The sequence below is a fragment of the Pandoraea anhela genome (assembly GCF_902459655.1).
In the GTDB taxonomy this organism is placed as follows: Bacteria; Pseudomonadota; Gammaproteobacteria; order Burkholderiales; family Burkholderiaceae; genus Pandoraea; species Pandoraea anhela.
On record NZ_CABPSB010000031.1, the window covers coordinates 1 to 41,908 of the forward strand.

General features: G+C 64.3%; 36 protein-coding genes. 19 read left to right on the forward strand and 17 right to left on the reverse strand.

Going from position 1 to position 41,908, the window contains the following annotated elements; all coding sequences use genetic code 11:
- Positions 1 to 69 precede the first annotated feature (69 nt).
- From PAN31108_RS24905 to PAN31108_RS24930, 6 genes are all read right to left on the reverse strand, one after another.
- Positions 70 to 972 carry an acetyl-CoA C-acyltransferase gene (locus PAN31108_RS24905; RefSeq protein ID WP_150671442.1) on the reverse strand — a complete coding sequence of 301 codons (903 nt, stop codon included), beginning with the start codon at positions 970 to 972 and terminating at the stop codon, positions 70 to 72.
- Between the two features lie 109 nt (positions 973 to 1,081).
- The gene (locus PAN31108_RS24910) at positions 1,082 to 2,446 is read right to left on the reverse strand and encodes an MFS transporter (RefSeq protein WP_150671443.1); all 1,365 of its coding nucleotides are present in this window, start codon (positions 2,444 to 2,446) and stop codon (positions 1,082 to 1,084) included.
- A gap of 35 nt (positions 2,447 to 2,481) precedes the next feature.
- Positions 2,482 to 5,979 (reverse strand): indolepyruvate ferredoxin oxidoreductase family protein, encoded by a 3,498-nt coding sequence (locus tag PAN31108_RS24915; RefSeq protein WP_150671444.1) that lies wholly within the window; start codon positions 5,977 to 5,979, stop codon positions 2,482 to 2,484.
- Between the two features lie 10 nt (positions 5,980 to 5,989).
- Entirely contained in the window at positions 5,990 to 6,703 is a 714-nt protein-coding gene (locus PAN31108_RS24920) for an NAD(P)H-dependent oxidoreductase (protein WP_150671445.1), read from the reverse strand.
- 12 nt (positions 6,704 to 6,715) lie between these two features.
- Positions 6,716 to 6,916: a hypothetical protein gene (locus PAN31108_RS24925; protein ID WP_150671446.1), complete on the reverse strand. Its 201-nt coding sequence runs from the start codon at positions 6,914 to 6,916 to the stop codon at positions 6,716 to 6,718.
- 4 nt (positions 6,917 to 6,920) lie between these two features.
- Complete coding sequence (locus tag PAN31108_RS24930) at positions 6,921 to 8,177, reverse strand: acyl-CoA dehydrogenase family protein (RefSeq protein WP_150671447.1); 1,257 nt, start codon at positions 8,175 to 8,177, stop codon at positions 6,921 to 6,923.
- A gap of 274 nt (positions 8,178 to 8,451) precedes the next feature.
- Here PAN31108_RS24930 and PAN31108_RS24935 point away from each other — a divergent pair, with 274 nt between their 5' ends.
- The 5 genes from PAN31108_RS24935 (at position 8,452) to PAN31108_RS24955 (ending at position 14,591) form a co-directional block, all read left to right on the forward strand.
- Positions 8,452 to 9,294, forward strand: a complete 843-nt coding sequence (locus PAN31108_RS24935) for a GlxA family transcriptional regulator (RefSeq protein WP_246184141.1) — start codon at positions 8,452 to 8,454, stop codon at positions 9,292 to 9,294.
- 210 nt (positions 9,295 to 9,504) lie between these two features.
- Positions 9,505 to 10,668: a diguanylate cyclase gene (locus tag PAN31108_RS24940; RefSeq protein WP_150671449.1), complete on the forward strand. Its 1,164-nt coding sequence runs from the start codon at positions 9,505 to 9,507 to the stop codon at positions 10,666 to 10,668.
- Positions 10,669 to 10,910: 242 nt separating this feature from the next.
- Positions 10,911 to 12,344, forward strand: coding sequence for an MFS transporter (locus PAN31108_RS24945; protein WP_150671450.1), 1,434 nt, complete (start codon positions 10,911 to 10,913; stop codon positions 12,342 to 12,344).
- A gap of 40 nt (positions 12,345 to 12,384) precedes the next feature.
- On the forward strand, positions 12,385 to 13,584 hold the full coding sequence (locus tag PAN31108_RS24950; protein WP_150671451.1) for a CaiB/BaiF CoA transferase family protein: 1,200 nt from the start codon (positions 12,385 to 12,387) through the stop codon (positions 13,582 to 13,584).
- A 170-nt stretch (positions 13,585 to 13,754) separates the two neighbouring features.
- Entirely contained in the window at positions 13,755 to 14,591 is an 837-nt protein-coding gene (locus PAN31108_RS24955) for a citryl-CoA lyase (protein WP_150671452.1), read from the forward strand.
- Here PAN31108_RS24955 and PAN31108_RS24960 read toward each other — a convergent pair.
- Positions 14,567 to 15,343, reverse strand: a complete 777-nt coding sequence (locus PAN31108_RS24960) for an IclR family transcriptional regulator (protein WP_150671453.1) — start codon at positions 15,341 to 15,343, stop codon at positions 14,567 to 14,569. The genes PAN31108_RS24955 and PAN31108_RS24960 overlap by 25 nt on opposite strands.
- Positions 15,344 to 15,630: 287 nt before the next feature.
- Between PAN31108_RS24960 and PAN31108_RS24965 the strand changes: the two genes are divergently transcribed.
- Positions 15,631 to 16,800, forward strand: coding sequence for an AAA family ATPase (locus PAN31108_RS24965; protein WP_150671454.1), 1,170 nt, complete (start codon positions 15,631 to 15,633; stop codon positions 16,798 to 16,800).
- A gap of 117 nt (positions 16,801 to 16,917) precedes the next feature.
- On the forward strand, positions 16,918 to 17,505 hold the full coding sequence (locus PAN31108_RS24970) for a hypothetical protein (RefSeq protein ID WP_150671455.1): 588 nt from the start codon (positions 16,918 to 16,920) through the stop codon (positions 17,503 to 17,505).
- A 274-nt stretch (positions 17,506 to 17,779) separates the two neighbouring features.
- Here the strand turns inward: PAN31108_RS24970 and PAN31108_RS24975 are convergent, their stop codons facing one another.
- The 8 genes from PAN31108_RS24975 to PAN31108_RS25010 form a co-directional block, all read right to left on the reverse strand.
- A complete protein-coding gene (locus PAN31108_RS24975; protein ID WP_150671456.1) occupies positions 17,780 to 19,252 on the reverse strand; it encodes an NAD-dependent succinate-semialdehyde dehydrogenase in 1,473 nt (490 codons plus the stop codon).
- A 49-nt stretch (positions 19,253 to 19,301) separates the two neighbouring features.
- Positions 19,302 to 20,681 carry an aspartate aminotransferase family protein gene (locus PAN31108_RS24980; protein ID WP_150671457.1) on the reverse strand — a complete coding sequence of 460 codons (1,380 nt, stop codon included), beginning with the start codon at positions 20,679 to 20,681 and terminating at the stop codon, positions 19,302 to 19,304.
- A gap of 189 nt (positions 20,682 to 20,870) precedes the next feature.
- A complete protein-coding gene (locus PAN31108_RS24985) occupies positions 20,871 to 22,256 on the reverse strand; it encodes an aspartate aminotransferase family protein (RefSeq protein ID WP_150671458.1) in 1,386 nt (461 codons plus the stop codon).
- Positions 22,257 to 22,352: 96 nt separating this feature from the next.
- A complete protein-coding gene (locus tag PAN31108_RS24990) occupies positions 22,353 to 23,828 on the reverse strand; it encodes an NAD-dependent succinate-semialdehyde dehydrogenase (RefSeq protein ID WP_150671459.1) in 1,476 nt (491 codons plus the stop codon).
- Positions 23,829 to 23,971: 143 nt separating this feature from the next.
- Entirely contained in the window at positions 23,972 to 24,448 is a 477-nt protein-coding gene (locus PAN31108_RS24995) for an Lrp/AsnC family transcriptional regulator (protein WP_150671474.1), read from the reverse strand.
- Positions 24,449 to 24,557: 109 nt separating this feature from the next.
- Complete coding sequence (doeB, locus tag PAN31108_RS25000) at positions 24,558 to 25,607, reverse strand: N(2)-acetyl-L-2,4-diaminobutanoate deacetylase DoeB (RefSeq protein WP_150671460.1); 1,050 nt, start codon at positions 25,605 to 25,607, stop codon at positions 24,558 to 24,560.
- A gap of 2 nt (positions 25,608 to 25,609) precedes the next feature.
- Positions 25,610 to 26,560: a 2-hydroxyacid dehydrogenase gene (locus PAN31108_RS25005; RefSeq protein WP_150671461.1), complete on the reverse strand. Its 951-nt coding sequence runs from the start codon at positions 26,558 to 26,560 to the stop codon at positions 25,610 to 25,612.
- A 6-nt stretch (positions 26,561 to 26,566) separates the two neighbouring features.
- The gene (locus PAN31108_RS25010; RefSeq protein ID WP_150671462.1) at positions 26,567 to 27,187 is read right to left on the reverse strand and encodes an amino acid synthesis family protein; all 621 of its coding nucleotides are present in this window, start codon (positions 27,185 to 27,187) and stop codon (positions 26,567 to 26,569) included.
- 286 nt (positions 27,188 to 27,473) lie between these two features.
- On the opposite strand from PAN31108_RS25010, the gene PAN31108_RS27110 reads away from it, so the two are divergent.
- The 11 genes from PAN31108_RS27110 (at position 27,474) to PAN31108_RS25060 (ending at position 38,248) form a co-directional block, all read left to right on the forward strand.
- Positions 27,474 to 28,007, forward strand: coding sequence for a GAF domain-containing protein (locus PAN31108_RS27110; RefSeq protein WP_306440171.1), 534 nt, complete (start codon positions 27,474 to 27,476; stop codon positions 28,005 to 28,007).
- A gap of 3 nt (positions 28,008 to 28,010) precedes the next feature.
- Positions 28,011 to 29,471: a PucR family transcriptional regulator gene (locus PAN31108_RS27115; protein ID WP_306440172.1), complete on the forward strand. Its 1,461-nt coding sequence runs from the start codon at positions 28,011 to 28,013 to the stop codon at positions 29,469 to 29,471.
- A 93-nt stretch (positions 29,472 to 29,564) separates the two neighbouring features.
- Positions 29,565 to 30,644: a flavin reductase gene (locus tag PAN31108_RS25020; RefSeq protein ID WP_150671463.1), complete on the forward strand. Its 1,080-nt coding sequence runs from the start codon at positions 29,565 to 29,567 to the stop codon at positions 30,642 to 30,644.
- A gap of 15 nt (positions 30,645 to 30,659) precedes the next feature.
- On the forward strand, positions 30,660 to 32,171 hold the full coding sequence (locus PAN31108_RS25025) for an aldehyde dehydrogenase (RefSeq protein WP_150671464.1): 1,512 nt from the start codon (positions 30,660 to 30,662) through the stop codon (positions 32,169 to 32,171).
- Between the two features lie 45 nt (positions 32,172 to 32,216).
- Positions 32,217 to 33,344 carry an LLM class flavin-dependent oxidoreductase gene (locus PAN31108_RS25030; RefSeq protein WP_150671465.1) on the forward strand — a complete coding sequence of 376 codons (1,128 nt, stop codon included), beginning with the start codon at positions 32,217 to 32,219 and terminating at the stop codon, positions 33,342 to 33,344.
- An 18-nt stretch (positions 33,345 to 33,362) separates the two neighbouring features.
- The gene (locus tag PAN31108_RS25035; RefSeq protein WP_150671466.1) at positions 33,363 to 34,229 is read left to right on the forward strand and encodes an alpha/beta fold hydrolase; all 867 of its coding nucleotides are present in this window, start codon (positions 33,363 to 33,365) and stop codon (positions 34,227 to 34,229) included.
- On the forward strand, positions 34,226 to 34,612 hold the full coding sequence (locus tag PAN31108_RS25040) for an NIPSNAP family protein (RefSeq protein ID WP_150671467.1): 387 nt from the start codon (positions 34,226 to 34,228) through the stop codon (positions 34,610 to 34,612). Before PAN31108_RS25035 ends, PAN31108_RS25040 begins: the two co-directional genes overlap by 4 nt.
- Positions 34,605 to 35,663 carry a quaternary amine ABC transporter ATP-binding protein gene (locus PAN31108_RS25045; protein WP_150671468.1) on the forward strand — a complete coding sequence of 353 codons (1,059 nt, stop codon included), beginning with the start codon at positions 34,605 to 34,607 and terminating at the stop codon, positions 35,661 to 35,663. Before PAN31108_RS25040 ends, PAN31108_RS25045 begins: the two co-directional genes overlap by 8 nt.
- Positions 35,656 to 36,627 carry an ABC transporter permease gene (locus PAN31108_RS25050; RefSeq protein ID WP_246184142.1) on the forward strand — a complete coding sequence of 324 codons (972 nt, stop codon included), beginning with the start codon at positions 35,656 to 35,658 and terminating at the stop codon, positions 36,625 to 36,627. The genes PAN31108_RS25045 and PAN31108_RS25050 overlap by 8 nt, the downstream gene beginning before the upstream one ends.
- Before the next feature lie 200 nt (positions 36,628 to 36,827).
- Positions 36,828 to 37,859 carry a glycine betaine/L-proline ABC transporter substrate-binding protein ProX gene (gene proX / locus PAN31108_RS25055; RefSeq protein ID WP_150671469.1) on the forward strand — a complete coding sequence of 344 codons (1,032 nt, stop codon included), beginning with the start codon at positions 36,828 to 36,830 and terminating at the stop codon, positions 37,857 to 37,859.
- A 14-nt stretch (positions 37,860 to 37,873) separates the two neighbouring features.
- On the forward strand, positions 37,874 to 38,248 hold the full coding sequence (locus PAN31108_RS25060) for a carboxymuconolactone decarboxylase family protein (protein WP_150671470.1): 375 nt from the start codon (positions 37,874 to 37,876) through the stop codon (positions 38,246 to 38,248).
- Positions 38,249 to 38,335: 87 nt separating this feature from the next.
- On the opposite strand, the gene PAN31108_RS25065 is transcribed toward PAN31108_RS25060, so the two are convergent.
- Both PAN31108_RS25065 and PAN31108_RS25070 read right to left on the reverse strand, forming a co-directional pair.
- Positions 38,336 to 38,617, reverse strand: a complete 282-nt coding sequence (locus PAN31108_RS25065) for a XapX domain-containing protein (protein WP_150671471.1) — start codon at positions 38,615 to 38,617, stop codon at positions 38,336 to 38,338.
- A gap of 26 nt (positions 38,618 to 38,643) precedes the next feature.
- Complete coding sequence (locus PAN31108_RS25070) at positions 38,644 to 40,497, reverse strand: amidohydrolase (protein WP_150671472.1); 1,854 nt, start codon at positions 40,495 to 40,497, stop codon at positions 38,644 to 38,646.
- Between the two features lie 311 nt (positions 40,498 to 40,808).
- Here PAN31108_RS25070 and PAN31108_RS25075 point away from each other — a divergent pair, with 311 nt between their 5' ends.
- A complete protein-coding gene (locus PAN31108_RS25075; RefSeq protein WP_150671473.1) occupies positions 40,809 to 41,489 on the forward strand; it encodes a response regulator transcription factor in 681 nt (226 codons plus the stop codon).
- Positions 41,490 to 41,908 lie beyond the last annotated feature (419 nt).

The following is a 41,908-nucleotide window of genomic DNA, read 5'->3' on the forward strand; positions in this document are numbered from 1 at the left end:
TTGAACGCCTCGTCGTACTTCGTCATGCAAAAACCCCCAAGGGTTGGATTTATGTCCAACTCTTGGGGGTCAGTTCAGAATCGGGCCTGTGCCCATGATGGCGGGCTCCACACCCACCACCGCATAGGAGACAACGCGTGCCAGCGGTCGAACCCCGTATCGTTGCGCGCCCGCGTACGACATCAACAAGCACGCGGCGGCGCCGTCATTGAGACTCGATGAATTGCCGGCGGTGACCGTGCCGTCCCGTTTGCGAAAAACGGGTCGCAGTCGCGCAAGAGACGTAATGCTCGTGTCGGGTTTGGGGCTCTCGTCGGTGTCGAACATCAGGTTGCCGCCACGGCTCTGCACCTCGACCGGTACGATTTGCGATCGAAAGCGACCTTCCTGGATGGCGGCCATGGCCTTTTGGTGACTGTTCAACGCAAAGGCATCCTGCGCTTCTCGACTGACGCCGAACATTTCCGCGACGTTTTCGGCGGTCATCCCCATATGCCCCGCACCAAACGGGTCGGTGAGGGCGCCGGTCATCATGTCGACCAGCGCGCAGTCGCCCATGCGCGCGCCCCAGCGCCCGCTGGGCAATGCGTATAACGAGCGGCTCATCGTCTCGACCCCGCCCGCAATCGCACATTCACAGTCTCCCAACTGAATCGCGTTGCTCGCCGAGACGATCGCCTGCAACCCCGATCCACAAAGGCGATTTAGCGTCAGCGCCGATGAACTGTAAGGCATGCCCGCCTCGATTCCGGCCACACGGGCGATGTACATGTCGCGGGCTTCGGTATGCAGCACGTTCCCCATGATGATTTGCTCTCCTTGCATGGGGTCGAGTCCCGCGCGGGAGAAGACCGCTTTGACCACCAGCGTCGACAGGCGTGTGGCGGACACAGACTTGAGCGCGCCTCCGAATGCACCGATGGCAGTTCGGGCTGCACTCACAATCACAACGTCGTTTGCATTGGCTGACATGCGCTTTGATCCTCGATGAAAATGCTTTTCTGATGGCGGCGAACAACTCGCAGCACGGCGGTGCTGCGACACTGCGAACGCGGGGGAGTGCGGGAAATAGAAGGGCGGTTCATTGCGGCGCGCTGCGCCTTGTGGACCTCGGCATATCGAACGACCGCGCAGGGGGCTGCCAGCCGTGACATGCCAGACGCCAGAAACCCATTGCCGCCCCTGCCAGTCCCATCGCTGCCACGTAGTGCGCCGGCGCCATGACATCGATCTGCTGCCAAAGCGAAACGGCGATGGGGGTGAGACCGCCGAACACGGCGTAAGCCATGTTGTACGAGAAGGACAATCCCGTGAATCGAACCTCGACCGGGAATGCGCGCACGCCAACGATCGGCAACGTCGAGACGGAACCGACGAAGAAGCCGACGAGCGAATAGCGCGCGATCAGTGTGGATTCGCCCGGAGGGTTGAGATAAAAAAGGTAAGCCGTGATCGCTGTTCCGCCCCAGCCGAGCATCATCGTCCATCGGGTCCCCACAACGTCACTGAGCCAACCCCAGAACACGCAACCTATGGTCAGCGCGACAGTGGCCAGGGCATTCGCACTCATGGCATGCGCGGCACGGATATGAAAGACTTTCTGAAGGTATGACGGCGCAATCAGGATCACGACGATAATGGCGGTGGACAGCACCCATGTCATTAACGCGACGAGTAAGCAAGCTTCACGGTGTTCACGCAGAATCGTCTTGATCGGGAGTTCCTCGGCGCGGGTCCTGTGTTTCTGCATTTCCTGGAACAGGGGCGTTTCGTGGAGGAACCGCCGCAGGTACACCGAGACGAGCCCGAACAGGCCACCGAGCAGGAACGGCAGACGCCAAGCCCATTCGAGAATTTCCGACGGTGAGAACGCGCTATTGAGCCACACCCCGAGGATAGAGCCCAGGAAAATGCCCCCGGTGATGCCCGAGGTCAGCGTTCCGATAGCGAATCCATAGTGTTTGGCCGGCGCATGTTCTGCGACGAACACCCAGGCCCCCGGCATCTCCCCACCGATGGCCACCCCCTGCAACACACGCATCGCGAGCAGCAACAACGGCGCAAACAATCCGATCGTTTCGTAGGTCGGCAGTACCCCGATGACAAGCGTCGGTAGGGCCATGAGGAAGATCGACAGAGTGAACATCCGTTTGCGGCCGATGACGTCGCCATAATGGGCAATGATGATGCCGCCGATAGGGCGGGCGAGATATCCGGCGGCAAAAATCCCGTAGGTCTGCAATTGACGCATCCAGTCGGGGAGTGACGGCGGGAAAAACAAGGCGCCCAGTACGTTGGCAAAGAACACGAACACGACGAAGTCGTAGAACTCCAGGGTCCCGCCCAGGGCGGAAAGACCGAGCGTCTTGACGTCATGGCGATTGAGCGTGCGCTGCTGTGCGCCACCGGCCGTTTGTGTCGCCGGTGCAATCGAGGAATGGTTCATGAATGTCTCCAGGCAGGTCGTCGGGAAGCGTAGACTCAGGCAGCACTTCGCAATGGGCGCGCCGTTCCCTGAACGATTTCCATCAGTTCTCTTTGCCGTTCGCGAACGGCCGTCATGCTCTTGACGCGAACATGGCCATAACCCCGAATGCGCTCCGGCAGGCTCGCCAAAGCGACCGCCGCATCGTAGCGAGTCGCGTCCGGGTGCGTCTCGAGTGCCCGAAGCGTGCTTTCTACAAGACGCTCATATTCCCCAATGAGCGAGCGCTCGAGCTTGCGCTCGGTGGTGTAGCCGAAAATGTCCATCCACGTTCCGCGCAAGACACGAAGTTTGGCCAGCAGCCGAAAGCACGGCACGACCCAAGCGCCGAACTCGGATTTCACCGGTTCGCCGGTCGTCGGCGAGCGTCGCGCCAGCAGGGGAGGCGCGAGGTTGAACACCACCCGATAGTCGCCTTCGAATTGCGCCTGAACGCGCTCCATGAAGCCGCTCTCGGTATGGAGGCGCGCGACTTCGTACTCGTCCTTGATCGCGAGTAGCTTGAAGTAGTAGCGGGCAACCGCTTTGGCGAGCGCCTGGCGCCCCGGGAATGTCTGTTTTTCGAAAGACTGAATCCGGTCAACGAATGCCAGGTAGCGATCGGCGTAGCGGGCATCCTGGTAGGACGTCAGAAATTGCCTGCGGCGGCTGATCAACTCGTCGAGATTGTCCGTTGGGAGGGCAGACAAGGGCTGGTCGTGATTGCCACGGCTTGCCGTGACGACCTTTTCGACGGCCAGCGGATATATCGCCATGCGTCGTCCCCATAGGAAGGCATCGCGATTCATCTGTTTGGAGGCACCGTTGAGATCGATGGCCGCTTCAATGGACGCGCTGGAGACGGGGATGAAACCGCGTTGATAAGCAAATCCCAGCATGAACATATTGGACGCAAGGCTGTCGCCCAACAGGGCCGTGGCAAGTCGCCCGGCGTCGACGAATGCCGCGCGCTCCGTGCCGACAGCGTCCACCACGTTGTTCCGGAGTGTCTGCGCGGGGAATGGCAAATCCGCGTTTCTCGCGAACGGACCGGGCATCTGTTCGTGCGTGTTGACGATTACGTGGGTGCGCCCATTTCGCGACGCCGCCAAAGTCTTGGAATTTGCCGCGACGATAAGGTCGCAACCCAGTATGAGATCCGCTGTTCCGGCCGCGATACGAAGGGTCTTGATGGCTTCGGGCGTAGCGCCAAAGCGCACGTGACTCCAGACGGAGCCGCCTTTCTGCGCGAGTCCCGCCATGTCGAGCATTCCGCATCCGCGCCCCTCCAAATGCGCCGCCATGCCCAGAATGGCGCCAATGGTGACGACGCCCGTGCCCCCCATACCGGCAACCAGAATGCTGTACACGTGCTCAAGCGATGGCAGCACAGGCTCGGGAAGCGACAAATGGGCCGAGGCATCCGCAACCGGCGTCGGTTTTCTCAAGTTGCCACCCAACACCGTCACAAAACTGGGGCAGAAGCCCTTCACGCAGGAATAGTCTTTGTTGCATGCGGATTGGTCGATCATACGCTTGCGACCAAAGTCCGTCTCGAGGGGTTGCAGCGACACGCAATTGGACTTCGTGCCGCAGTCGCCGCATCCCTCGCAGACCAAGTCGTTGATAAGGACGCGTTTGGCCGGGTCGACGATGCTGCCGCGTTTGCGCCGCCGGCGTTTCTCTGCGGCGCAGGTCTGGTCGTAAATCAGGACGCTTGTGCCCTCGACTTCCCGCAACTGCCGCTGCACGACGTCGAGTTCGTCGCGATGGTGCAGCGTGACCCCATGGGGCCATGCGGTGCCGGCGGGGTATTTGTGCGGCTCGTCGCCGATCACCACGATACGTTTGGCGCCTTCGGCGTGGACCTGCCAGGCGATGCCGGGCACGTCCAGAGGGCCGTCATGCTTTTGCCCGCCGGTCATTGCAACGGCGTCGTTGAACAGGATCTTGTAGGTGATGTTCGTCTTGGCTGCGATTGCGGCACGGATCGCCAGCAGACCGGAGTGAAAGTACGTTCCGTCGCCGATGTTCTGGAACATATGCTTTCGCTTTGAGAAAGGCGCTTCTCCGACCCAGGCCATGCCCTCTCCGCCCATCTGGGTGTAGCCGGTCGTGGAGCGCTCCATGGCCTGGGACATCCAGTGGCAGCCGATTCCGGCATAGCCTTTGCTCCCCTGCGGAATCACGGTGGACGTGTTGTGAGGGCAGCCGCTGCAAAAATAGTAGCTGCGACTCAGGACATCGGGATTTCCTCTGGGGACTCGGTAGGAACGCAACGCCTCGATTCGCTCGCGTAATGCCGGATCGTCGCGAAGCGCCAGTAACCGCTCCCCGATGGCGATAGCGATCTGGTTCGCGTCCAGCGCCATCTCGGGCTGAAACAACGTTCTGCCCGCTTCGTCCGTCTTTCCGACGATGACCGGGGCGTGCGTGCTGCCATACAGATGCTCTTTGAGCTGAAACTCGATCAGACTCCGCTTCTCTTCGACCACCAGAATTTTCTTGAGTCCGCTGGCAAACGCCGTTGCGTTCTGTGGCTCCAATGGCCAAACCATGCCGACTTTGTAGATGGTCAGGCCGGCAGCGGCGGCGGCCTCTTCGGACAGATGCAATTCGTCGAGCGCTTGCAGGACGTCGAGATAACTCTTGCCGTGCGTGACGACTCCGAGTTGCGGTTCGGCGCTCGCGAGTACGACCCGATCGATCGCGTTCACCCGGGCAAAGGCGCGTACTGCGTCGAGTTTGTACTGGTGCAGTCGCGCTTCTTGCGCATGGGGGGTGTCGGGCTGGCGAATCCCGAGTCCGTCCGGGGGGAGCGCGTACTCGGTGGGCAAACGAATCTGAACCTTTTGCACGTCCACATCGATCGAGGCGGTGGCCTCGACGGTGTCTTTCACGCATTTCATCCCCACCCAACATCCGCTGTAACGCGAGAGCGCCCAGCCGATCAGCCCGTAATCCAGAATTTCCTGAACGCTGGCGGGGCTTAGCACCGGAATCATGGCGTCGATCATCGCAAATTCGCTTTGATGACAGGTGGTGGACGATTCGCAAGTGTGATCGTCGCCCATGAGCACGAGAACGCCGCCCTTGTTCGAGGTCCCGGCGAGATTGGCATGCCTGAAAACGTCGCCCGTACGATCGACGCCAGGCCCTTTTCCGTACCACAACCCGAATACGCCGTCGTACTTGCCCTCGCCGCCGATCTCGGCCAGCTGGGTTCCCCACACGGCAGTCGCAGCGAGATCCTCGTTCACCCCGGGGACGAATCGGATCTGGTGTTCGTCGAGGTGTTTTTTCGCTTTGCCCAGTTGCTCGTCAAAGCCGCCAAGGGGTGATCCGCGGTAACCGGAGATGTAGCCGGCCGTGTCGAATCCCGCCTGACGGTCCCGTTGTTGTTGTGATATCGGCAGTCGCACCAGGGCCTGCGTGCCCGTGATGAAGACGCGCCCCTTTGACAGGGTGTACTTGTCCTCCAAATTCACCTGCTTCAGCTCCATGACAGTCTCCATCGTTGATTTTTTATTTGTTTTGCCCGTATCGGGGATACAACTCGTCGGTGAAGTCGGCGAGCTTGGGGAATACAAGGGCGGTTTCCTGATCGATGCCCGCAAGGCGCACGCCCCATGCGTCGAGCATCGATCGTCTGGCTTCGTCGCTCACGTAGGGCACGTGCCAACTGATGAAAGGCGACAGCACCTGCATGCCCGTGTAAGCCAACGTGCCTTGCAGGAGCGGCTTTAACATCTGCTCGAGCGGACCATGAATGCCGTCGTTCGCGAACATGTGCCGCTGTCCGCCAAGCGTCGCGCTCACCAGTGCGCGCTTGCCCGGCAACCCTCCCTTGTCGTAAAAGCGCTTGCCGCCATAGACCACACCCGACACCAGCACGCGATCCAGCCAGCCTTTCAGGATCGCCGGCGCTGAAAACCAGAAGATGGGGAAGTTGAGGATCAGCAAATCGCACCAGAGAAGCTTCTCCAGTTCGGCCTGGATGTCGTCGCTCAACGTCCGGGTCGCGACCGCGTGGCGCTGCTCCAACGCATAGACCAGATAGTCCGGATCCTTGCGTGAACGGAAGTCGTCGGCCGACGCCACGGGGTTGAACCGCATCGCGTAAAGGTCCGAGACTTTGATCTCGTGGCCCGCCCGGACGAGGCGCTGTCGTGCCGTTGTCGTGAGGGCCGTACAGAACGATTTCGGTTCCGGATGCGCATGGACAATCAAGACTTTCATAAAGCCACGACGTTAGATGGTCAGATAGAGGGCGAAGCAGAGCAACACGGCAAATCTCGACCAGAGATAGCCGAGACGAAAGTCCGTGTGGTCTTCCACCGAGATCAGCGCAAACCCCTGGCAATTGCCAACGATGATCTGCGTTGAATCGCGCAGGGCTTGGCGCTGCGTGCGCCGCCTGCGCAGCGTTTGATCGATGCGGGCGGCGCGCACGGGGCTAACCCGTCACTTCCTTGCCGAAGAGGGATCGTGCGATCACGAGCTTTTGTATCTCGTTGGTCCCCTCGTAGATTTCCGCAATCTTGCAGTCGCGGTAGATCTCTTCGACGTGATAGTGGGACTGATCCGCTGCCAACTCCTTCATGAATCCGTAGCCCCCGAAAATCTGGACGCCGTCACGCGCAATGTCACCTGCGAGTTGCGTCGCATACCATTTGGCCATGGCGGCCTCGGGCTCCGGAAAGGCGTGGCCCTGGTCCATGCGCAGCGCTGCTTTGACGTACAAGTTGCGCGCGTTCTCAATTTCAGTTGCTCGCTCCGCGAGTTTGAATTGCCAGTGCTGAAATTGCGCGAGCGTTTTGCCGAACGCGCGGCGTTGCTTGAGTCGATGCACGCTGTGGTCGAACACGGACTGCGCCATGCCGACGCCGCTCGCGGCAATCCCTATGCGTCCGTACGTCAACGTTTGCAGCGCGATCTTCAGCCCGTTTCCGGGCTCGCCGACCACATTGTCGGCGTCGACATGCACGTCGTTGAAGTGGATATCGGCGGTCAGTTGTCCGTGGTTTCCTGTTTTGCGATCGGGTTTGCCGACGCGCACGCCAGGTGCGTCCATATCCACGACGACTTCGGTCATCCGACCTTCGTGCGTGCAAAGCAATACGACGAAATCGGCAACGGGGGCGTTGGTGATAAAGCGTTTGCGGCCATTGACGACGTATCCGCCGCGCGGGTTCGCCACCAGGACCGTTTGCATGGTGTTGACGCTCAGATCCGTGCTGGCGTCGGGCTCGGTCGTGGCGAAACTGCCAATCTTGCGGCCGGCCAGCAGCGCTCGGAGATAGCGCGCGCGGAGATCCTCTGACGCGTTCTCGAGCGCGTGCCCGGCAAGAATGCAGTGAACGTCGACGATGGCGGCAATGGAGTTTGAGTGATAAGCCAGCTCCTCGATCATGACGGCCGTGGCGAGAGCGGGGTATTGTAGCCCGAGGCCGCCGACATCCAGAGCGAATGGAATCCTGAAGAGTCCGGCCTCGGCCATCCGGGAAAACAACTCGTGGGGAAAGTGTTCCTTGGACTCGGCGCGGCTGCCGATTTCCCACGCGATCGGCGCCACATAGCGATCCGCAAACGCCCGTACTTTGGCGCGGACTTCGAGCGTCTCGGCGGGGACGAAGGTCTCGTGGAACAGGCGGTCCTGCTGCCGCTCGGGCGCATCGATCGGGGGGAGGTAATGCTGCGTGTGCGTGTCCATTCGCCGTCTCCATGTCTGCACGGGCGCCAGCTTTTCGAAGCGTCTTGTGCGTGTGTGAAGCAGTCTCCCAATTGGCGTGGGGATTTGACATTGGCTAAAATGACATAATTCATGCCAAATACGACATCCCATGCATAAGGCCGCCATCGTCGCGTTTCCAGGGTGCTATGCGTCGAGCATGGGCGGGTTCGCCGACGTGTTGCAGGTCGCCAACGCTCACTTGCGCCAGCAGCACGGCGAGAACGCGAAGCTGTTTCAGTGGAGTTTCGTGTCCGTGTCCGGCGAAAGCGTGCGCACGAGCAACGGATTGCTCGTGGAGACCGGTCGGCTGGACCCTCGCACGAAATACGGCCTTGTTTTCATACCGAGCTTTCATTACTCGGGGCGTGCGGATTTTGAAAAACTCTTGAAGACGCAGACAACGCTGCGTAGCTGGCTCACGTCCCAATGGAATAACGGCGCATGGGTGGCGGCAAATTGCACGGGGACATTCATCCTTGCCGAAACGGGGCTGCTCGATGGCCGTGTCGCCACGACGACATGGTGGTTGCAACGACAGTTCCGCAGTCGATTCCCTCGTGTCGATTTGCAACTCGATCCGGTGGTCACTGAAGCGGATCGTTTGGTTTGTGCAGGCGCCTACGCCTCGTATCTTTTGCAGGCCATTCGCGTGATCGAACGCTTTTCCGGTCCCGTGATCGCGTCGCTTAGTGCGAAGACGATGCTCATTGATGTGAGTCAAACGACCCAAACGCCCCACCTCCCGTTGCTGTCCGACAAGAGTCACGGCGACAGCATGGTCCACAAGGCTCAGCACCGGCTGCAAAAACATATGGCCAGGGACTTGAGAATCGTGGATCTTGCGGCAGAGCTCAATGTCAGCGAGCGAACGCTGATTCGCCGTTTCAAAGCAGCGCTGGATCAAACGCCGCTAAGTTACCTGCAGAGCCTTCGGCTCGATGCCGCCCGCAGCCTGCTCGAAGCCGGCGATCTCACGGTGGAGGGCGTGGCGCAGCGCGTGGGTTACGCCGATACCAGCTCGTTTTCGCGTCTGTTTCGCGAGAAGATCGGGTTAAGCCCGGGGGCGTATCGAATGCGCTTCCGGACTTCCTCGTAAATATCGCCCAGTACTGCCTACTCTCTCGTAGGCACGCCATACCAGGCATCGAACCGTGCCGCCATTCGGGGGCAACCGTTGCCCGGCAGCGGCAGATGAGACGTGCGCGATTCACGGGGTTGCCGACAGCGGCACGGTGTGGGATCTTAGCGGCATCGACTGAGGGAGGATTGCACGTCGCCATTCGGCATGTCCTGATCATCCGGATAAATGGGTTCGGCATGTGCGCGGGTTCGGATCGTCTGTATCTCAAAAACGGCAAGGGCCAGGCAAAGAATGGAGTCAAGGCGGGAGAAGGGACTAAAATTTTCGCGACGGGTATTTGTCCTGCGCAGCACGGGATGTGCACTCAGTGCAATCCTCGTTCTGGCGTCGATTTACCCGCTGGGCGCGCATCCGCTCACCCTGACGCTTTGGGGCGTCAATGCTTTTGTGTGGCCGATAATCGCCTATACCCGTGCGTCACGCGCCGCGGATCCCATCAGGGTGGAGCGTGTCAACCTCCTATGCGATTCGCTGTTCGGCGGCGCCTGGGTTTCCGCCATGCATTTCGCAGATGCGCCGTCGGCGGTTCTGATCTCGATGCTCCTCATGCACAACGCCTCGGTTGGCGGGGCACGGCTGATGCTTCAGGGCGCGGTCGTCATTGGACTGGGCGTCGCGATTGCCGGCATGTTGACCGGCTTCCGCATGTCGCTCGCGACGGACGTGAGCCAAGTCGCCGCATGTTTTCCGATGCTCATGTTCTACCCTTCGGTGGTGGGGCTATCGAGCCATAAGCTCGCACGGCGACTGTCCCAAAGCAAAAGAGCAATCCGTGACATGAGCGGACAAGACGAGTTGACGCAACTGAAGAATCGCCATCTCTGGATGAAGGCGTTCACGGAGAGCTTCGAGAGTATCCAGCGAGGCGGCATGAAGGTGGCGTGCGTCGCCATCATCGATGTCGACGAGTTCAAATACGTCAACGATACCTATGGACATCTTCGCGGCGATGCGTTTCTGAGGGGACTCGGCGGCATACTGCGCGAGCACCAATCCGACCTGGTCAGCGCCGGTCGATATGGGGGAGACGAGTTCTGCATGCTTTTCAATCGACAGGCGCTCTCCAGTGTCTGTCAGAGACTGGAAGCGATCCGTGGATCGTTCCTTCTGCATGCCTGCCGGGACGGCGACACTGTGCCTGTGACGCTGAGCATCGGTGTCGCCGAATTCGACGCGACGTTCGAGACACCGTCCGACTGGCTTGCCGCTGCCGACGCTGCACTGTACTCCGCCAAGCGTTCAGGCAGAAACACGGTCGCTGTCTGGGATCCCGACACACGACAAGCAAACCAGTCGGGCGATGAAGTGAACCGAACCCACGCGCAATGACCGATCGGTCGCTATCCGCAGCCCCCCGCCCCCGCCCCCCGCCCCAGCTCCCCACACAAACCCGCCACCTCTTATCCGAGCATTGCGCGCCCAGGCGGCGTCTTTCCAAAACGTCATCGGCCCCTGCGCGTAAACCCCGATATCCGGCCTCCCCATCGAGGCATAACCTTCGACTTCTCATAAAACAGAACGTCATTCTGTCTGACAGAATGATCAGCAATGCAATCCAAAGGAGGATTGAAATGTCGAGTTTGCCTGTCGGCGCGGTGTCAGCGTCGTCTGCCGCCCATGCCGGGCCGTCCGACGCCAGTCGGCAGATCAATGCGCGCATCGACCGGTTGCCGGCGACGCGTTCCGTCTGGACGCTCATCCTGCTGCTCGCGATCGGCGGCTGGTTCGAGTTCTACGACCTGTTCTTCACCGCTTACGTCGGCCCCGGTCTCGTCAAAAGTGGGCTGTATTCCACCACGACGGCGTCGTTCTTCGGCGTCTCGGGGCTGGGCGCGTTCGTGGCGGCGTCGTTCGCCGGCCTGTTCATCGGCACGTTTTTCCTGACGGGGCTCGCCGACCGCTACGGCCGCCGCACGATCTTCACCGTCGCGCTGCTCTGGTATTCCATCGCCACGCTCGTCATGGCGTTCCAGACCACGGCGCCGATGATCAACCTGTGGCGTCTGATCGCCGGCATCGGCGTGGGCGTCGAGCTCGTCACGATCGACACCTACGTGAGCGAACTTGCCCCGAAGCATCTGCGCGGCCGCGCCTTCGCCTTCATTCACCTGATCCAGTATCTGGCGGTGCCCGCCGTGGCGCTGCTCTCGTGGTGGCTCGTGCCGCAGCAGGTCTTCGGCATGGACGGCTGGCGCACGGTGGTCATCATCGGGGCGCTCGGCGCACTGGTCGTCTGGGCGATCCGCCGACGCGTGCCGGAAAGCCCGCGCTGGCTCGCGCAGCAAGGCCGTGCCGCCGAAGCCGAAGCGATCGTCGCGGATCTCGAAGCGCGCGTGCAACGCGAGTCGGGCCGCGCACTGCCGCCGCCGGTCCTCAGTGTCGAGCCCGCCGCGACCAAGGCCAGGTTCCGCGAAATCTGGCAGAAGCCGTACCGTCGCCGCGCCATCACGCTGCTCGTCTTCAACCTGTTTCAGGCCATCGGCTTCTACGGCTTCGCCTCGTGGGTGCCGACGCTGCTGGTGTCCAAAGGCATCACGGTCACGCACAGCCTGATGTACTCGTTCGTGATCGCCATCTCGAACCCGTTCGGCCCGCTCATCGGCATGGCCATTGCCGATCGCATCGAGCGCAAGACGCTCGTGGTGCTCTCCGCGCTCGGTATCGCGGTATTCGGCTCGTTGTTCGCAGTGCAGACTTCGCCCGTCATGCTGATGATGCTCGGCGTGGCCATCACCCTGTGCGGCACGCTGCTGTCTGTTGGCTACCACGCTTATCAGACCGAGTTGTTCCCCACACGCATTCGCGCCCGCGCCGTCGGCTTCGTGTACTCGATGTCGCGCCTGTCGGCGATGTTCTCGGGCTTCATGATCGCCTTCGCGCTGCGCCATTTCGACGTGACCGGCGTGTTTGCGCTGATCACGTTCGCGATGGTCATGGTGATGGCGTCGATCGGGCTGTTCGGGCCGCGCACGAATCAGCGCACGCTCGACGAAATCTCGCACTGACACCCACCACCCACCACACACGCCACATCAGGAGTCAACGATGGCATTGCCGCTCGCCGGGGTGAAAGTCCTCGATCTTTCCAACGTTCTCGCCGGACCGTTCTGCGCCTACCAACTGGCGCTGATGGGCGCCGACGTGACCAAGGTCGAAAACCCGGAAGGGGGCGATCTTGCCCGCAGGCTGGGGGCCGACAAGGACGCTGCGGCGCGTCAGATGGGGGCGTCGTTCGTGGCCGTCAACGCCGGCAAACGTTCGCTCACGCTCAACCTGAAGGACCCGCGTGGCAAGGCCATCCTGAAATCGCTGGTTGCATCGAGCGATGTGCTCGTCGAGAACTTTCGTCCCGGTGTCATGACGCGACTCGGCCTCGACTTCGATGCGTTGCGCGATGTGAATCCGCGTCTGGTCTATTGCGCGATTTCGGGGTTCGGGGCGGATGGCGAAATGTCGTCGCGTCCCGCCTACGATCAGATCATTCAGGGCATTTCCGGCGTGATGAGTGTGACGGGCGACGCGCAAAGCGCCCCGCTGCGCGTCGGCTACCCGGTCTCGGACACGGTCGGCGGTCTGACGGCGGCGTTCGCCATCTGTGCCGCCTTGCTCGACGCACGCGTGACGGGGCAGGGCCGCATGCTCGACGTCTCCATGCTCGAAGCCACGCTCGCGACGATGGGATGGGTCGTGTCGAATTACCTGAACGCAGGCGTTGCGCCGGTCCCGATGGGCAATGAGAACTTCACCGCCGCGCCGTCGGGCACCTTCCGCACGGGCGACGGATTGCTCAACATTGCCGCAAACGAAACGCGTCAGTTCGTCGCGCTGTGCACGCTGATCGGTCGTGCCGAACTGGCCGACGATCCGCGCTTCGCACAACGCGATACGCGCAAGCAGAATCGTCACGCGCTCAAGGCAGAAATCGAAGCCGCGCTCGCGCACGACAGCGCGGCGAACTGGGAGACGAAGCTCGTGGCGAGCGGTGTGCCTGCAGGGCGCGTGATGTCGGTGCCCGACGTGCTCGCGCACCCCCATCTCGCGTCGCGCGAGTTCGTGCGCGAACTGAGCGTGCCGGGCGAAGCGATACCACAGCGCGTCACGCGCGCGGGCTTCCGCCTGTCGGGGGGCGACGCCGCGCCGCAGGCGCCTGCGCCCTCGCTCGGCGCCGATACGCAGGCGTTGCTCGCGGGCCTCGGCTACGACGGCGCGGCCATCGATCAACTGCGTGCCGACGGCGTGATCTGATCCACACACGACGACTCGCCGCAACCCGCTATGCCTTCCGATGACTCCGCTATGACTCCCCTGTGACTCCCCTGTGACTCCCCTGTGACTCTCCATGACTCGCTGGACGCACGGCGACCCGATTCGATTCCCCACGACCCACTACCGCACGCCCACCGCGTGAACCGACCATGAATCCCACTCTCGATGCTGCGGCGCTGTGCGCCGATTACTGGAGCACGTCGATCATCGATATCCATCCGGGGTCGATCAACGTACGTGGCTATCCGATTCAGGACCTCATCGGCAACGTCGGTTTTGCCCAGATGATCTGGTTGATGCTGCGGGGCGAGTTGCCGACGCACCCGCAGGCGCGTTTGCTCGAAGCGGCGCTCGTCGCGTCGGTCGATCATGGTCCGCATGCCCCCTCCATCGCGATCTCGCGTATTGCCACGAGCTGCGGCTTGCCGTTGAACGGTGCGATGGCCTCGGCCATCAACGCGCTGGACGACGTGCATGGCGGCGCGGGACAGCAGGCTGTCGAGCTGTATCAGGACATCGCGCAGCGCCTCGCGGCGTCGTCGTCGGACGTACCGGACATGGCCGCTGCCGTCGCCGAAGGCATTGCGGCGTTCAACGAAGCGCACGGCAAGTATCTACCGGGCTTCGGGCATCGCTTCCACCCGGTCGATCCGCGTGCGACACGACTGCTGGCGATGGTCGACGAAGCGGTCGGGCAAGGCGTGATCGACGGTCAATTCGCCGCCATCGCACGCGGTATCGAAGCGCATTTGAAGGCGCGCAAGCAAAAGCCGGTGCCGATGAACATCGATGGCATTACGGCGGTGATCTATGCGGAGCTGGGGTTTGCGCCCGAGTTGGCGCGAGGGGTGTTTTGCCTGTCGCGCGCGGTGGGCATTCTGGCGCACGCGTGGGAGCAGCGCGGACGCGGCGAGCGCAACAAAGGCCCGCTGCCACGTCAGTTGCCTTATCACTACACCGGTCAGCCGGCGCGCTCGCTCCCCTGAGTCCGAGACGCTTCAAAGGCGCGCCAGGCGGCGCGCACGCCACGCGAGTCGCCACCGAGTCCGTCGGTGGCGCGCGCAGCGCAGGAAAACAGATCGGGCAGATGACGCTCGATGAACGCGCGGTCGATGCGCGAGCTGGGACCGGCCAGCGTCATCACGCCCCGCAGCGCCTGCCGCACGCCGAACACCGGCATCGACACGCCCGCCGTGTCGCGCTCGCGATCGCCCATCGACACGCTGTAGCCGTCGGCGCGAATACGGTCGTACACGTCGCCCGGCTGCCCACCGAAGGCGAGAAGCGCGAGCCCGCCCGAGCCGTGTTCTAGCGGCAGCACGTCGCCCTCCCGGACATGGAACCTTACGGCATGCGTGGAATCGACGCGATGCAGACAGACGCGCACGGCGTCGTCGCGCACGTAAAACGACACGCTCTCGCCGCTCACGTCCGCCAGTTCGCGCATCAACGGCAGCACGATGTCACCGAGGTTCAGGCTGCGCTGGTACAGCGCGCCGAGCATGAACGTGGCGGGACCGAGCTGATAGCGGCCGTCTTCGAGCCGCACGAGCATGCGGTGCTGGATCAGCGCGCCGGCCAGCCGCAACAGCGTGCTCTTGTACAGGCCGGTGCGGGCGGCCAGTTCGGCCAGCGTGAGGGCATCGTCGTCGGGTTTGAACGCGAACAGGATGGCGCAGGCGCGGTCGATGACGGCAACGCCGGCGCTCTCTTTCGGTTCAGGGGTAACGTCGGACATCGGAGCAGGCGAGGTGTCGCGGTAAAGAGTGAAGACGTCGGAGCGTCGAAGGGATGAGTTTATGCCATGTCGGCGTCGTTGTGCGTGAGCGTGGCGGTCTCGTGTTTCGGGACGCACGGCGCAGCGCTGCACCGGAGCAGGTATCGTAACGATTTTGGATGGCGCGGCGGTCGCGACATCGATGCCGGCGCTTTTTCCTCTGTCTGCATCATCGTCTTTCGTCTTTCGTCTCCCGCCTCCTGCCTTTACGACGTCCCGCCATCGTACCGATCTCCCACGCCTTCGCCATGCTCACCGCCCTCGCCATCGAAAACTACCGCTCCATCCAGTCGCTCGTGATGCCGCTCACGCGTCTGAACGTCATCAGCGGCGCAAACGGCAGCGGCAAGTCGAATCTTTACCGGGCGCTGCGCTTGCTCGCGAGCACGGCGACCGAAGGCATCGTGGCCCCGCTCGCCCGCGAGGGCGGTCTGGCGTCGGTGATGTGGGCGGGGCCGGAGGAGATCAGCCCCCGGATGCGGCGTGGCGAGGTACCGATTCAGGGCGGGCCGCGCCGCACGCGAGCCCGGTTGCGGCTCGGGTTCAGCAGCGAGACCTTCGGTTACGCCGTTTGCATGGGCATTTCCAATGGCGACAACACGGCGTTCTGGGCGGATCCCGAGTACAAGCGGGAGAGTATCTGGGCCGGAGCGTTCCTGCGTCCGGCCAGCACGCTCGTCGATCGCGACGGTTACGTCGTCAGACGAAAAGCAGGCCGCGAATGGGTGGCGGTGACAAGCAGTCTGCCGCGTTACGAAAGCCTGTTCTCGCATATTGCCAACGACGACGCGTGTCCCGAAGTCTTCACCGTGCGCGAGCGGATACGCAACTGGCGTTTTTACGATCATTTCCGCACGGACGCGGAGGCCCCTGCGCGATGCCCGCAAATCGGCACGCGCACGCTCGCGCTTCATCATGATGGCCGCGATCTGGCCGCCGCTTGGCAGACGATTCGCGAAATCGGTGACCGTGAAGCGCTCGACGAAGCGGTCTCCGATGCGTTCCCGGGCGCGAGCGTGACCATCGAGTTCGATGGCAAAGGCGGCTTTCTCCTTCAGTTCCAGCAGCACGGCCTGTTGCGTCCGCTGAGCGCCGCAGAACTCTCCGACGGCACGCTGCGATATCTGCTGCTGATCGCGGCGCTCATGACCGCACGTCCTCCCGAGTTGATGGTGCTCAACGAGCCCGAGGCCAGTTTGCACCCGGACCTGATGCCGGCGCTCGGCCGCCTGATCCGCCGTGCGTCGCAGCGCAGTCAGCTATGGGTCGTGTCGCACTCCGCGCGGCTGGCCGCTGCGCTGGAGGAAGATCCCGAATGCAACGCTATCAAGCTCGACAAGTCGTTTTCCGCGACCACGATTCTCGATCAGCATCCGTTCGAGCGCCCGGCATGGCGCTGGCCGGATAACGGCAAGTGACAACAGGCCCGGTACTTCCCCGGAACTGGTAACTGGCCGACGCGATCGCAAAGTGCCCTGGCGGCGCGCTGTCACGATGCGAGCTTCCATCACCGACGGAGGTCGAGAATGAATGTCATGAGCGCAACGACGATCGGCGCCACACCGGCGGCGACGCACGCGCCGCATCAGCGGGGGTGCCGCGTGCACGCGCGCTTTCGGGCGGATCTTGCGACGGTCCGGCTCCGGCACGCCGTGGGAAGCCATCGCGCGGCCACGTCTGTGCCGCTCCGACGCGAGGGCACACACCGGCCGTTGCCGATCCAGTCCGTCGGCCACGTGTGGGCGACCGGCGTGCCGAAGCCTGCCGCCAACTTCGCGTTTTTCCGGGAACCGCTCAGGCAGAACGCGGCGCTGCTCGGCAAGTGGGGTGCTGCGGCAAGCGCCGGAAGTCGGTCCGAAGCCTGGTCGCATTTCGTCGCCGATGTCGGCGCGCGCTTTTTCAAAGGCAGCCGCAGGCAACGGGTCATGGACGCGCTGGTGCTGAGCCTCGACATTCTGCCGGCCCGCCATCGGGCCGATGCGCTGGCATGTCTGCTCAACGATGGCGTCGAAGGGCGGGCCGCAGTGGAGGAGTTCTGGAAGTATGTCGGGATGGAGCGCATTCCCGAGATCGACAGGCCGCGTGTCGCCGCACTGATTCGTCGGTTCGGGATCGGCGGCTAGGCGCCGACCGTTGCGCCTCGGATGCGGCGCGCTCGGGGGCGTCATGCATGGTTCATGCATGGGTCATGCATGCCTCATGGGCGCAGGACCGGAATCCGGTGCGCAAAGCGCGCCATCGCCACAGGTGGCGCAGCGCGCTGACTTTCCTGCACGGCGCCGTTGCGGGCCCGGCGTCTGTGCAAGCCCGCTACCGCCGCTACCGCCACTGCCGCCACTGCCGCCACTACCGCCGCTACCGCTGCCCACCCCTACCAACCGCCATGAACGCGACCCGTCAGTCCAGCCCGCCCTGACAAACGTACTTGATCGACAGGTAATCGTCGAGGCCGTACTTCGATCCTTCGCGTCCGTAACCGGAGGCCTTCACCCCGCCAAACGGCGCGGCTTCGCTCGACACCGCGCCTTCGTTCATGCCGACGACGCCCGCTTCGAGGCGTCGTGCGACCCGCTCGGCGCGCCGCATGTTCTGCGTGTAGAAGTAGGCCGCCAGCCCGAACGGCGTATCGTTGGCGCGCGCAATCGCTTCGTCTTCGGTCTCGAAGCGGAACAGCGGCACCACCGGCCCGAACGTTTCCTCCTGACTCACGAGCATGCTGTCGGTCACGTCGGCCAGCACCGTCGGGGCGAAATAGTGCGGGCCGAGCGACGGCAACGTCGTGCCGCCGACGAGCGCGCGCGCGCCATGCGTCAGTGCATCGTCGACATGCCGTTCGATCTTCTCCACGGCGCGGCGGTTGATCATCGGTCCGATCTGCGCATCGGTGTCGCTCGCGGGGGCGACATGCAGCGCCTCCACCCGCTTCGCGAGCAACGCCGCGAAGGATTCGTAGACGCCGGCTTGCACGTACACCCGGTTCGGGCACACGCAGGTCTGCCCACCGTTGCGGAATTTCGACGCCATCAGGCCCGCGACGGCCGCGTCCAGATCGGCGTCGTCGAAGACGATGAACGGCGCGTTGCCGCCGAGTTCGAGCGAAAGCTTCTTGAGCGTGCCGGCCGATTCGCGCGCCAGATGAATGCCGACGGCGGTCGAGCCGGTGAACGTCACTTTGCGTACGCGCTCGTCCGCCAGCCAGTCGGCCACGGCCTCGATGCCATGCGTGCGCGAGGCGGTGATCATGTTGAGCACGCCCGGCGGCACACCGGCTTCGACGGCCAGCGCCGCGAGGGCGAGTGCGGTCAGCGGCGTGTCCTCGGCGGGCTTGGCGACGACCGTGCAGCCCACGGCCAGCGCCGGCGCGATCTTGCGCGCGATCATGGCGAGTGGGAAATTCCACGGCGTGATCGCCGCGACGACACCGACCGGCTCCTTGACCGCCGTCATGCGCTTACCGGGCTGGGCCTGCGGAATGATGTCGCCATAGACGCGCGTTGCTTCGCCCGCAAACCAATCCACGTACGACGCGCCGTAGGCCACCTCACCGCGTCCTTCCGACAGCGGTTTGCCCTGTTCGAGTGAAATCAGCCGCGCGAGATCGTCGGCGTTCGCCAGGATCAGCGCGTGCCAGCGCTTGAGCACGTCCGCACGCTCGCGCGGCAGTTTGTCGCGCCACGCGGGCAGCGCGCGGTAGGCGGCTTCGGTCGCGGCGCGGGCGTCGGCGGCAGTGCTGTCCGCCACATCGACCAGCAGGGCGTCGCTGGCCGGGTTATGCACGGGGTAGCGGCCGGCGTCGCGGGCGTCGGTCCATTCGCCGTCGATCAGGTTCTGACGGCGCATCAAATCGGGGCGTGAGAGGGCAAGCGACATACGAGCGGGTCTCCGGGTAGTCAGGTCGTATCGAGGATTCAGTTGCGCTTTAGCTGCGCAGTGCGGCGCGCACGTCGGCGGCTTCGAGCACCTCGTCGAGCGTGGTGCGCACGCGGGCGAACAGCTCGGCAAAGTCCTCCGCCGTAAAACACAGCGCCGGTGCGAAGCCGAGGACGTTGTCCGCGAACGCACGGAAGATCACGCCGTTGCGATAGGCCGCCGCCCCAATGCGTTCATGCAGTTTGAGCGACGGATCGAAGCGTTGACGCGTGGCCTTGTCGGCGACGAGTTCGAGGGCACCGAGCAGTCCGCGATGGCGCGAGTCGCCCACGAGCGGGTGGTCGAGCAGGGCGTCGAGCCCGCGTGCGAACGTGGGGGCTTGCGCCTGCGCGTTCGCCAGCAGGCCGCCTTCGTTGTAGAGCTTCAGGCAGGCGAGCCCGATGGCGGCGCTCACCGGGTGCGCCGAATACGTCTGGCCATGGCCGACGGGCGAGCCTTGCGCGGCATCGGCAATGGCCTGATAGATGGCGTCCGACATCAGCACGGCGCCCATTGGCGCGTAACCGGCCGTCAGCCCCTTGGCGAGCGTCATCAGATCGGGGCAGACGTCTTCCGCTTCGCACGCGAACATGGGACCGGTGCGGCCGAAGCCGGTAATGACTTCGTCCGCAACGAACAGGATGTCAAGTCGCCTGCATGCCTCGCGCATGGCGCGCAGCCAGCCGTTGGGCGGCACGATCACGCCGCCCGACCCCTGGACGGGTTCGCAGAAGAACGCTGCGACATGCTCGGCGCCGAGTTCGCCGACCTTCGCTTCGAGCGCGGCCACCGAGGCGGCGATGATCGCCTGCGGATCGTTCGGCGTGGCGCTGCGATATGGGTAGGGCGACGGGATGTGATGCTGCGTCGGCAACGGCAGGTCGAAGTTACGGTGAAAAGCGGGCAATGCCGTGAGGCCTGCACCGGTCGACGACGACCCGTGATAGCCGCGATCCAGCGCAATGAAATGCTTCTTGCCGGGCTTGCCGATGGCGTTGTAGTAATGCGTGATGAAACGCACGGCGGCATCGACGGCGTCCGATCCGCCGAGCGTGAAGTAGACGTGCTGCAACGAGGGCGGTGTGAGCGCCACGAGTTTTTGCGCCAGCGTAATGGCCGGCGCCGAAGCGAAGCCGAAGTAGCCGGTGGCGTACGGCAGGCGGTTTAACTGTTCCGTCGCTGCCTGGACGATGGAGGCCTGCCCGTAGCCGGTGTTCACGCACCAGAGCCCCGCGAAGCCGTCGAGCAGGGCGTTGCCTTCGGCATCGTGCAGCCACGCGCCATTGCCGCTGGTGAGCACCTTCGCGCCCTGCGCCTCGTGCGCGCGGTAATTGGCGACAGGATGGATCAGAAACTGGCGATCGGCCTCGATCAGCGATTCGATGGACATGCGCGGTACCTCGGACGGTAGGGGAATAGAGGGGGCAGCCCGCGACATTGTTTGTCCGGGCCACCGAGTCATCCCATTAAAGCCGTGCCGGCGCGCGCGGTCATCCTACGAAACGATGGAGAGAACGGGGGCAATCTGCTGTTTCCTGTGGGGGGCGTCGCCCGTGCCTGGTCTTAACTCACCGCGGCGTCAGCGCAGGACCTGAGTGGCGACGTCGTCCACCGCCGCTCGCGCGATGCTCACCATTTCGTCGACATCCGCGCGCGTGGCGATCAGCGGCGGCGCGAAGCCGAGAATGTCGCCGTGGGGCATCGCGCGCGCAATCATGCCGCGCGCGAGCGCTGCGGCAGACACCCGCGGGCCGACCTTCATGGTGGCGTCGAACGGCTTGCGCGCCGCGCCGTCGGCCATGAACTCCACAGCGGCCAGCATGCCCACGTTGCGCACCTCTCCCACGAGCGGATGCGTGTCGAACGCCGCATGGAGCCTTTCGCCGAAGTACTTGCCCACGTCTGCCGCGTTCTGCGTCAGATTCTCGCGTTCGAGAATGTCGAGATTGGCGAGCGCGGCGGCGGCGCAGATCGGATGCCCGGAATACGTCCAGCCATGTCCCATCGGACCGTTTTCGCGTGCGCCGCGCTCGATCACGTCCCAGACCCGCTCACCGACGATCACGCCTGAGAGCGGCGCATACGCGCTCGTGAGGCCCTTGGCGATGGTGATGAGGTCGGGCGTCATGCCGTAGTGTTGCGAGCCCATGGGCGAACCGAGGCGTCCGAAGCCGCAGACCACTTCGTCCGCGATCAGCAGAATGTCGTGGCGGCGCAGCACGGCCTGAATGGCGTCCCAGTAGCCGGCAGGCGGCGCAATGATGCCGCCGGTGCCCATCACCGGCTCCCCGATGAACGCGGCGATCGTGTCCGCGCCTTCACGTGCGATGAGCTTTTCCAGTGCCTCCACGCAATGGGCGACGAACGCCTGCTCGCTCATGCCTGCAGGCGCCTGGCGATACCAATGCGGGCACACGGTGTGGTGCACACGCTCGACAGGCAGGTCGAAGTGCTGATGGAAGCTCGGCAGGCCGGTCAGGCTGCCGGTCACGATGCCCGAGCCGTGGTAGCCGCGATCGCGCGATATGATCTTCTTCTTTTGCGGACGGCCGAGCACGTTGTTGTAGTACCAGACGATCTTGATCTGCGTTTCGTTGGCATCCGAGCCGGACAATCCGTAGTAGACCTTCTTCATGCCGGCGGGCGACCAGTCGATGATGCGCTTCGACAGCTCGATGATGGCGTCCGTCGAGTGGCCGACATAGGTGTGATAGTAGGCGAGCGACGACGCCTGCCTGTGGATGGCGTCGGCCACCTCCGTGCGGCCGTAGCCGATGTTCACGCAGTAGAGGCCGGCGAAGGCGTCGAGATAGCGGCGTCCCTCGTGGTCTTCGATGTGCATGCCTTGCGCGGCGCGGATGATCTTGCCCGGCAGCGTGCCGCTTGCGTGATCGGCGGCGTGCGTCGAGGGGTGCATGAAGTGCGCGCGATCCTGCGCAAGCAGTTGTTCGGTCGAGGCGGTCATGAGGCGTCTCCTGGAGGTCGGTGATAGGGAGCGAAATGCGTAATACCTGATGCGTAATGGGTAGTGGGTAGTGGGTAGTGGGTAATGCCGGGGCAATCAGCCGTGATGGACCGGAATGCCGAGATTGCCGAGGCAGAAGTACTTGGTTTCGGTGAAGGGCTCGAAGCCGTCGATGCTGCCTTCACGGCCGAGGCCCGAGGCTTTCATGCCGCCGAACGGCACCGGTGCGCCGGTGAACTTCACGCCGTTGACGCTGACCATCGCGAAATCGAGCCGGCGGATCAGCGTGAAGATGTCGTCCAGGCGTCGTCCGCACACATAGGCGGCGAGGCCGTACTCGGTGTCGTTGGCGCGGGCGACGACCTCGTCGAGCGAGTCGAAGGCGCACACGGCGGAGATCGGGCCGAAGTTCTCTTCGTCGTAGATGCGCATGCCGGGGGCGGCGTCGGCCACGACGGTCGGGCGATAGAACCAGCCGCCCAGCGGATGGGGCTCGCCACCGACGGTGATCTGCGCGCCCTGACGACGGGCGTCTTCCACGCGTGCGGCTGTGGCGTCGAACGCCGCCTGATGCATGAGCGGTCCCACATCGACGTCGCCGGACAGCGCCGGCCCGACACGCAACCGGGCAACGGCCTGCGTGTAGCGGTCGACGAACGCGCCGTAGCGCTCTCGCGCCACGAAGATGCGGTTCGCGGCGCAGCAATCCTGTCCGGACGTCTGGAACTTCGCGGCGACCGCGATGCGCACGGCCTCGTCGAGATCCACGTCGCCGAGCACGATGAACGGTGCGTTGCCGCCGAGTTCCAGCGCGAGTTTCTTCACCCCGCCGGCGGCCGCGGCCTGCGCGACCAGTTGACCGACGCGCGTCGACCCCGTGAAGCTCACGGCGCGCACGCGCGCGTCGCCCACGAACGTTCGCATGGCCATGTCCGGCTCGCCCAGCACGACATTGAACACACCGGGCGGCAAGCCCGCTTCGTCTGCCAGTTGGGCGAGCGCAAGGGCACTGAACGGTGTCTCGTGCGCAGGCTTCACGACGACCGGACATCCGGCGGCGAGCGCGGCAGCCGCCTTGCGGGTAATCATCGCAAAGGGGAAGTTCCAGGGGGTGATGAGCGCGGCGACGCCGACTGGCTCGCGCACCGTGCCCAGTTGCGCGCCGTCGATATGCGATGTGATGCTGCGCCCGTCGAGGCGCCGGCCTTCATGGGCATACCACTCGATGAACGATGCCCCATAGCCGATCTCGCCACGTGCCTCGTGCAACGGCTTGCCCTGCTCACGTGCGAGCAGGACGGCGAGGTCTTCGGCGTGCTGCCGGATCAGCCCATGCCAGCGCAGCAGCGCGGCGGCGCGCGTGTTGGCAGGCGTCCAGCGCCATGTCGTGAAGGCGCGTTCGGCGGCGTCGATGGCGCTGCGGATCTGCTCGCGGGTGAGCATCGGCACGCGGCCAAGCGTCGACTGATCGGCGGGATCGACGACGGCGATGGACGCAGCATCGTCGCTGTGGGTCCAGCGTCCGTCGAGGTAGCACAGCGATTTGAACAGTACCGGATGGTCGAGCAACATCGGCAATCTCCTGACATGGCGTTCGTTCGTCATGTGGAGATTGTCGGGGGCATCGCGCCGATGCTTTTTCCGTTCGGCTGAGGCGGACGTCGCTTTTCTTCTGATTTACCGGGACGCGACCGAAAGAAACTGCCGGACGGCGTTCAGTCCGTGTCGACCCAGGCGGGCATGGTGTCCGTCAGGTCTTTGACGACCTTGGTGACGACATAGGTGAAATAGCGCTCGATGCCGTAGTCGGCCATGAGCAGGTCGTCGATGAAACGCTGGTAGTGGTCGATGTCGCGCGCCATTACGTGCACGATGTAGTCGACGCCGCCGCCGGTAGCGTGGCATTGCACGACTTCCTGCGCGTCTCGCAATCGCGCCTCGAAGCGGTTCATGTCGTGGGCGGTGTGACGCGCGAGAGTGATCTCCACGATGATGCGGCTGACCTGCACCACGCCGCTCCAGTCGACGTCGGCGCGATAGCCGCGAATGACGCCCGCGGCTTCCAGACGTTGCACGCGCTCCCAGGTAGGCGAGACGGACAAATGGATGCACTCCGCCAGACGGGACTTCGTGATGCGGCCTTCGCGCGCCAGCACACGAAGGATTGCGATGTCGAAACGGTCGAGTTTCACCATGGACGGAACGCTTGAGTAAGGGGCGCAAGGGGCGCAAGGGGCGCGCGGCAGCCGCGAGTGCGTCCCCGAGGGCGACAGCGCTTGCCGCGCTCTCGTCGTAGGGCGCTCAAGCGTTCGGCAGAACGTCCGCCAGTACGAAGAGCGTGTCGCCGATGCCTACGCGGCCCGGAAAGTGTCGGCCGATCAGCATACCATCGCGCTTCGCACGATACTCGACCGGGGGTGTCCCCGTGCGGGTGATGTCGTGAATGCGTGCCACGACATCGCAGCGTTTCACCGTCGCGCCGAGGTCGTAGCGCATTTCCAGCAGCCCGTCGTGCTCGCTCGTCACGTAGCAGTCGTCGCCGGGCATGGCGAGTTGCACGGCCGTGTGTTCGGCGTCGGCCTGCGCTGCGTCTCGCCATGCGACGTCCGCCGGCACGATGCCCGCGTGCACCAACACGCCATAGACGCCGCGATGTGCGATGGCGACATGACGTGCGCTCGCCGTCCCGCCGCCGCCGAGTTCCGTCGTCACGAACACCTTGCCCTGGGCTTCCGCCGCGTTGTCGTAGAGGCCGTGCGAATCGGGATCGCGCATGCGAAGCGCATAGGGCGCACCGAACGCCTGCATGGCGGCCTCACATCGGGTTTGCTGCGCCGCGTCGTCGAGTTCGTGGATCGCGGCAAACGGCACGAAGTCGAGTGTTCGGCCACCGGAGTGAATATCGAGCACGATGTCCGCCATCGGCAGCAGACAGCGCGAGAAGTAATCGGCGATGCGCTCGGTGACGGTGCCGTCGGGGCGTCCCGGGAAGGCGCGGTTGAGGTTGCCGCCGTCCAGCGCCGACGTGCGCTTTCCCGCCTGCACGGCAGGGGCATTCATGAACGGGACGATGATGACGGCGCCGCTCACATCACGCGTCTTCAGCGTATTCGCCAGTCGCGACAGTACGATAGGGCCTTCGTACTCGTCGCCGTGATTGCCGCCGGTGAGCAGGGCGACAGGGCCTTCCCCGCGACGAATCACGGTGATCGGCACCATCACCGCGCCCCATGCGCTCGTGTCGTGCGAGTGCGGGACTTTCAGGAAGCCGTGCTGAACGCCGTCGCGATGAAAATCGACCGTCGGGTAGACGCGCGGCGGGCGTGTGTGCGTGGCGTGATCGCGATGCATGTTCAGTATCCCCGCGCCAGATCGACGTTGCCGGGAATCTGCCCCGTTGCCCGAAAGGCGCGGATGTTCGCGGCGATCACCTGCGCCGCCGTTTCATGATCGGTGGGGGCGGAGATGTGCGGCAGGACCGTTACATGCGGGTGGTCCCAAAGCGACGAATCGATGGGCAGCGGTTCGACGTCGAACACGTCGAGCACGGCGTGCGAGAGATGCCCCCGGTCGAGCGCATCGAGCAAGGCATTCGTCACCACGACCGGGCCGCGCGAGAAGTTGATGAGCGCAGCGCCTTGCTTCATCCGGCCAAGGCGCACGGCGTCGAGCATGCTGCGCGTTTGCGGTGTGAGCGGAATCAGGCTGACGACGATATCGCTCGTGGCGAGCATGAGGTCCAGCCCGTCTTGCCCGGAGAGCGTCTCAACGCCGTCGAGCGTCTTCGGCGAGCGGCTCCACCCACACACGACGAAACCCGCCTCGCGCAAGCGCATCGCCGCCGCTTGCCCGAGTTCGCCGAGGCCGAGCAGGCCCACGCTCGTCTGCGACGGTTTGCGGTAGGGCTGTTGCACCCATACGCGTTGCGTCTGCTGACGCGCGTAGCGAGGCATGTCGCGTTGCAGGTAATAAGTCCAGGCGAGCACGGCCTCGGCCATGGTGCGGGACATCTCCGGATCCACGAGGCGCACGATCGGTGGGCTATCGGGCGCCAGCGCCGCGACCAGCGATTCCACGCCGGCCCACAGGCTCTGGATCCACCGCAGGCCGGGCAGCGCTGCCACATCCGCCGGATCCGGATTCGCGACGATGGCGATGGCGGCCTGCGCACGCTGCGATGCGGACAACTGCGCGAGCGGCGCCACGATCTCGCCGGGAAGCGCGGCACGCAGCGCGTCGAGATACGGGCGCTGGTAGTGCGCGGACATCCGGCTCAGGAAGGCGATGACGGGCGGCGTTGTCATGCTCGATCAGGCGGTGGTGGCGGAAGTGGTGGAGGTGGCCGTGGCGGCGGCATCGTTCGCCATTTCTTCCATGTCCTGGAAGCGGTCGGCGATACGCGGGTGCACGCGTCCGCCGTCCGAGGCGCCGATGGCCAGCAGGATCTCGTCCGGTGCGGGCGCGTCGGTCATCTGGAACGTGGCCGTAATGAAGTGCGACCGCTTGCCCGTCTCCGACTTGTGGATCATGGGCACCGAGACCAGCGTGCCGGGACCGACGCGGGTGTTCGTGAACGGCAGGAACGCCGTGCCGTTCACCGCATTGCGGAACAGGTTGCCGAAGCGCAGCGTGTGGATGATCGCCGATGCGTGCTCGATTTCCCCACTCGTGCCGACAACGGCCGCCTTGCCGTATGCCTCCACCCGCTCGCCGGGAATGACCTCGACCAGACGTTGCGTCATCAGCGCACCGAGTTCCGGCGCGAGCCGAAGGATCTCGGGACGCAGGTTTTCCACGAACCCCTGATCGGCCCACGGATTGCGGATCACGGCGGCGACGACGACCGTCGTCACCGGCGTCTCGGCCGCCTTGCCGCCTTCACGATAAGTGGTCTCGACATACGTTGCGATCTTGCGAAGCGCTTGTTTCACGGGTGTCTCCTGTTGCACTGCAATAGCCATGCCGTCGCAGTCCATCGATAGGCTCGATAGGCAGTAGCGGCTTAAAGGACAAAGGACAAAGGACAAATCACGGGGCCACGACAGTCGGCCACCCTGGGGAAAACGTGGCGAAGGCCGGGAGACGTGTCGTTGGCCAGCCGATGAGACGCATGCTATTGCGCCTGACGGGGCAGGTCTTCCGCCGGAACGTCGGAAGATCTTTTTTTTCTTCCGACGCTTTGGTGTAGATTTTTCAAGGCGGGCAAGGAGACAAGCAATGCCGGAACATCACCAACGGCTCATGGCCTTGCGCCATGTCGCCAGTCAGATCAGCAACGACGAAGACATCGAAGCATTGTTCCGCGATCTTGTGCGTGGCGCGGTGCAGCAAGGCGGCTGGGATCTCGGTTCGGTCATGAGCATCGATCTCGCGCACGGCTACGGGCTGGTGATCACGCGCTTCGAGACGAGCATGCTGCCGCAGCACGTCGAGGATCGCTGGGAACTGGCGACCAGTCCGTCGCTCATTGCCTTGCAGACGAACGAACCCGTCTATATCCGCGACGCGCTCGAGAGCACGCAATTCCCCGGCTACCGACGTGAAGCGCACGAGCGCGGCTATCGCACGGTGCTGGTGCTGCCGATGGCCTCGCGCGACACCCAGGGGCGGCCGATGGTGCTCACAGTCGCCTCGCGCAAGGTGCGCGACGTGGGCGAAGACGATCTGACGTTCATGTCGACGGTCGTGCACCTCGGCGCGATCGCCGTAGAGCGCGCCCACCGTCAGCGCGCACAGGTCATGGCGCATTAGCGGTTGCAACGCACGCTCGAAGCGCAGCGCACGCTGCTGGCCGACGTGCTCGCGGGCGGCTCGCTCGATCAGTTGACGTCGTCGCTGGGCGAGTTGATCGGCCGCCCGGTGCTCGTCATCGATTTCCTCGCCAATCAGTGGCATGCGTCGGCCTCACCTGTGCCCGCGCAGATGGATGACGCCGCATGGACCCGCTGGCTGAGCGGCGCGCAGGGGCGCGAACTCGGGGGTGCCGTGCGCGATGCGCTGCAACGCTACCGGCAGACTCGGCTGGACGTGCCGCTCCTGCCGCCCGGACGTCAGTCCGCTCAGACCACGGTAAGCGCGGCCATCGAGCCGCTCACGGTCGACGACGACCTCGTCGGCGCGCTGCTGACCTTCGGTGCGGAGGCGCCGGGCGACTTGCAGCAACTGCTGCTCGAGAGCGCCCGCTTCGCGTTGAGCGTTCAACTGATGCGCAGCGTCGTGCGTTTCCGGTTCGAGACGCGCACGCTGACCGAACTGTTTTTCGAGATCGTGGAGCGCCGCTGGCGCGACGAGGACGACGTGCTCGGCCGCGCCCGCCGTCTGGGCGTCACGCTCGACGCACCGCTGCGCATGATGGTCGTGGACTATCCCGACCAACGGGCGAATGCCGACGCGGGCCGCGCGGCGGGGCATCTGTCGCTGGAGAGCCATAGCACCGTCGAGTTGCTGGCGCGTCAGTTGAACGTGGCGATGCATATCGTGACGGTCGGCGGCGGTCTGGTCTGTCTGGTGCCGCAAGATGGCGCGACGGACGACGCGGCGCTCGCCCGTCTGGCACGGCGCATGAGCGAAGCCCTGGCGCGCTCGCTGGGGCGTGAGCCCATCGTCGTAATGAGCGACGTCTGCGAAGGACTGGAGCCGCTCGCGCGCGAGTGGGAGCGCTGCTGGCGCATGATCCGCGTGGCGCGCAAGTTCGGGCGCAGCGGGCCGCTGGACATGCCGGGTCTCGGGCCGTTGCCGATGCTCATGGGCGCAGCCGATTCGTCGGATGTACATGGTTTCGTCGACGGCACCATCGGCAAGCTCGTCGAGCACGACAGGCAATCGGGATCGCCGTATCTCGAAACGCTCGCGGAATATCTGCGCTCCGGCTGCCGCAGCCAGCCGTGCGCCGACGCGATGGGGCTGCACGTCACCACGTTGCGCTACCGGCTTGCGCGCATTCAGGAGTTGTTCGGTATCGACGTGGAGACGCCGGAGCGTCGCTTTGCGGTGGAACTTGCCATTCATCTGCATACGCTGACGAACGGAGGCAAGGGAATGCCGGCAGGCAGGGATGCCATGCCTGCCTCACCGACGACGTCATCGTCGCGCGACGCGGCGACGAAAGCCGACAAGACCGCGCCGGCCAGACGTGCGCCCGCGACGTCTCACCTGCGTGCCGGCGGGCGCGCGGCTACGGCATCCATGAAAACCCTGCCGCGCAATCGAGAGTAAATGATCGCGCCTCTCCTTCGATTCGACGGAAGCTGACAAAAAAGTCCTCGCATATCGTTGACCTCAACGTAATGACGTTTCGAGGTGAACGACATGCAAGCTGTCGCCCAACAGAGCGAAAAGCCCCAGAGCGCAGTATCGGGCGCTAACCACGCTAAGCACGCTAACGATGCTAGCGGCACGCCCGGTGCTGCCGCCGGCCCGGGCACGTCCGCCCGCTCGGCCATCGACCCGGTGGCGCTGCGCCGTGCGCTCGGCACCTTCGTGACGGGCGTGACCGTCGTCACGACACGCGATGAGGCGGGCCGCCCGCGCGGCATGACCGCGAACTCCTTCACGTCCGTCTCGCTCGATCCGCCGCTGTTGCTCGTGTGCATCGGCAAAAGTGCGGCGAGCTATCCGGTGTTTCAGCGCACGGAGCACTTCGCGGTCAATTTGCTGCACGACGGCCAGACCGACGTGTCGAATCTGTTCGCGTCCAAATCGACGGAGAAGTTCACGACCGTGGGACACGATGTCGTTCACACGGGCGCACCGGTCCTCACCGACTGCCTGACGTGGTTCGACTGCACCATGCATCACCGCGTCGACGCGGGCGACCACGTTGTGCTGATCGGCCAGATTCAGGCGTTCGGCACGAGTCCTGCTGCGCCGCTGGGCTTTTGCCGGGGCCGCTATGCGCAGGTGAAGGACCCGTTGCCGCCGGGCTGGCTGTCGTCTCACGACATGATCGTCGGCTATCTGATCGACGCGAACGGCAGCCTGCTGCTCGCACAGGACGGCAAGGGCGGCTGGGTGTTGCCCAGCGCGCCGCGCCGCCTCGCGAACGGGCGTCTGCCGCTCGCCGGTGGCGGTGAACTGGCGCTGGTGCCGCATGACACCTTCCTCTATTCGGTGTTCGACACGGCCGAGAACGACCCCGGGTACCTGATGTACCGGGCGCGTCTGGCCGAACCGCTCTCGCCGGACGACTTGCCGCCGAACTTCCGCTTCTTCCCGTTCGACCAGTTGCCCTTCGACGATATCGCCTCGCGCGAGATTCGTTCGATGGTGCGCCGCTACGTGCGGGAAACCGCCGGCGGCCGCTTCGGCATCTACATGGATTCCCACGACGGCGGACGCATCGCGATGGTGAGCGACGCGCAACCGTGGACGCAACTCTCGCAAGTCTGATTCTGGAGTCAACCGATGCAAACGACGATGCAAACGCTGGAAGGATCGCGCCAGCAGTTGTTTATTGACGGGCAGTTCACCGCGCCGCACAGCAACGCGTACGTGCCGAGCTACGACCCGACGACCGGCCGTGCCTGGTACGAGTTCGCGCAGGCCGACGCGACGGACGTCGACCGCGCCGTGCGCTCGGCGCAAGCTGCGCTGGTCAACCCCGCATGGCGTCGCATGACGCAGACCGAGCGCGGCAAGCTCGTGCGCAAGCTCGGCGAACTGGTGCTGGCCAACGCCGACGCGCTCGCCGCCATCGAGTGTCGCGACAACGGCAAGCTGCTCAAGGAAATGAAGGCGCAGATGCGCGCGATTCCCGACGCGTATCTGTATTTCGCGGGCATGGCCGACAAGCTGCAAGGCGACACCATTCCCGTCAACAAGCTCGATACGCTGAACTTCAACACGCGCGAGCCCATCGGCGTGGTCGGCATGATCATTCCGTGGAATTCGCCGCTGATGATGCTCACAGGCACGCTCGCACCGTGTCTGGCGATCGGCAACACCATCGTGGTGAAGCCGTCCGAGCATGCCACGGCCTCCACGCTCGCGTTGGCCGAACTGGTGATCGAAGCCGGCATTCCGCCGGGCGTCGTCAACGTGGTGACCGGCGACGGCATCACGACCGGCGACGCGTTGACGCGTCACCCCGGCGTCGCGAAGTACGTGTTCACCGGCAGCACCGTCACCGGCCGCAAGATCGCAGGCAACGCCGCGCAAAATCTCGTGCCGTGTCAGATGGAGCTGGGCGGCAAGTCGCCGCATGTGGTGTTCGGCGACGTGGATATCGAACGCGCCGTGAACGGCGTCGTCTCGGGCGTATTCGCCGCCGCCGGGCAGACCTGTGTGGCGGGCTCGCGCTGCTTCGTGGAGGCGTCGGTCTACGACCGCTTCGTCGAGGCGCTGGTCGAGCGCACGCGTCGTGTGCGTGTCGGGCACCCCACCCACGAGGACACCGACATCGGCCCGCTGGCGCTGGCCGCGCAACTGGACAAGGTCGAAGGCTATGTGGCCTCCGGCCTTCAGGAAGGCGCGCGCGTGGCGGCCGGCGGTCAGCGTCCCCCGCGCGAGGACCTCGCGGGCGGCTGGTACTACGAGCCGACCGTGATGACACAGGCGCGCAACGAGATGCGCTTCATGCAGGAAGAGATTTTCGGCCCGGTGGTCGGTGTCATGCCGTTCTCCGACGAAGCCGAACTCATGGCGCTGGCGAATGCGAGCGAATACGGGCTGGCCGCCGGCGTGTGGACTCGCGACATCGACCGCGCCATGCGCTTCGCACGCGACGTGGAGGCCGGCACGGTCTGGATCAACACCTATCGCTCGGCGGCGTACATGTCGGCCAACGGCGGCACCAAACACAGCGGCTACGGCCGGCGTGGCGGCTTCGAGGTGATGCGAGAGTTCTCGCGCCTGAAGAACGTCGTGATCGATTACTCGGGGGCTATGCAGGACCCGTTCGTGATCCGGCTGCGCTGAGCGGCATCCCCCAATCCATACGAATAAGTCACTGGAGATCTACCCATGAAATTCTCCGTATCGCTCAGCATGGAGCGTTTCTCGCCGCAGGATACGATGACCGACGCCGTGCGCAATATGCTGCACCTCGCGCGCATCGCCGACGAAGGCGGCTTCGAGACGCTGTGGACCGCCGAGCACCACACCATCGAGTGCACCATTTCACCCAATCCGTTCATGACGCTGACGTGGCTGTCGCAGCACACCGAGCAGATTCGATTGGGCACCGCGACCATCGTCGCGCCTTACTGGTCGCCGATTCGTCTCGCGGGAGAAGCCGCGATGTGCGATCACCTCACGGGCGGACGTCTCGAATTCGGTATCGCACGCGGTGCATATCAGTATGAGTTCGACCGCATGGCCGGCGGCATTCCGCAGCAGGAAGGTGTCGCGTACATGAAGGAACTCGTGCCCGCGGTGAAGAAGCTGTGGGAGGGCGACTATGCCCACGACGGGCATTACTGGAAGTTTCCGCTCGCCACGTCGGTGCCCAAGCCGCTGCAACAGCCGCATCCGCCGATCTGGGTCGCCACGCGCGATCCGGGCAGCTTCGATTGGGCCGTCGGTGTGGGTGCGAACATTCTCTCGACGCCGCTCGCCGCCCCGGTGTCCGAAGTCGCCGTGCTGGGCGAGAAGTTTCGCAAGGCGGTGGCGGATCATCCGGAACGGCCGCGCCCGCGCTTCATGATGCTGCGCCGCACGTGCGTGTACGACCGCCCGCAGGACTGGGAAGTCGCCGTGCGTCACAGCGTGGACTTCGGCCGCACGTTCGAGAACCTGATGCAGAACATCGGCACCGTGACCAACGGGTTTCCCGAAGCCGTGCCTTACGAGGCGGTTGTCGGGCGCGCCAATTACGATCCGGCCGCGATTCGCGAGAACCTGATGTTCGGCACGCCCGACGAGATCGTGCGTAAGCTGGAAGTGTATGAAGCGCAGGGCGTCGACCAGTTCTGCCTTGGCCTGTCGTTCAACTTGCCGTTCGAATTGCAGGTGAAGACGTTGCGCCTGTTCATCGACGAAGTGATGCCGCATTTCGCCGCGCGTGAGGCACGGCGGGCCAGGGAAGCACAATCGGCGGCCGAGGCCCGGACGGCCGAGCGTCCGGCGGCGCTGGCATCGGTGGGCCGCTGACTCATGGGGGCGCACGCTATGACCGAACCGCCCGACGTCCCGCGCGAGCAAACGCTGCAAGTGGGCGACGTGACGCTGGCCTACCGCCTGCTCGGACGCGGCACGCGACCGCTCGTCTGCATTCACGGCGTGGGGTCGTATCAGGAGGCATGGGACGATGTGGCGGCCTTGCTGGCCGATGACTTTCGCATCCTCACTTTCGATCTGCGCGGCCATGGTCGCTCATCGCGGGTCCGGGGCCGCTACGAAATCGACGATTTCGTCGCCGATGCGCTGGCGCTCGCGGATCACGTGGGGTTCACCACTTTCGATCTGGCGGGCTTTTCACTGGGCGGGCTGATCGCGCAACGGCTGGCGTTGTCGCATCCGGCGCGCCTGCGTCGCCTGGCGTTGCTCGCGACCGTGTCGGGCCGTACCAAAGAAGAGCGCGAGCGTGTGCTGGCACGGCTCGCCGCGTTGCAGGGCGGTGAGCGTGGCGCGCATTACGACGCGTCGCTCTCGCGCTGGCTGACGGAGGACTTTCAGGCGAAGCATCCCGAGCGCATCGCATACCTGCGCGAGCGCAATGCGCAGAACGATCCGGATTGTTATGCGTCCGCCTATCGCGTGCTGGCGGAGACCGATTTCGGTGGCTTCATCGATCAGATCCGCATGCCGACGCTCATCGTGACCGGTGAAGACGATCAGGGCTCGAACCCGCGCATGGCGCGCTTCATGCAGGAGTGCATCGTGGGCTCGCGCCTGGAGATCCTGCCGGGCATGCGGCATTCGATTCTCGTCGAGGCGGCGACGCAGGTCGCGGCACTCCTGCGCGAGTTTCTGGGGGCGGACCTCCCGGCCGTGGCGCCGCCGGGCAGCGGCGGTGGCAAGAGGAGCGCAGCATGATCGTCGAAGAGCGCATTTATCGCATTCGCAACGGTGGCATGAGTCAGTACCTGAATCTCGTGCGCACCGAAGGGTTGGCGATCCAGCAGCCCATCCTCGGGCATCTCGTCGGGTATTTCACCACGGAGATCGGGGTACTCAGTCAGGTGACACACCTTTGGGCGTATCCGAGTCTTGACGAGCGCGCGCGCCGCCGTGCGCAACTCGCGCAGGACAAGCGCTGGCAGGCGTTCATTCCGCGTCTGTCCGAATGGATCGAAACGGCCGAGAACCGCATTCTGGTGCCGACCGATTTTTCGCCGCTCATGGCGTTCGCGCCGCAGACGGCGCCGGCAAGGGCTTCACTGGATTCCAGCGATTTCAAGGAGATTCGCCGTGACTGACCGACTGAGAATCGAAAACCTTTACAAGGTGTTCGCGGACAAGCCGGCGCGAGCGCTGGCCATGTTGCGCGACGGAAAACGCAAAGCCGATGTGCTCGAGACGCTGGGCCAGGTCGTGGGACTCGACGACGTCTGCCTGACGGTGCCGTCCGGTGCGATCTACATGGTCATGGGTCTCTCCGGCTCCGGCAAATCGACGCTGGCGCGCTGCATCAACCGTCTGAACGAACCGTCCGACGGTCGTATCCTGCTCGACGGCGAAGATATCTGTGCGCTCGACGAACGGGGGCTTCGCGACGTGCGCCGCAACCGCATCTCGATGGTGTTCCAGCACTTCGCGTTGCTGCCGAACCGGCGTGTCATCGAAAACGTGGAGTTCGGCCTGAAGCTGCGCGGCATGTCGGCAGCGGCGCGTCGCCGGCGTGCGGAGGAGGTGCTGAGCGTGGTCGGTCTCGCGCGCTGGGCGTACCACATGCCGCACGAACTGAGCGGTGGCATGCGCCAGCGAGTAGGGCTGGCCCGGGCATTGGCCACGGAAGCGGACGTCCTCATCATGGACGAAGCGTTCAGCGCGCTCGACCCGCTCATCCGCACGGAAATGCAGGACGAACTGCTGCGTCTGCAACACACGCTCAACAAGACCATTCTGTTCATCACCCACGACTTTCAGGAGGCGCTCAAGCTCGGCACGCGCATCGCGATCATGGCGGACGGACGCCTGGTGCGCGAGGGCACGCCGCAGCAGATCGTGCTCGACCCCGGCAGCGACTACGTGGCGGCGTTTACCCGCGACGTCGACCGTGCACGTCTGTTCGATGCCCGCTCGGTGATGGCGCCCGTGCCTGCGGTGCTCGCGCAATGCGACCACCGGCTGCCGTGTGTGCCGGCGGATATGCGGTTGGTGGACGTGGCGGCGCGCTTCAATACCGAGCAAACGATGGGCGTGACGGACGACGACGGCACGCTGATCGGCGTGCTGGACGTGGGGCAGTTGCTGGCTCGTATCGGAACGGCCGGCGCGACGGTCGGTGCAGGAGAACATCATGCTTAATATGGACGGCATCAAGGCGGATCAACTCGCAGTCTTTCCCTTCGATCAGTGGATTCAGGAGGGCGTGCAGTGGATGGCGCTGCATATGCGTCCGCTGTTCCTCGTCATCAAATGGCCGGTCGAGCGCTTGCTGACCTTCAACGACAGTGTGTTTCACGCCGCGCCGTTCCCGGTGATGGTCCTGATCGCATTTCTGTTGTGCTGGCGACTGGCCAGCCTCGGCGTTGCGGTGTTCAGCGCCATCGTCTTCGTGGCGATCGCCATGCTCGGCGTATGGAGCGAGGCGATGACGACGCTCTCGCTGATCATGACCGCCATCCTCTTCTGCGCGCTCATCGGCATACCCATCGGCATCTGGAGCGCGCGCAGCGAACGGGTGTGGCTCGTGGTGCGCCCGGTGCTCGACATCATGCAGACGACACCGACATTCGTGTATCTGGTGCCGGTGGTGATGCTGTTCGGCGTGGGCAATGTGCCGGGTGAAGTGGCCGTGGTGACGGCGGCGATGCCGCCACTCATACGCTTCACGCATCTGGGCATTCGCATGGTCGAGCATGAAATCGTCGAAGCCGGTCTCGCGTTCGGTGCGGACAAGCGTCAGTTGCTGTGGGAAGTGCAATTGCCGCTGGCGGTGCCGACGATTCTCGGCGGTCTGAACCAGACCGTGCTCACGGCGATGGTGATGTCGGTCGTGGTGGCCATGATCGGCGCGGAGGGGCTTGGGCTCGTGGTGTTGCAGGGGCTGGGACGTCTCGATGTGGGGCGCGCGGCCGTCGGCGGCATCGCCATCGTGTTGCTCGCGATGATGCTCGATCGTTTCACGCAAAAGCTCGCTCGCACGAAGCCGCGCGATCAGCAGACGTTCCGCGCCGTCATCTCGCGGCTGTTTCGCGGAGAGCGCCAGGCTGGGGGCGACGTGGGAGGCAATGTGCCGCCGACGGCGCGCGCGGCGGACGCGCCGTGACGTCGCCCGCCGACATTGATACATCGCGGGTTTTCGTCGCCACGTTTTGACGCACCGTGTTGAGTTGCAACGCGTTTGGCAGTACCGCAGCACCGGTCACGACGATGATGTCGCGGGCCGGCACCCGTGCCCGCAGGCGGACGTCCGGCGGGCCGATAACTCGACGATCGGAAAGATCGAACAAGTCTTGGAGAGCAGCAATGAAAGGATTTGCAAAGGCGATCGCCTCGTTCACGCTTTCGCTGGTCGCAGCGGGCGCGACAGGCATGGTGAGCGCGCAGACGCTTCCGGGCACGGGAAAGACGATTCGTTATGCGCAGAGCGACAGCTTCGGCGGTAACTACGTTGTCGCCCAGATTGTCTCGAAGGCGTTCAAGGGGCTGGGCTACGACGTCAAGCTCAGCACGATGAACACGACGCTGTTCTTCCAGGCCGTGGCGCAAGGCGATATCGATCTCGCCACCGATGTGAACTTCCCGCAGCGCGAACCGGGTTTCCGTGCCGTGGCGGCGCAGGCCATGATCGTCGGTTCGGGGCTGATTTCGGGCGACGGCATCAACGGCTATCTGATCGACAAGAAGACGGCGCAGCAGTATCACATCACCAGTCTCGAACAGATGAAGGATCCGAAGATCGCCGGGCTTTTCGGCAAGGACGGCAAGGCTGAGCTGATCAGTTGCGATCCGGGCTGGAGTTGCGGCGACGTTGTGGACTATCAGATCGACAAGTTCGGTCTGAAGCAGACAGTCAAGGCGGTGCGCGGCAAGTATGAAGCGCTGATGGTCGAGGCGGTGACGAAGGTGAGGCAGGGCAAGCCGGCGTTCTTTTACGCGTGGAGTCCGTCCTGGGTGACGAACGCGCTCGTGCCGGGTGTGGACGTGGTGTGGCTGCCGACACCCGCCGATGCGCTGCCGCCGAACGTACCGAACAAGGGCTCGGCGCTCGTGAACAACGTGGAGGGATGCGCGGGCGGCGCGAACCCGTGCCGCATGGCGATGGCGTCGTGGAACTGGGGATCGGTGGCGAATAAGCAGTTCATCGCCGCGAATCCGGCCGCCAAGGCGCTGATCGAGCAAATCCATTTCCCTGGCAAGACGTGGTCTCAGTGGGAAGCGGTCATCAGCAAGGAAGGCGGTTCGCCCGCGCTGATTACGAAACTGTCGGACGAATGGATCGCCGCCAACAAGGCGCAGATGGATCAGTGGGTGGCAACGGCGGCCAAGGCGAAGTGATCGGAGGATACGTGATGAACCCGGAACTGTTCGAGAAAGGGCTGAAGACGCGCCGTGAGGTACTGGGCAGCGAATACGTGGACAAATCGATGGCGTCGGCGGACGCCTTCAACCGGCCGATGCAGGAACTGGTGACGACGTATTGCTGGGGCGAGATATGGAATCGGCCGGGGCTCGACCGTCGCACGCGAAGCCTGCTCAATCTGGGCATGCTCACAGTGCTGAACCGTCCGCATGAGTTGAAGCTGCATGTGCGGGGAGCGCTGACCAACGGCGTGACGAAAGAGGAAATCGCCGAGGTGTTTCTGCAAGCGGCGATCTACGCCGGCGTGCCGGCGGCGATCGACAGCTTCCGTGTGGCGCGGGAGGTGTTCGACGCGCAGGCGTAGTCTGGAACGTTGGCGCGCGACGGCGTTTGCTGGCGCCGTCGCGATGCCTTGTTGCGCCTCGCGGCTGCTGCGCACGGCAAATGCGGCTCAAGCCTTCGGTGCGTCGGTCGGTTTTTCCGTGTCTGCCGCCTTCGCCACCGGTCCCGGCAAGCCGGTGATCTTCGGTATGCACTCGCGATGAAACCAGACGAGGTTGACCGGCTCACCTGCGAGCAGACGTTTCACCGGCGGCACGACCTGTTCGCCGATCAGCATGCCGAGCAGACCGATCAGGGCGACTGCCGGCGGCGCCGGTGAGCGCACGCCGAGACCGCCGTAAATGATGCCGACGAGCACGCCGACGGCAAGCGATACGAGATAAAGCTTCATCGCGATTCTCCAGATCGGGCGGACGATCAGAACGCCCAGCACGAGCAGCCGAGCGCACCCCAGAAGCCGCTCTCATCGGCCGCCGGAACGTTCGATGCCCACGCCTTGGCATGCCCGTGGCCGTGCACGCCGCACGCCGTTGCACAGGCACAATTCACGCTCACGTTCAGCACTTGCGGCCCGCGCGGGGAGTAGCCGACGCTGTGACGCGCCGGCGACCAGTCCGGCATCGCCGGCGGCAGCACCGGGGCGTGGCTGCCGAACTCGCCGTCGCCGTACACGACCTTGCCGCCAAGCAGCGTGAGTACGGAGGTGATGTCCTGAATGTCGTCCTCCGGCACGCGAAAGTAATCCGCCGAGAGTACCGCCAGATCGGCCAGTTGCCCGACCTTTATCTGGCCCTTCTTGCCGACTTCGGACGAGAACCACGTATTCGCTTCCGTCCACAGACGCAGCGCCTCATCGCGATCGAGCAGGCTCCCCGGTGCGGCCATCCGCAGCCCGCCGACCGTCTTGCCTGTCACCAGCCAGTACAGCGAGACCCACGGGTTGTAAGAGGCGACGCGCGTGGCGTCCGTGCCCGCGCCGACTTTCACGCCGCGCTCCAGCATGCGGCGCACCGGCGGTGTGGCTTCTGCCGCTTTCGCGCCATAGCGCTCCACGAAGTATTCCCCCTGATATGCCATGCGATGCTGCACGGCGATGCCCCCGCCAAGCGCCGCAATCCGATCGATGTTGCGGTCGCTGATGGTCTCCGCGTGATCGAAGAACCAGTGCAGGCCGTCGAACGGTACCTCCCTGGCGACCTTTTCATAGACGTCGAGTGCCCGGGAGATGGTCTCGTCGTACGTCGCATGCAGGCGCCACGGCCAGCGGTTCTCCGCCAGCAGGCGCACGATCGGCGCCAGATCGTCTTCCATCGAGTCAGGCATCTCGGGCCGCGCGACGCGGAAGTCCTCGAAGTCGGCAGCGGTGTACACCAGCATTTCGCCTGCGCCGTTGTGGCGATAGAGGTCGTCACCCTGTCCGGGGCGAACCTGCTTGACCCACTGACTGAAGTCTGCGAGTTCGGCCTTCGGTTTTTGCGTGAAGAGGTTGTACGCGAGACGCACCGTCAAATGTCCCTCGCGATGCAGTTCCTCGATGATGCCGTAGTCCTCCGGGTAGTTCTGAAAGCCGCCGCCCGCGTCGATCACGCCCGTTACGCCGAGCCGGTTCACCTCGCGCATGAAATGGCGCGTGGAGTTCTTCTGGTACTCCGGCGGCAGCTTCGGGCCCTTGGCGAGCGTGGCGTAGAGAAGGGTCGCGTTGGGTTTGGCCAGCAGCAGGCCGGTGGGATTGCCCGCCGCGTCGCGCACGATCTCGCCGCCCGGCGGGTTGGGCGTGTCCTTCGTGTAGCCGACGGTGCGCAACGCCGCGCCGTTGAGGATTGCGCGGTCGTACAGGTGGAGGATGAACACCGGTGTATCGGGGGCGATGGCGTTCAGCTCGTCGATGGTCGGCAGACGCTTCTCCGCGAACTGATGTTCCGTGAAGCCCCCGACGACCCGGACCCATTGCGGCGCGGGCGTTCGGTCGACCTGCGCCTTGAGCATGCGCATGGCGTCCGCCAGGGAGCGCACGCCGTCCCAGCGAAGCTCCATGTTGTAGTTCAGGCCGCCACGAATAATGTGCATATGGCTGTCGATCAGCCCCGGAATGACGCGACGGCCCTTCAGGTCGATGACTTGCGTTTGCGGGCCGGCAAGGCGCATCACGTCGTCGCGCGTGCCCACGGCGGTGAACGTTGCGCCGGTGAGCGCGACGGCGTCGGCCTGCGGGTTGGCGCGGTCGAGTGTGGTGAACTTGCCGTTGACCAGAATGAGGTCGGGAGTGGTCATGGGAGGCTCCGGAGGAAGGCGGGCAGGGTGGCCGGGCAGAATCAGGGCATCGGGGATTCAGGTAAGGCTTCGGTGAGGCGACGTCTGCATGGCCGAAACGATCTGGCAACGATCTGGCAGCGTATGTCGCTCGTCATGCGCCCACTATCGTCTTTTCGTATTAGCGCCGGAATGCCTTGCAGGACGGGGCTCACGAGAACGACGGCTGGGCGTGGCGTGCCTATCTGTAGGCAAGGTTGTGCTTTGGGGGGAGGGTGAAGGTGACATGACTGACGTATACTCTGGCTCACCGAACCCTTACATCGCATTGCATGAACGCGCTTGCGGACAGCGACCTCGCAACCGTCTACGTCGTCGACCATGACCCTGTGGAGACAGATGCGCTTTGCGCCTATTTGGGCGACGCGGGCCTGCGCGCACTCGGTTTTCCTTGTGCGCAGTCGTTCCTCGCGAACGCGCGCGGCGCCGGACCCGGCTGTCTCGTGGTGCACGCCGACCTCGGGATATGTGGCGGCGGCCTGGCGCTGCAAGATACGCTTGCCGCCATGCGCGATCCCATTCCCGTGGTGCTCATCACTGATCGTGCTGACGTGACGACGGGCGTGCGCGGCATGAAGGCGGGGGCGATCGATTTCCTCACGAAGCCGTTTCCGAGTTCGGTGCTGCTCGATGCGGTCGGTGCGGCGCTGGCGCAGGACCGGCAGCGTCTGGGACGTGAGCGGGCCAGCATCGACATGATCGAGCGTGCTCAGCGTCTGTCGCAGCGCGAGCGTGAAGTCATGGCGCTCGTCGCGGCGGGGCGAATGAACAAGCATATTGCGGATGAACTCGGCATCAGCGAAGTCACCGTGAAGATCCATCGCGGCAATGCGATGCGCAAGATGGAAGCGCGTTCCTTTGCGGATCTCGTCATCATGGCGCATAAGCTGGGCATGACCTCACCCGCGCTCTATCACGGCGCGATCGGCAGGCATCGGCGCGAGAGCGCCTAGTTCGTCACCGATTCGAACGAGTGCGCCGTTCGTGTACGCGGTTGAGTGTCGTGGCGTCTTGGTGGCGAACGATGGGGCGCGCCGCCGCCCAGGGCCCCACGCGTCGGCATGTCACAACCCATCCTCTTCGCCCAGTGTGCGGATCCCGGACGCCGAGGTTTCCGCGCGATGCCGAAGAAATACCTGTCTATGTAGAGTGCGTTACGAAGAACGCCCCAGGCGCCCGGTTTCCGGGCGCCTGGGGCGTTGGTTTGTTGGGCCGACGTGACGCATCAACACAAAAGCTTCTTCCCATCTTAAAAATAGTTTCACAAAGTGCTTGCGTGTCGTAGCGAAGGTCATTAATATCTCGTCTCTCGCAACGACAGCGACGCAGCGAAAGCAGCGACGAAGTTGAAGCGACGGGCTGCAAAGCCCGG

Bases quoted from the DNA above. Each gene is read 5' to 3' on its own strand.
- PAN31108_RS24955 (WP_150671452.1), top strand. From the start codon at position 13,755: ATGAATCCCACTCTCGATGCTGCGGCGCTGTGCGCCGATTACTGGAGC.
- PAN31108_RS25025 (WP_150671464.1), top strand. From the start codon at position 30,660: ATGCAAACGACGATGCAAACGCTGGAAGGATCGCGCCAGCAGTTGTTT.
- PAN31108_RS24975 (WP_150671456.1), bottom strand. From the start codon at position 19,252: ATGTCGCTTGCCCTCTCACGCCCCGATTTGATGCGCCGTCAGAACCTG.
- PAN31108_RS25060 (WP_150671470.1), top strand. From the start codon at position 37,874: ATGAACCCGGAACTGTTCGAGAAAGGGCTGAAGACGCGCCGTGAGGTA.
- PAN31108_RS25005 (WP_150671461.1), bottom strand. From the start codon at position 26,560: ATGACAACGCCGCCCGTCATCGCCTTCCTGAGCCGGATGTCCGCGCAC.
- PAN31108_RS25065 (WP_150671471.1), bottom strand. From the start codon at position 38,617: ATGAAGCTTTATCTCGTATCGCTTGCCGTCGGCGTGCTCGTCGGCATC.
- PAN31108_RS24985 (WP_150671458.1), bottom strand. From the start codon at position 22,256: ATGACCGCCTCGACCGAACAACTGCTTGCGCAGGATCGCGCGCACTTC.
- PAN31108_RS24930 (WP_150671447.1), bottom strand. From the start codon at position 8,177: ATGGACACGCACACGCAGCATTACCTCCCCCCGATCGATGCGCCCGAG.
- PAN31108_RS24915 (WP_150671444.1), bottom strand. From the start codon at position 5,979: ATGGAGACTGTCATGGAGCTGAAGCAGGTGAATTTGGAGGACAAGTAC.
- PAN31108_RS25050 (WP_246184142.1), top strand. From the start codon at position 35,656: ATGCTTAATATGGACGGCATCAAGGCGGATCAACTCGCAGTCTTTCCC.
- PAN31108_RS24945 (WP_150671450.1), top strand. From the start codon at position 10,911: ATGTCGAGTTTGCCTGTCGGCGCGGTGTCAGCGTCGTCTGCCGCCCAT.
- PAN31108_RS24950 (WP_150671451.1), top strand. From the start codon at position 12,385: ATGGCATTGCCGCTCGCCGGGGTGAAAGTCCTCGATCTTTCCAACGTT.
- PAN31108_RS24910 (WP_150671443.1), bottom strand. From the start codon at position 2,446: ATGAACCATTCCTCGATTGCACCGGCGACACAAACGGCCGGTGGCGCA.
- doeB (WP_150671460.1), bottom strand. From the start codon at position 25,607: ATGCATCGCGATCACGCCACGCACACACGCCCGCCGCGCGTCTACCCG.
- PAN31108_RS25075 (WP_150671473.1), top strand. From the start codon at position 40,809: ATGAACGCGCTTGCGGACAGCGACCTCGCAACCGTCTACGTCGTCGAC.
- PAN31108_RS24920 (WP_150671445.1), bottom strand. From the start codon at position 6,703: ATGAAAGTCTTGATTGTCCATGCGCATCCGGAACCGAAATCGTTCTGT.
- PAN31108_RS24965 (WP_150671454.1), top strand. From the start codon at position 15,631: ATGCTCACCGCCCTCGCCATCGAAAACTACCGCTCCATCCAGTCGCTC.
- PAN31108_RS24960 (WP_150671453.1), bottom strand. From the start codon at position 15,343: ATGTCCGACGTTACCCCTGAACCGAAAGAGAGCGCCGGCGTTGCCGTC.
- PAN31108_RS25040 (WP_150671467.1), top strand. From the start codon at position 34,226: ATGATCGTCGAAGAGCGCATTTATCGCATTCGCAACGGTGGCATGAGT.
- PAN31108_RS25035 (WP_150671466.1), top strand. From the start codon at position 33,363: ATGACCGAACCGCCCGACGTCCCGCGCGAGCAAACGCTGCAAGTGGGC.
- PAN31108_RS25030 (WP_150671465.1), top strand. From the start codon at position 32,217: ATGAAATTCTCCGTATCGCTCAGCATGGAGCGTTTCTCGCCGCAGGAT.
- PAN31108_RS24980 (WP_150671457.1), bottom strand. From the start codon at position 20,681: ATGTCCATCGAATCGCTGATCGAGGCCGATCGCCAGTTTCTGATCCAT.
- PAN31108_RS24940 (WP_150671449.1), top strand. From the start codon at position 9,505: ATGGGTTCGGCATGTGCGCGGGTTCGGATCGTCTGTATCTCAAAAACG.
- PAN31108_RS25020 (WP_150671463.1), top strand. From the start codon at position 29,565: ATGCAAGCTGTCGCCCAACAGAGCGAAAAGCCCCAGAGCGCAGTATCG.
- PAN31108_RS25070 (WP_150671472.1), bottom strand. From the start codon at position 40,497: ATGACCACTCCCGACCTCATTCTGGTCAACGGCAAGTTCACCACACTC.
- proX (WP_150671469.1), top strand. From the start codon at position 36,828: ATGAAAGGATTTGCAAAGGCGATCGCCTCGTTCACGCTTTCGCTGGTC.
- PAN31108_RS24905 (WP_150671442.1), bottom strand. From the start codon at position 972: ATGTCAGCCAATGCAAACGACGTTGTGATTGTGAGTGCAGCCCGAACT.
- PAN31108_RS24970 (WP_150671455.1), top strand. From the start codon at position 16,918: ATGAGCGCAACGACGATCGGCGCCACACCGGCGGCGACGCACGCGCCG.
- PAN31108_RS27110 (WP_306440171.1), top strand. From the start codon at position 27,474: ATGCCGGAACATCACCAACGGCTCATGGCCTTGCGCCATGTCGCCAGT.
- PAN31108_RS24990 (WP_150671459.1), bottom strand. From the start codon at position 23,828: ATGTTGCTCGACCATCCGGTACTGTTCAAATCGCTGTGCTACCTCGAC.